We start from the raw sequence: 54,814 nt of genomic DNA, 5'->3' as shown, positions 1-54,814 counted from the left end.
CAGCACGTCGAGGCCGGCAAGAAGATCGCCGAGCTGGCGATCCGCCAGGCGCAGTCGCGTCTGAAGTCGGTGAAGAAGGTCGAGAAGAAGAAGGGCTCCGGCGTGGCGGTGCTGCCCGGCAAGCTGACCGACTGCGAGAGCGAGGATATCGAGCGCAACGAGCTGTTCCTGGTCGAGGGCGATTCGGCCGGCGGCTCGGCCAAGCTGGCGCGCGACAAGGAATACCAGGCCATCCTCCCCTTGCGCGGCAAGGTGCTCAACAGCTGGGAGACCGACCGTGATCAGCTGTTTTCCAATGCCGAGATCCACGACATCTCGGTGGCGATCGGTGTCGACCCGCATGCGCCGGGCGAGAAGGCCGACCTGTCGGGGCTGCGCTACGGCAAGATCGCCATCCTGTCGGACGCTGACGTCGACGGCTCGCACATCCAGGTGCTGTTGCTGACGCTGTTCTACCGTCACTTCTCGGCGCTCTTGGCCAACGGCCACATCTGCATCGCACAGCCGCCCTTGTTCCGTGTCGACGTGCCGGGGCAGGGCAAGCACCGTCCACCGAAGAAGCTGTACGCGCTGGACGAGGGCGAGCTGGAGGCCATCCTCGACCGTCTGCGCAGCGAAGGCGTGCGCGAGAACGCCTGGAGCATCAGCCGCTTCAAGGGCCTGGGCGAGATGAATCCGGAACAGCTCAAGGACACCACCATGCACCCGGACACGCGCCGGCTGACCCAGGTGCGGGTGCGCCCCGAGGCCGAGGACGACACGCGCCGCATGTTCACCATGCTGATGGGCAAGGGCGAGGCGGCCAGCCGGCGCGGCTGGATGGAGGCCAAGGGCAACGAGGTCGAGGCGGACGTCTAAACCTGGCACCACTTGGCCGGGAATCGCAGGAAAAGGTTGGCCGCAAGCCTGGTGACAGGCTGGCGGCCAACGTCGTTTGGGCGGGTGGAATTGCCAGACGCGGTAGACCCGCCGCCCGTGCGCTTCCTGTCCAACAACAGCGAGGGGAGGTATCTGTTGTCTCTGCCGGACCGCCAGCAGGTGCCCAAGCTGCGCGCCTTCATCGATTTCGTGCTGCAGCGCTTCGGCGCCTGAGCACGCTGCTGGACTTATTCGCTGCCCGCGGCCTCCTCTTCCAGCCAGGCGCAGAAGGCCGACACCAGTTCGTCCCCCACCAGGCTCTGTGGCACCACCCAGCAATAGCCCTTGACCGCCACTTCCGGCCCGGTCAGCGGTGCGACCAGCTTGCCGGAGGCGAGTTCGTCCTCGATCACCGGCAGTGGCCCGAGCGTGACGCCGAGGCCGTCGATGGCGGCCTGCAGCGCCAGGTAGTAATGGTCGAAGTGCTGGGTAGCGGTGGGCTGCAGGGTGGGGACGCCGGCGGCGGCGAGCCAGCGCTCCCAGGCCACCGGGCGCGTTTCCGAGTGCAGCAGGGTATGGCGCGCGAGATCGGCTGCGCTGGCGATGGGAAGGCGCTTCAGCAGCGCGGGGCTGCATACCGGCAGTTCGCGTTCGGCGAGGAAGGCGTGGGCGACGAAGCCGCGCCAGTGCTCCTGGCTGCGCCGGATGGCGATGTCGAAGTCGGCGTTCTGGTTGTTGATGACCGCGTCCGAGGTAGCCAGACGTAGTTCGACGCCGGGATAGCGCAACTGGAAGCGGGTGAGACGGGGCAGCAGCCAGTGCATGGCGAGCGTGGGGGTGGCGTTGATGCGGAGCCGACGGCCTTGGCGGCGCACGGTGAGCTGCTCGGTGGCGCCGGCGATGCCGTCGAACGCCGCCTGTACCGCCGGCAGGTAAGCCTGGCCGGCGTCGTTGAGGGTCACGCGACGGCCGTGCCGCTCGAACAGCGGGACACCGAGCCATTCCTCGAGCTGCTGGATCTGGCGGCTGATGGCGCCGTGCGTCACATGCAGGGCCTCGGCGGCGGCACTGAAACTGCCGAGGCGGGCGGCGGATTCGAAGGCTCGCAGCGCATTGAGCGGGGGCAGGCGGCGGGTCATGCTGTTGAGTTTAACTCACAAGCGTAGCCATAAAAACTCGTTTGTGACCTGCCGGACGCAGGCGTAGCCTTGAGGCATGGATACCTCTTTGCATACTCCGAGCCGGCAGGAGCTGTTTGCCGGTTTCTTTTCCGTGGGGCTGTCCGGCTTCGGTGGCGTGCTGCCACTGGCGCACCGCATGCTGGTGATGCAGCGCCGCTGGCTGTCCGATGCCCAGTTTACCGAGGTGCTGGGGCTGGGGCAGGTGCTGCCGGGGCCGAACATCGTTAACGTGGCTGTAGCGGTCGGTTCACGCTTCCACGGTGTCAGCGGCGCGCTGGCGGCGGTGGGCGGGCTGATGCTGGCGCCGCTGGTGATCGTGCTGTCGCTCGCCATGCTGTACGGTCACTACCAGTCCTTGCCGGCCTTGCGCGGCGTGCTGACCGGACTGGCGGCGGTGGGCGCCGGACTGGTGGTGGCGATGGGGTTACGGCTGGCCGAGCGACTGGAGCGGCGCGGCTGGTGCCTGGCGACGGCGCTGCTGACCCTGGTTGCGGTGGCGTGGTGGCGCCTGCCGCTGCTGGGCGTGCTGCTGGTGATCGCGCCGTTGGCGATCGCACTGGCGTGGTGGACGCGGGAGGGGCGGCCATGAGCGTGCTGTTGTCGCTGCTGGCGACGTTTTCGCTGTTTTCGCTGATGGCGGTGGGAGGGGCCAACGCCATCCTGCCGGAAATCCACCGTTATGTGGTGGAGTCCAACGGCTGGATGAGCGGGGCCGAGTTCGCCGCCTTGTTTGCCATCGCCCAGGCTGCACCCGGGCCCAATGTCCTGGTGGTCAGCCTGATCGGCTGGAAGGTGGCGGGCATCCCCGGGGCGCTGGTGAGCACGCTGGGCATGTGCGGGCCGTCGTCGCTGTTGAGCTTCTACGTGGCCCGGCTGTGGCACCGGTTCCGTGCCTCCCCCTGGCGCCGTGCGATCGAGCGCGGGCTGGCGCCGGTGACGATCGGCCTGGTGCTGGGCAGTGCGTGGCTCTTGAGCCGTTCCGCCAATGACGGCTGGGCGACCTGGCTGCTGTGTGGGACGACGGCCGTCGTGGCGTGGCGGACCAGGCTCAACCCGCTGTGGCTGTTGGGGGCGGGGGCATTGCTCGGCTGGCTGGGAGTACTGTGAGCGATGCTTTGGTCGCATACCGGTGACGAACCGGCATGCGCGAAGGCGGGGTATAATGAAAAGCGAAACCAATCACCGCCTTTCATCATGACCACGCTCAAAAACGATACTTTCCTGCGAGCCTTGCTCAAGGAGCCGGTTGAATACACCCCGATCTGGATGATGCGCCAAGCGGGCCGCTACCTGCCGGAATACCGCGCCACGCGCGCCCGGGCTGGTAGTTTCATGGGGCTGTGCACCAACCCGGACTTCGCCACCGAGGTGACGCTGCAGCCGCTGGACCGTTTCCCGCTGGACGCCGCCATCCTGTTCTCTGACATTCTCACCGTGCCCGACGCGATGGGGCTGGGGCTGTACTTTGCCGACGGGGAAGGGCCCAAGTTCCGGCATCCGCTGCGCGACGAGGCCGCCATCAAGGCGCTCTCCGTGGCGCCGATGGACAAGCTGCAGTACGTGTTTGACGCCGTGGCCAGCATCCGCAAGGCGCTGGATGGCCGTGTGCCGCTGATCGGCTTCTCCGGCAGCCCGTTCACGCTGGCCTGCTACATGATCGAGGGCGGCGGCTCGGACGACTTCCGCAACGTCAAGGCGATGCTGTACAGCCGCCCGGAGCTGCTGCACCACATCCTGGACGTCAACGCGCGCACGGTGACCGACTACCTCAACGCCCAGATCGACGCCGGCGCGCAGGCGGTGCAGATCTTCGATACCTGGGGTGGGGCGCTCACCCACGCCGCCTACAAGACCTTCTCGCTGGCCTACATGCAGAAGATCGTCGCCGGTCTCAAGCGCGAGGCCGAGGGTCGCCGCGTGCCGGTGATCGTGTTCACCAAGGGGGGCGGCCAGTGGTTGGAGGACATCGCGGCGATCGGCGCCGACGCCATCGGGCTCGACTGGACCACCGACATCGCCGACGCCCGTCGCCGGGTCGGCGAGGACGTGGCGCTGCAGGGTAATCTCGACCCCAACGTGTTGTTCGCGAGCCCCGAGGGCATCGAGAAGGAAGTCAGCCGCATCCTGTCCGCCTACGGTCAGGGCAGCGGCCATGTGTTCAACCTGGGGCACGGCATTTCCCAGTTCGTGAACCCGGATCACGCCGCGGCGCTGGTCGAGGCCGTACACCGGTTGTCGGTTCCCTATCATTACCACGGTTGAGACATCGTCATAGCCAACCGGGGGTATATATGCCCATGCGGCCATTGGTTTACCAGTGGCCGTTTTCCTTTGCGGGTTTTTGTGATCAAGGGATTGACAGGGTTTTCAACAGTTGTTCCATGACTTATGCACACCGGGGAGGCCCTGGCGCCATTGCTGCTGGCAGGACTGATCCAGCTTGGGGCTTGTTTGATAAGTTATTGAAATTGTTATAGAAAATAATTTGATTAATTTTTGTGCAACCTGTTGGCAATCCCGTGCAGCCGCCGTTTGGCATTGCCGAACGGCAATTGTGCACAATGTTATCCACAGCTTCTGTGGGCAGGTGGCACAAAGCCTTGCCCAGATTGGGTTTGCGCGGGGGGGGGGGCGGATGATGACGATGGAGAGGGCGGTTCAGATCGCGGTGGACGTGCCCCTTTTTGGAACGTTCAGCTACTTGACCCATCTGCCGCTGAGCGTCGGGCAGCGGGTCAGGGTGCCGTTCGGTCCGCGCCGCGTTTGTGGCTTCGTTACCAGCGATATACCCACTGAGGGTATCGAGACCGAGCGGTTGAAACGGGTCGAGCAGCTGTTCGACGAGTTGCCGCCGCTGCCGGCCTCGTTGCTCGAGATGGTGCGCTTCGCCGCCGATTATTATCACCATCCCATAGGTCAGACCCTGTTCACCGCCCTGCCGGGGGCGCTGCGCGCTGATCGAGCGGTGCGGCTCCCCGACGAGCGAGTGTGGCGATTGACCGAGGCCGGCCTGGCCGACGAGCCGCCGGCGCGGCAGAAGGCGCGCCGCGCGCTGTGGCAGGCGCTGCAGGACGGGCCGCTGACGGCCGAGGCGGCGCGTGGGGTCAGCGCGCAGGCGGGACGCATCCTGGCCGACTGGCTGGCCGAGGGCCGGGTCGAGCGGTTGATGCCGGAAGCGCCGCCACTGCAGGTGGCAGCGGCGCCGCGCTTGAACGACGAGCAGCAGCAGGCATTGGACAGTCTGTCGGCAGGGCTGGACGACGGCTTCGCGCCGTTCGTCCTGCACGGTATCACCGGCAGCGGCAAGACCGAGGTCTATCTGCGTCTGATCGAGCGGGTGCTGGCGGCCGGCCGCCAGGTGCTGCTGCTGGTGCCGGAAATCAACCTGACGCCGCAGCTGATCGAGCGCTTTACCGGGCGCTTTCCCGCTACGCGCGTGGTCATGCTGCACAGCCATCTGGCCGATGGCGAGCGCCTCAAGGGCTGGGTCGACGCCTGGCAGGGGCGCGCCGGCATCGTCATCGGCACGCGGCTGGCGGTGTTCACGCCGCTACCGCGGCTGGGGCTGATCGTGGTCGATGAGGAGCACGACGGCTCGTTCAAGCAGCAGGACGGTCTGCGTTATCACGCGCGCGATCTGGCGGTGTGGCGCGCGCGCCAGGAGGGGGTGCCGATCGTGCTGGGCAGCGCTACGCCCAGCCTGGAGACCATGGCCAACGTCACGGCCGGACGTTACCGCCGGCTGGCGCTGACGCGGCGCGCCCACGATGCGGCGCGGCTGCCGGCGATCCGGCTGGTGGACACGCGCCGGATCAAGCTGGTCGAGGGCCTGGCCGAACCGGTCATCGCCGCGCTGAAGGCGCGTGTGGCACAAGGCGAGATGAGCCTGGTGTTCATCAACCGGCGCGGTTTCGCCCCGGTAGTGGCCTGCCACGACTGCGGCTGGCTGTCGGGTTGCCCGCGCTGCTCGGCCAAGCTGGTGGTGCACCTGGCCGAGCGCAAGATGCGCTGCCACCATTGCGGCTGGGAAGAGCCGGTGCCGCCGGCCTGCCCGGACTGCGGCAACGTCGACCTCAAGCCGCTGGGGCAGGGCACGCAGCGTCTGGAGGCGGCATTGGCGCGGCTGTTGCCGGAGGCGCGGCTGCTGCGCATCGACCGCGACACCACCCGCCACAAGGCCGCCTGGGACGAGGTCTACCGCAAGGTGCACGCCGGCGAGGTGGACGTGCTGGTCGGCACGCAGATGCTGGCCAAGGGCCACGACTTCGGTGCACTGTCGCTGGTGACGGTGCTGAATGCCGACGGCGGGCTGTACTCCGCCGACTACCGCGCCGCCGAGCGCTTGTTCGCCCAGCTCATGCAGGTGGCCGGCCGCGCCGGCCGCGCCGAGGCGCCGGGCGAGGTGCTGGTGCAGACGCAATGGCCTGAGCACCCGCTGTATCAGGCGCTGCTGCGCCACGACTTCGACGGCTACACCCGGACCCTGCTCGAAGAACGTCACATGGCCGGCTTTCCGCCGGCGGTCTATCAGGCGCTGCTGCGTGCCGACGCCTACGAGCTGGCGAGCGCCAACGCCTTTCTCGCCGAACTGCGCGCACAGGCCGAGCCGCTGGCCGGCGGCGTGCTGGTGTCCGGCCCGGCGCCGGCGCTGATGGTGCGTCTCGCCAACCGCGAACGTGCCCAGTTGGTGTTCGAGAGCGGCAGCCGGGGGGCGCTGCATGCCTTGCTCGAGCACATCGTCCCATTGGCCGAACGGCTGGCCAAGGCACACGGCCGCGCCTTGCGCTGGTCGCTCGACGTCGATCCGCAGGAGCTGTGATGAAACGACTATGCGCCATGGTGCTGACGTTCGCGCTTGCCTGGAGCGTGCCGGCGCGGGCGCTGGAGCTGCACGGTATCCGCCCCGACGAAATCGCCGTGTGGGCGGCGCCGGTGGAAGGCGACTCGGTGCTGGAGGCGTACCGTGCCGAACAGGCCGTCAACCCGGCCTCGACCATGAAGCTGTTGACCGGGTGGAGCGCGTTGACCCGGCTCACGCCCGATTACCGCTGGCGCACCGAGCTGGTGTCGAACGCGCCGCTGGCGCACGGGGTGCTGCAGGGCGACCTGTACTGGATCGGCGCCGGCGACCCGCGCTTTGCCAACCGCGACCTGCAGGGCATGCTGCGCACCTTGCGCGCGCGCGGCATCGAGCGCATCGCCGGCCGGCTGCTGCTCGACAAGCGCGCCTTTAGCCGCATCGGCAGCGCCAGCGACTTCGGCGGCGACGCCGCGCGCGTGTTCATGGTCGATCCCGACACCCACCTCACCGGGCTCAAGGTGGCCTGGCTGCGCTTCTTCAACGACGGCAACGGAGCGCGCGTGACGCTTGACCCGCCGCTGGCCGGGGTGCGCCTGAATGCCGTGCTGAGCGACGGTGGCGAAGGCCTGTGCGACGATGTGCGCCGGCTGGTCAGTATCCAGGTCGAGCCCGAGCGCATCAGCGTCAGCGGCGCCCTGCCCAGGAGCTGCGACGGCGCGCAGAGCTACGTCAACGTGCTCGACCACGACCAGTACGCCGCCCAGGCGTTCGCCGCGCTGTGGCGCGAGCTAGGCGGGAGCGGTCCGCTCGGCAGTGGCCGCGGCACGGCGCCGGCCGACGCGCGCGTGCTGGCCAGCCACGACTCCGAGCCCTTGCCGGTGGCGCTGGCCGACATCAACAAGTACAGCAACAACACCATGGCGCGCGCGCTGTACCTGACGCTGGGGCGCGTGGCCGGCGGCTGCGGAGACACCGTGGCCGATGCCGAGCGCGCGGTGCGGCAGACCCTGGCCGACGCCGGTATCGCCGCGGCGCCGCTGGTGCTGGAAAACGGCGCCGGGCTGTCGCGTCGGGAGCGCGTCTCGGCGCGGCTGCTGGGCGAGGTGCTGCAAAACGCCGCACGCGGGCCCTACGCCGGCGAGTTCCTGGCCAGCCTGCCGCTCGCCGCGGCTGACGGCACATTGAAGAAGCGCTTCGCCCAACTCGGCCCGCGGCTGCGGCTGAAGACCGGCACGCTCGACGGTGTGCGTTCGCTGGCCGGCTATTGGCAGGCAGCCGACGGGCGCCGCCTGGCCATCGTCGCCATCGTCAACAGCCCGCGCGCCGCCGAGCTGATGCCGGCGCTGGACCGGGTGGTGGCCGACCTGGTGACCCGTTTTGACCCTGCCGCCGGCGTGCGACGGGAGTATAATTCGCCGATAACTCCGAGCCTCCCTGTGGAACCCCGATGAAACCCGTCACCATGTACACCACCGCCGTCTGTCCTTACTGCATCCGTGCCAAGCAGCTCTTGGCGCGCAAGGGCGTCGCCGGCATCTCCGAAATCCGCGTCGACCTCGAACCGGCCGAGCGCGAGAAGATGATGACCCGCACCGGCCGCCGCACCGTGCCGCAGATCTATATCGGCGAGATCCATGTCGGCGGTTTCGACGATCTGGCGGCGCTGGAGCACGCGGGCAAGCTCGACGTCCTGCTGGCGGACTGACGTTGGCCCCGGCCATGCTTTCATGCGATGATGCCGGCTGATTTTTCCGTTACCCCATTACCGCCCCGATGAGGGGTCAGCGAGATTCAATATGAGCGAACAACAAGAAGTGCAACCGGTTTTCTCCATCGAAAAGATCTACGTGAAGGACCTGTCCCTCGAAGTGCCGAACGCCCCGCAGGTGTTCCTCGAGCAGGCCCAGCCGGACATCGACATGCAGCTCGCCTCGGAAGGCAAGCAGATTGAGGAAGGCTTCTACGAGTGCACGCTGACCGTGACCGTGACCGCCAAGCTGCCGGAGAAGACCATGTTCCTGGCCGAAGTGGCACAAGCCGGTATCTTCCAGATCCGCGACGTGCCGGCCGACGACATCGAGCCTATCCTCGGCGTGGCCTGCCCGAACATCCTGTTCCCGTACGCGCGCGAAACCGTGTCCAACCTGGTGAACCGTGCCGGCTTCCCGCCGGTGCTGCTGTCGCCGATCAACTTCGAGTCGCTGTACATGCAGCAGCGTGCGCAGTTGGCCGAAGCCGGTAACGCCTGAGCCCGATGAAAAAACGATTCGTCGTCGCGCTGCTGCTGGCCGCCGGGCTCGTCTCCCCGCTGGCCCATGCCCTGGAGTTCCGCTCCGTCAAGGAGACCGGCGTGGCGCTGTACGAGGCGCCGGCGCTGAACGCGAAAAAGCTGTTCGTGGTCAGCCGCTACTATCCGGTCGAGGTGCTGTCGTCCCAGAAGGAATGGTCACGCGTGCGCGACGCCACCGGTGGCATCGCCTGGATCCCGTCGGCCGCCTTGTCCACGCAGCGCACGCTGCTGGTGGTGGTCGACAGGAGCGAGGTACGCGCCGCCGCCGACGCCGCGGCGCCGCTGCGTTTCGTGGTGCCGCGCGACGGCGTGCTCGAGCTGATCGAGCCGCCCAAGGCCGGCTGGGTCAAGGTGCGCCACCGTGACGGCAGCGAAGGCTTTGCCCGTATCACCGACCTCTGGGGCCTGTAAACGGGAGAACGCATGAAACTGGCTGTGCTGGGAGCCGGCGCCTGGGGAACGGCGCTGGCCGTCGCCTATGCCCGTCATCACGACGTCACCCTGTGGGGGCGCGATGCCGCCCAGGTGGCGCAGCTGGAGGCCGAGCGCGTCAACACCCGCTATCTGCCCGGCTGCCCCTTGCCCGCCGAGCTGGCGCTGAGTGCCGACCTGGCGCGCGCCACCGACGGTGCCGAGCTGATCCTGATCGTCACGCCGATGGCCGGGCTGCGCCCGACCTTGCGCGCCCTGACGGCGTTGTCACCGGCGCTGCCGCCGCTCTTGTGGGCCTGCAAGGGCTTCGAGGCCGGCTCCAGCCTGCTGCCGCATCAGGTGGTGGCGGAGGAGTTGCCGCCGGACGTACCGTGCGGCGTGCTGTCCGGCCCGAGCTTCGCGCGCGAGGTGGCGCTGGGGCTGCCGGCGGCGCTCGCCGTGGCCTCCGACGACTATGCCTTCGCCAAGCGGCTGGCGCGGGCCCTCAACAGCCCGCGGCTGCGGCTCTACGCCAACGACGACCTAGTCGGCGTGGAAGTGGGCGCGGCGGTGAAGAACGTCATGGCGATCGCCACCGGCGTCGCCGACGGGCTGCAGTGCGGCATGAACGCCCGCGCCGCGCTGATCACGCGCGGCCTGGCCGAGATCACCCGTCTGGCGCTGGCGCTAGGCGGCAGCCAGCAGAGCATGATGGGACTGGCCGGCATGGGCGACCTGATCCTCACCTGCACCGGCGCGCTGTCGCGCAACCGCCAGGTGGGCCTGAAGCTGGCCGAGGGCAAGTCGCTGGCGGAGATCCTGCAGGAGCTGGGCCATGTCGCCGAAGGGGTGCCGACGGCGCGGGAGGTGCTGACCATGGCCGAGCGGCTGGAGGTCGACATGCCGATCACCGCCGCGGTGTGCGGTCTGCTCTACCACGGCAGCGACCCGCACAAGGTGGTGGAGGAGCTGCTGGGGCGCGAACCGAAGTCCGAATCCGGCGAGCGGCTCGACTGACGCCGCCGTCCTGCCGACAGCAAGCCACCTGCGGGTGGCTTTTTGCGCTCAGTGTCCTTCGACCGTCCTGGCGATGCGAGCGAAGTCGAACAGGTCCTCGGTGTTGCGCAGGCGCTCGGCGTAGATCACCTTGTCCAGCGAATCGGTCAGGATCAGCGAAGGGGCGGTGTAGCCCGCCAGCGGGTAGTCGGCGATCAGCACGCCGTAGAACTTGTGGAAGTCGCGCCCGCGTAGCGTCGAGAGCAGCGTCACTCCGGGCAGGCCGTGCTCGCGGCGCGCGCGGCGCAGGGTGGAGGGCGAATCCACCGTGATGACGAACAGCCTGAGGCCCGGCCATTGTTCCAGGAAGCGCCGCGTCTCCTGCAGCAGTTCGAGGCCGCCGTATTCCTGTTCGTCCAGCGACAGCAGGGTGATGATCGCCTTGGGCGAGCCGTGGAACTGCTCGAGCGAGACGTCGTTCAGTTCCTCGTCGACCAGCATGAAGCTGTGCAGCAGCATGCCGACCTGGGGGAAATCGCCGAGCACCTGCAAGGCGTCGTCGCGATGCTGCAGTGTGAACATGTCCATGTCCTGTTTTCCTTCCGCGTTATCTACTCATGGTGGACGAGAACGGGCAGAAAACAAGCGAAAAGCGCCGGCGGCAATGAAAAAGCCGCCAGAAGGCGGCTTGGCTGGGGCGGGGTATCGCGCTATGCCTCGGCGGCAGGCGAGAGGGTCGACCTGGCGCTCAGGGATAGAACCACAGCAGGCTGTAGCCCATGGCGCGGACCTTGCCGACGTCGAAGCGCATGGTGATGCGTATCTCGCTGTTGCCCTTGAACTGCATGGCCTTGTAGTCGTCGGGCTTGAGGTATTCCTGCGGCGAGAACACCTTGCGGATCACCACCTGGTCCTCGGCATCCTTCAGTGTGATCTCCAGCATCGGGAAGGCCTGCGGGTAGGCGGCATGGTTCTTCAGCGTGGCGGCCAACTGAATCAGGTTCTGCTGGTCGGGCACGAACGACAGTTCCGACCATTCGGTACGGATCAGCGCGCTGTCGGTCGGCAGCGGCACGGTGCAGCCGACTCCCTGGCACAGCTTTTCCAGCGTCGGCCGCAGTTCCGGCACTTCGGCCGCGATGCGGGTGCGGTTGAGGTAGACCAGTTGCAGTATCAGCGCCAGGGCCCCGATCAGCGACAGGCCGCCTATCAGCCAAGCCTGCCAGTTCACGGCACGGCGCGCCGGCGCGGACGGCTTGTCGAGTCCGGGGATGCCGGCGCCGGGGTCGAAGGCCGGTTCGTCGGCTTCCGCTTCGGGCATCACCATCACCGTGGCGCCCTTGGGCTGGGTACGATCCTCCTGCGGCTCGGCTTCGCGGCGGGTGGAGCGCGGGCTCGCGGCGTGCTCCGACAGCGTTTCCTCCAGCATCGATTGCAGCGGGTCGGCGTCGGCGCGGGCCGGTGCGTCGTCCCGTGCGAACGGCTCGCCGAGCGGTGCCGTGGCCTCGCGGTGCTGCATCGCCTCGGACAGCGCCCGCTGGAACGCGGCCATGTCGTCTTCGTTGGCGGCGGCGGGGGTCGGGGCCGCCGCAGGGGGGGCGTGCGGCGCCGACGCCGGCTCGGAAGAGGGGGGCTCGTCGGGCGTGGCGGCACTCAGCGGATCGAAATCGGGCAGTTCCAGCTCGAAGTCGTCGGCCGGGTCCCGCGTGCGGGCGGGAGCGGGAGGCTCGGCCGGACGGGGCGGCGTCGGGGTGGGGGTGAGCACGGGCGGCTCGGCCACGATCATGTGCTCGGTGGCATTGAAGACATGCGCACAGCGCCCGCAACGGACCAGGCCGTTGGCGACGGCGAGCTGGGCATCGCTAACCTTGAAGCGGGTCTGGCAGCCGGGGCACTGTGTCGTATGCGTCATACCGTGGGGCGTCGGGTTCCGGTGAGTCGGGTCCAGCCTTCGTCGAATACCGGCGGTTCCATGTCGAACCAGGTGGCGTAGATGGCGGACAGCTCTTCCGCCTGTTCCTGCAGGATGCCGGACAGGACGATCTTGCCGCCGCTCTTGACGTGGCCGGCCAAGAGTTCGCCGAGCAGGCGCAAGGGGTTGGCCAGGATGTTGGCCAGCACCACATCGTAGTGTTCCTGCGGCGTGGCGTTGGGCAAATAGAACTGGGCGGTCACCTGGTTCTGCGCGGCATTGTCCAGGCTGGCCCGCACCGCCTGCGGGTCGATGTCGATGCCGACCGCCGAGGCGGCGCCCAGCTTGAGTGCGGCGATCGCCAGGATGCCCGAGCCGCAGCCGTAATCCAGCACGCTCTCGCCACCCTTGATGTTGGCGTCGAGCCATTGCAGGCACAGCCGGGTGGTCGGATGGCTGCCGGTGCCGAAGGCGAGGCCGGGGTCGAGCTGCAGGTTGACGGCGGCCGGGTCCGGGCTCTCGTGCCAGGTCGGGGTGATCCACAGCCGCTCCGAGATGCGGATCGGTTCGAACTGGGACTGGGTCAGACGCACCCAGTCCTGCTCCTCGACCCGCTCTTCGCTGTAGTGCGGCAGGGCGATGCCGCACTGGGTGCAGGCGGCCGCGATGATCAGCGCCACGTCGGCGGCCTCGTCGAACAGCGCGATGATGCGGCTTTGGCTCCACAGCTTGTCGACCGGTTCGCCCGGCTCGCCAAAGATAGGCTGCTCCTGCTCGGTGCCGGCCAGCGCGTCCTCGATGGCGGCAGACAGCGCGCCAGCGTCCATCAGGGCGTCGGCCAGCCGCTCGGCCACCACCGAGTCGGTGTCAATGGTGGCTTGCAGCCAGGCCATCAGGCGCTCCCTTTCTTCATCTGGGCCAGCCGCTCCTCCAGGTAGTGGATACTGGTGCCGCCCTTCTGGAAGGCGCCGTCCATGAACAGTTCCTGGTGCAGCGGGATGTTGGTCTTGATGCCGGTGATCGCCATCTCGGACAGCGCCACGCGCATGCGCGCCATCGCCTGCTCGCGGGTGTCGCCGTAGGCGATCAGCTTGCCGACCATCGAGTCGTAGTGCGGCGGCACGGTGTAGCCCTGGTAGATGTGCGAGTCGATGCGGATGCCCGGGCCGCCGGCCGGGTGGTAGCTCTCGATCCGGCCCGGGCTCGGAACGAAGGTGAACGGGTCTTCGGCATTGATGCGGCACTCCATGGCGTGCCCCTTGAACACGATATCCTTTTGCTTGTAGCGCAGTTTTTCGCCGGCGGCAATACGGATCTGTTCCTGCACGATGTCGATGCCGGTGATCATTTCCGATACCGGGTGCTCCACCTGGACGCGGGTGTTCATCTCGATGAAGTAGAACTCGCCGTTTTCGTAGAGGAATTCAAAGGTGCCGGCGCCGCGGTAGCCGATGCGGCGGCAGGCGTCGGCGCAGGCTTCGCCGATCTTCTTGCGCTGGGCGTCGGTGATGCCCGGCGCCGGCGCTTCCTCGATGATCTTCTGATGGCGGCGCTGCATCGAGCAGTCGCGCTCGCCGAGATAAATGGCGTTGCCGTATTCGTCGGACAGCACCTGGATCTCGATGTGGCGCGGCTGCTCGAGGAATTTCTCCATGTACACCGTCGGGTTGCCGAAGGCGGCCGCAGCCTCGGTGCGGGTCATGTTGACCGAGTTGATCAGCGCCGCTTCGGTATGCACCACGCGCATGCCGCGCCCGCCGCCGCCGCCGGCGGCCTTGATGATGACCGGGAAGCCGATCTTCTTGGCCATCTTGGTGATTTCGACCGGATCGTCCGGCAGCGCGCCGGCGGAGCCGGGCACGGTCGGCACCTTGGCTTCGATCATCGCCTGCTTGGCCGAAACCTTGTCGCCCATCAGGCGGATGGTGTCCGAGCGCGGGCCGATGAAGACGAAACCGGATTGTTCGACGCGTTCGGCGAAGTCGGCATTTTCCGACAGGAAGCCGTAGCCGGGGTGGATGGCCTGGGCGTCGGTGACTTCGGCGGCGGCGATCAGCGCCGGCACGTTGAGGTAGCTCTGGCCGGACGGGGCGGGGCCGATGCAGACCGATTCGTCGGCCAGCTTGACGTACTTGGCGTCGCGGTCGGCCTCGGAGTGCACCACGACGGTCTTGATGCCCATCTCGCGGCAGGCGCGCTGGATGCGCAGGGCGATCTCGCCGCGGTTGGCGATGAGGATTTTTTCAAACATGGGGAACACCCGTGAAAAGCGAAACGTGAAACGCGAAAAGTGAGGCCGGGCCGATCACTTTTCCCATTTCACGTTCCTCGATATTGGGACTTACTCGATGATGAACAGCGGTTCGCCGTATTCGACCGGCTGACCGTCTTCGGCCAGGATGGCCTTGACCACGCCGGAGCGGTCGGCCTCGATCTCGTTCATCAGCTTCATCGCTTCGATGATGCACAGGGTGTCCCCGGCGCTGACGCTCTGGCCGACCTCGACGAAGGCCTTGGAGCCGGGGCTCGGCGAGCGGTAGAAGGTGCCGACCATCGGCGACTTCAGCGCGTTCTTGTTGTCGATGGCGGCCGGTGCCGGGGCGGCGTCGATCACGGCGGCGGGAGCCGCGGCGGGGGCGGCCGCCGGCAGTTGCACGGCGTGCATCGGCTGGGCGTAGGTGATGTTGGCGTTGGCCGATACGCGGGTGATGCGGACTTTTTCTTCGCCTTCGGTCACTTCGAGTTCGGCGATGCCGGATTCCTCGACGAGATCGATCAGTTTTTTCAGTTTGCGCAGGTCCATGGCAATCCTTCGGATGGGATGTTCTATTTGGGGCAGGAACTCAGGGCCGGGTGGCAAGCTGCTTGACAGCGTGCGCCAGTGCGAGTTCGTAGCCGTGTGCGCCCAGCCCGCAGATCACGCCGACCGCCAGATCGGAAAAATACGAGTGCTGGCGGAAGGGTTCACGGGCGTGGACGTTGGATAGGTGGATTTCGATGAACGGAACCTTGACGCCGGCCAGCGCGTCCCGCAAGGCCACGCTGGTGTGCGTGAACGCGGCGGGATTGATGAGGATGAACGCGGTGCCGTCATGGAGTGCCTGATGCACGCGTTCGATCAGCACGTGCTCGGCGTTGCTTTGCAGCGCTTCCAGCGCAAAACCGGCAGCCTGGGCTTGAGCGGTCAGGCGCTGGTTGATGGCGTCGAGCGTGTCGCGGCCGTAATGCTGAGGCTCCCGAACCCCTAGCAGGTTCAGGTTGGGACCGTGCAAAACAAGGATTTTTGGGGTCAAGACTTACGTCCCGTTCTTCATCATGGGCGCGAGTTTGCCGCAATTCGCTGCATGATGTCCAGCTTTTGCCGTTTTTTACCCAGGGAATGCGGTGGTGCGGGTGTGGGGAAAATGCCGCGAGGGTGGGGACTGCAGCGGCAACCGGCCCATTGTAGTCGCCTGCGGCGGAAAGTCCAGCCGCAGGCGAAATCATGCCATGCGGGCCGACGGCGCATCGTGCCGAACCGCTGCCAGCAGGCGGCGAGGAAGAGTATAATCTTGCGGTTTACCCGTCCGCACGAACTTATGCAGTTATCCGATTTCGACTACTACTTGCCCGATGAGCTGATCGCCCAGCACCCCCCCGAGCGCCGCGGCACCAGCCGCCTGTTGCACGTGGACGGCATGACGCTCGCCGATCTGGCGTTCGCCGACATTCTGGAGCGCATCCGGCCGGGCGACGTGATGGTGTTCAACGATACCCGTGTGATCAAGGCGCGGCTGTTCGGCGAGAAGGCGTCCGGAGGCAGGGTCGAGGCGCTGATCGAGCGCGTGCTGGATGCACACACCGCGCTGGCGCACGTACGTGCGTCCAAGTCGCCCAAGCCGGGCGGCCGCATCGTGTTTGCCGGCCGCTGGCAGGCCGAGATGGTGGAGCGTGTCGGCGAGTTGTTCAAGCTGCGCTTCCTCGCCGACGACAACCTGTTCGACATCCTCGAGGCCTCGGGCCAGCTGCCGCTGCCACCCTACATCGAGCGTGATACCGACGCCGATGACGATGGCCGCTACCAGACCGTCTACGCCCGCGAGCGCGGCGCGGTGGCGGCGCCGACCGCCGGCCTGCACTTCACCGAGGAGATGCTGGACGCACTGCGTGCCAAGGGCGTGACGCTGGCCTACGTGACGCTGCACGTCGGCGCTGGCACCTTCCAGCCGGTGCGGGTGGAGAACATCGCCGAGCACAAGATGCACAGCGAGATCTACGAGATTCCGCCGGCCACCGTCGACGCCATCGCCGCCGCGCAGGCCGCCGGGCACAAGGTGCTGGCGGTAGGCACCACCAGCATGCGTGCGCTGGAGTCGGCGGCGCAGGGCGGGGCGCTGGCGGCCGGGCGCGGCGAGACCGACATCTTCATCACGCCGGGGTACCGTTTCAAGGTGGTGGACCGTCTGCTGACCAATTTCCACCTGCCCAAGTCGACGCTGTTGATGCTGGTATCGGCCTTCGCCGGGGTGGACACCATCCGCCACGCCTATCGCCACGCGGTGGAACAACGCTACCGTTTTTTCAGCTATGGCGACGCCATGCTGCTGGAGAGGCAAGCCGACTGACCCGGATCAAGGCTGGCCGTTTCGCCTTCGGCCAACCTTGATCGCCGTTTTTGCACGATGGAGCACATCATGGCCGCAGCGAGCAGCACACCGCTTCCGACGGAAATCAAACTGCACACCCAATCGAAAGTACTGGAAATCACTTTCGACGACGGCGCCCGCTTCGAGCTGCCGTGCGAATACCTGCGCGTCTACTCGCCCTCGGCCGAGGTGCGCGGCCATGGCGTCGGCAACGAGGTGCTGCAGGTCGGCAAGCGCCACGTCGGCATCACCGCGCTGGAGCCGGTCGGCCACTACGCGCTGAAGATCACCTTCGACGATGGCCACGACAGCGGGCTTTACGGCTGGGCCTATTTATACGAACTGGGCGTCAAGCACGACCAGTACTGGCAGGATTATCTTGATCGACTCGCCGCCGCCGGCGCGAGCAGGGAGTAAGCATGGACAAGCAGACGCATTTCGGTTTCAAGACGGTCGACGAGAGCGAGAAGGCCGGTAAGGTGGCCGAGGTGTTCCATTCGGTGGCCAAGAAGTACGACGTGATGAACGACCTGATGTCGGGCGGCCTGCACCGGGTGTGGAAGCACTTCACGCTCAACACCGCCGGCGTCAAGCCGGGCGACAAGGTGCTCGACATCGCCGGCGGTACCGGCGACCTGTCGCGCGGCTGGGCCCAGCGCGTCGGCAAGACCGGCGAGGTGTGGCTGACCGACATCAACAGCTCGATGCTGACCGTGGGCCGCGACCGCCTGCTGGACGAAGGCATCGTGTTGCCGGTGGCGCTGGCCGACGGCGAGAAGCTGCCGTTCCCGGACAACTACTTCAACCTGGTGTCGGTGGCCTTCGGCCTGCGCAACATGACGCACAAGGACGTGGCGCTGAAGGAGATGCACCGCGTGCTCAAGCCGGGCGGCAAGCTGCTGGTGCTGGAGTTCTCCAAGGTGTGGAAGCCGCTGTCGCCGTTCTACGATCTGTACTCGTTCAAGGCGCTGCCGATCATGGGCAAGCTGGTCGCCAACGACGCCGCCAGTTACCAGTATCTCGCCGAGTCGATCCGCATGCACCCGGACCAGGAGATGCTGAAGCAGATGATGCTCGACGCCGGTTTCGGCAAGGTCGACTACTATAATCTGTCGGCCGGGGTGGTGGCGCTGCACAAGGGCTACAAGTTCTGAGCATCTCTGGTGCTGCGGTCTGGCGTGGCTGGGGCAAGGGCTGCGCGGCAGCAGCGTGTCGCGCTGGCTCGACCGGGTCTGTGGCGGCCTGTTCGTGGCGCTGGGCGTCAACCTGCTGTTTGCCCGGCTGAAGACCTGAGCCGGTCGGCCGAGGCATCGTATCGTCATTCGAGGATCATGACATGAAGCTCCAGATTGCCGCCTTCAACCACGTGCTGAACCAGCACCCGGTGGTGCGGGAGGAGTTCGCCCGCTTCTCCGGACGGCGTGTGGCCATCGCCTTGCCGCCGCTGGCGGTCAGCGGCGTGATCACCGAGGACGGCTGGCTTGCCGCCTGCGAGGGCGAACCGGAGGCAGTAATCCGCCTCAAGCACAGTGTCGCCGTGGCCACGCTCAGCGGACGTCAGCCCGATCTGGCCGACATCACGCTGGAAGGCGACACCGAACTCGCCACCGCGGTGGCACGGCTGGTCGGCGGGCTCAAGTGGGATGCCGCCGAGGACCTGTCGCGCGTGGTCGGCGACGTCGCCGCCAGCCGTCTGGAAAAACTGGCGCGCGGCATGCTGGGCGTCAAGGGCGAGATCGCCTGGCGCCTGGCCGAGAACTGGATCGAGCACCTGCGCGAGGAAGCGCCGCTGCTCGCCAAGAAGCCGCAGGTCGACGGCTTCGTCCACGCCGTGGACACGCTGCGCGACGATGCCGCGCGGCTGGAGAAGCGTCTGGCGGCCCTGGAAGCCGCCGTCAATCAGAAGAATTCATAAGGCACCCTGCCGATCATGCGGATTTCGCGTTTCATCAAGATCGTTTCCACTTTCTACCGTTACGGCCTCGACGATTTCTTCGAGGGCCATTCCCGGCTCGGCTTCGTCCATACCCTGTTCCGCTTCTGCCCGCTGCGCCGCGACACCTCGGCGCCGCTGCCGCAGCGCGTGCGCGAGGCGCTGGAGAGCCTGGGGCCGATCTTCGTCAAGTTCGGCCAGGTGCTGTCCACCCGGCGCGACCTGCTGCCCGCCGACTACGCCGACGAGCTGGCGCGGCTGCAGGACAAGGTGCCGCCGTTCGACGGCGCGCTGGCGCGCCAGGTGATCGAGCAGAGTTTTGGCCGACCGGTCGACCACCTCTACGCCGACTTCAACGACGTGCCGGTCGCCAGCGCCTCGGTGGCGCAGGTGCACAGGGCCTGGCTCAGGCTGCCGGATGGCAGCAAGGGACGGGAGGTGGCGGTCAAGGTGCTGCGCCCCGGCATCCAGCCGGTGATCGAGCAGGACCTGGCGCTGATGCGCACGCTGGCGGGCTGGGTCGAGCGCTTCTTCGTCGACGGCAAGCGCCTCAAGCCGCGCGAGGTGGTCGGTGAGTTCGACAAGTACCTGCACGACGAGCTCGACATGATGCACGAGGCCGCCAACGCCTCGCAGCTGCGCCGCAACTTCCTGGGTTCTGACCAGCTGATCGTGCCCGAGGTGTTCTACGACTACACCACGCGCGAGGTGCTGACGCTGGAGTGGATGCACGGCACGCCGGTCGGCCAGATCGAGCGCCTGCGCGAGCAGGGCATCGATCTGAAGAAACTGTCCCGCTTCGGCGTCGAGATCTTCTTCACCCAGGTGTTCCGCCACGGCTTCTTCCACGCCGACATGCACCCGGGCAACATCTTCGTGGCGCCGGACGGGCGCTACATCGCGCTCGACTTCGGCATCGTCGGTTCGCTCACCGACGTCGACAAGCACTACCTCGCGGTCAACTTCCTCGCCTTCTTCAACCGCGACTACCACCGCGTCGCCACCGCCCACATCGAATCGGGCTGGGTGCCCAAGGAAACGCGCGCCGAGGAACTGGAGGCGGCGGTGCGCACGGTGTGCGAGCCGATCTTCGAGAAGCCGCTGTCCGAGATCTCGTTCGGCCTGGTGCTGCTGCGCCTGTTCGAGACCAGCCGCCGCTTCAATGTCGAGATTCAGCCGCAGCTGGTGTTGCTGCAGAAGACCCTGCTCAACATCGAGGGGCTGGGGCGCCAGCTCGACCCCAACCTCGACCTGTGGGATACCGCCAAACCCTTCCTGACCAAGTGGATGAACGAGCAGATCGGCTGGCGCGGCCTGATCAAGACCCTCCGCCACGAGGCGCCGCAATGGGCGACGACCTTGCCGGCACTGCCGCGCAAGCTCAACGAGGTGCTCTCGGCGAGCCGCGGCGAGCTGTTGATCGAGGGCTACATGCACCTGATGCGCGAGCAGAAGCGGCAGAACTTCCGGCTGGCGCTGATCGCGCTGCTCTTAGCGGTATTGCTGCTGCGCGATTGGCTGTAAGCGCCACCGCCATGCCGTCAGACGAACAACGCCGCTGCCTGTGGCCAGGACAGCGGCGTTGTCGCGTGAGGCGGGGAAAACCGGGCGGTTAGCTGAACAGCGCCACGATCACCCGGCGGTCTTCCGCCAGCAGGATGTTGAAGGTGCGGCAGGCGGCCTGGGTGTCCATCACCTCGACGCCGATGCCGGCGTTGGTCAGCTCGGCCGTCAGGCGCGGATGGGGAAAGCGCAGGCGCGCGCCGCTGCCGAACAGCACGACTTCCGGTTCCAGTTCGAGCAGCACGGTGAAATGTTCGCTGGCCAGTTCTTCGAAGCTGGCCGGCGCCCACGGCCGGACCTCGTCCGGCGTGACCACGAGGTTGCCGTCGTGGCGGATCTTGTTGATCAGGACATGGCCTTCGCCGTAGCCGGTGAACAGGTTCTGGCCTTGTCCGGTGGCTTGATGTAGTTTCATTGCAGGGCTTTCTGAACGGGATCTGCGGCTAGTGCAGTGCACCACGTATTCGGATACGATTATAGCTTGACCCGCCGCCAAGGACGACCGCCGGCTTTACGCCGGCGCCGTTGTGTTTGCCGCACCCAGGGGATGAATCTTGAACGAACACTCACCGCGTCGCCGCAAACGGGCCAAGGGTTCCGGCGGGCGGATTACCACGGTTAACGACTCTGCCATGCAGCCTGTACACAAATCGCAAAAACTCGCCAACGTCTGTTACGACATCCGCGGTCCGGTCCTCGAGCACGCCAAGAAGATGGAGGAAGAAGGCCACCGCATCATCAAGCTCAACATCGGCAACCCGGCGCCGTTCGGCTTCTTCGCCCCGGACGAGATCATCGAGGACGTGATCTCCAACCTGCCGGATGCCTCGGGCTACAGCGATTCCAAGGGTCTGTTCGCCGCGCGTAAGGCGATCATGCATTACGCCCAGCAGAAGCACCTGCCCAACGTGGCGATGGAAGACATCTATATCGGCAACGGCGCGTCCGAGCTGATCGTGATGGTGATGCAGGCCCTGCTCGACGGCGGCGACGAGGTGCTGGTGCCGGCGCCGGACTACCCGCTGTGGACCGCCGCGGTCAGCCTGGCCGGCGGCAAGGCGGTGCACTACGTGTGCGACGAGGAGGCCGGCTGGTTCCCCGACATCGAGGACATCCGCGCCAAGATCACCGCCAATACCCGCGCCATCGTCGTCATCAACCCCAACAACCCGACCGGCGCGGTCTATCCGCCCGAACTCCTGGCCGAGATCGTCGAGCTGGCGCGCCAGCACCAGCTGATCATCTACGCCGACGAAATCTACGACAAGGTGCTGTACGACGAGGTGCGCCACACCTCGATCGCCAGCCTGGCGCCGGACGTGCTGTGCGTCACGCTCAACGGCCTGTCCAAGAACTACCGCGCCTGCGGCTACCGCGCCGGCTGGATGATCCTGTCGGGCGAGAAGAAGCATGCCAAGGATTACATCGAAGGCCTCAACATGCTGGCCTCGATGCGCTTGTGCGCCAACGTGCCGGCCCAGTTCGCCATCCAGACCGCGCTGGGTGGCTACCAGAGCATCGACGATCTGGTGGCGCCGGGTGGGCGGCTGGCGCGTCAGCGCGACCTGGCGTACGAGTTGCTGACGGCGATTCCCGGCGTCAGCTGCGTCAAGCCGCAGGGGGCGCTCTACCTGTTCCCGAAGCTCGACCCGAAGGTCTATCCGATCAGCGACGACCAGCAGTTCATTCTGGAGCTGCTGCAGGAGGAAAAGGTGCTGCTGGTGCAGGGCTCCGGCTTCAACTGGATCGCCCCGGACCACTTCCGCGTGGTGTTCCTGCCCAACAGCGACGACCTGATCGAAGCCATCGGCCGCATCGCGCGCTTCCTCGAGAACTATCGCAAGCGCCATGGTACTGATTAAGGGCAAGTTTTAACGTCACGCGCAGCATGATCGTGGCACAATGGGTGCTGCAGTACGGCAGTAAAAGAGGGGGCCGGCGGGCTCCCTCTTTTGTTTAGGCGCAGGACCCAGCGGCAAGCGCTCCGCGCCCTTGCCGGTTGGCCTTGAGCCGGGGATACATAAAAAATCTGACACTATTCATCAATTCAGGAGATGCCATGCAGCCGATCAATATTGGTCTGATGGGAGTAGGGACGGTCGGCGGTGGTACCGCGACCGTCCTCAAACGCAACGCCGAAGAAATCAGCCGCCGCGCCGGCCGTGAAATCCGCCTGTTCATGGCGGCCAACCGCGAACTCGAGCGCGCGCGCGAAGTGGTCGGCCCGGACGTGCCGGTGGTCGACGACGCCATGCAGATCGTCAACCATCCCGACGTGGACATCGTGGTCGAGCTGATCGGCGGCGACACCATCGCCAAGGAGCTGGTGCTCAAAGCCATCGAGAACGGCAAGCACGTGGTCACCGCCAACAAGAAACTGTTGGCCGTGCACGGCAATGAAATCTTCGCCCGCGCCCAGGAAAAGGGCGTGATGGTGGCGTTCGAAGCTGCCGTGGCCGGCGGCATCCCGATCATCAAGGCGCTGCGCGAAGGCCTGTCGGCCAACCGCATCGAGTGGATCGCCGGCATCATCAACGGCACCTCCAACTTCATCCTGACCGAGATGCGCGACAAGGGCGCGAGCTTCGCCGACGTGCTGGCCGAAGCGCAGCGCCTGGGCTACGCCGAAGCCGACCCGACCTTCGACATCGAAGGCCACGACGCCGGCCACAAGCTCACCATCATGGCGTCGATCGCCTTCGGTATCCCGATGCAGTTCGACAAGTGCTACCTCGAAGGCATCAGCCAGCTCGACGGGCGCGACATCAAGTACGCCGAAGAACTGGGCTACCGCGTCAAGCTGCTGGGCCTGACCCGCCGCACCGACGCCGGCATCGAGCTGCGCGTGCACCCGACGCTGATCCCGGAAGACCGCCTGATCGCCAACGTCAACGGCGTGATGAACGCGGTGATGGCCAAGGGCGACGCCATCGGCCCGACCCTGTACTACGGCGCCGGCGCCGGCGCGCTGCCGACCGCTTCGGCCGTGGTCGCCGACATTGTCGACGTGACCCGCCTGTTGACCGCCGACCCCGAGCACCGCGTGCCGCACCTGGCGTTCCAGCCGGACCGTCTGCAAGACACGCCGATCCTGCCGATCGACGAGATCCACAGCTCCTACTACCTGCGCATCGCCGCCGCCGACCGCGCCGGCGTGCTGGCCGAGATCACCCGCCTGTTGGCCGACAACGGCATCTCGATCGAGGCGTTGATCCAGAAGGGCGCGGTGGCCGACGGTTCCGCCGAGGTGGTGATCCTGACCCACCGCGTGCAGGAAAAGCGGGTCAACCAGGCCATCGCCGCGATCGAGGCACTCGACAGCGTGGCAGGCAAGGTGGTGCGTCTGCGTATGGAAGAACTCAACGGCTGAACGGAACCCTTATGCATTACATCAGCACCCGCGGCGGCATGCAGCCGCTGCCGTTTTCCGACACCATCCTGATGGGGCTGGCGCCCGACGGCGGTCTGGCCCTGCCGGAGCGCTATCCGCAGATCGGCCGTGAACAGCTCGACGCCTGGCGCGGTCTCTCCTACGCCGAACTGGCGTTCGAGGTGATCCGCCTGTTCGCCACCGATATCCCCGAGGCCGACCTCAAGGACATCCTCGATCGCACCTACACCGCCGAGGTGTACGGCTCGGCCGAGATCACCCCGGTCAAGCGCCTGAAGAACGGTCTGGTGATTCTGGAGCTGTCCAACGGACCGACCCTGGCGTTCAAGGACATGGCGATGCAGTTCCTCGGCAACCTGTTCGAGTACGTGCTGGCCAAGAAGGGTGAGCAGCTCAACATCGTCGGCGCCACCTCGGGCGATACCGGCTCGGCGGCCGAGTACGCGATGCGCGGCAAGGCCGGCATCAACGTGTTCATGCTGAGCCCGGATGGCCTGATGAGCCCGTTCCAGCGCGCGCAGATGTACAGCCTGCAGGACGAGAACATCCATAACATCGCCATCAAGGGCATGTTCGACGACTGCCAGGACATCGTGAAGGCGGTGCAGAACGATCACGCCTTCAAGGCGCGCCACAAGATCGGCACGGTCAACTCGATCAACTGGGCGCGCGTGGTGGCGCAGGTGGTGTACTACTTCAAGGGCTATTTCAACGCCACCGCCGGCAACGATGAGAAGGTCAGCTTCTGCGTGCCGTCCGGCAACTTCGGCAACGTCTGCGCCGGCCACATTGCCAAGCAGATGGGCCTGCCGATCGAGCGCCTGATCGTCGCCACCAACGAGAACGACGTGCTCGACGAGTTTTTCCGCACCGGCGTTTACCGCCCGCGCGGCACCGCCAACACCTGGGTCACCTCCAGCCCGTCGATGGACATCTCCAAGGCGTCCAACTTCGAGCGCTTCGTGTTCGACCTGGTCGGTCGCGACCCGGCCAAGGTGCGCGAGCTGTGGGCCAAAGTGGACTCGGGCGAGGGCTTTGACCTGTCGGACCAGCTGGCTGCCGTACGCGAGCAGTTCGGCTTCGTCTCCGGCAAGAGCACGCACGCAGATCGCCTCGCCACCATCCGCGCGGTGGATGCCGAGGACGGCGTGGTGGTCGACACCCACACCGCCGACGGCATCAAGGTGGCGCGCGAACTGCGCCAGCCTGGCGAGACCATTGTCTGCCTGGAAACCGCCCTGCCGGCCAAGTTCGCCGACACCATCCGCGAGGCGCTGGACCGCGATCCGCCGCGCCCGGCCGGCTTCGACGGCATCGAGAACCTGCCGCAGCGCGTGACGGTGTTCGACGCCGACGCGGCAGCGGTCAAGCGGTTCATCGAGCAGGCGCTGGCCTGATCCGCGTTGCTCGATGATTCGACCAAGGCCCCGAGAGGGGCCTTTCTCATGTCCGCCGCTGCGCCCTCGGCCGGGCCATTTCTCGGGTAGAATGAACCGCATGCAAAAATGCCTTATCGCATTATCGGTCCTGCTGGCGGCGCTGCTGTTTCCGCTCCAGCTGATGGCGGCCACGCAGAACCTGGCGGCGCTGGAGCAGGCGGCGCGGCGCTTCGTCGAGCAGGAGCTGCGCTATCGCCCGGCCAGCTTCACGCTGGGCCGGCTGGACCCACGCCTGGCGCTCCCTGCCTGCGAGCAGCCGCAGGTGGGATGGACGCCAGGGGCTGCGCCCGTGGGCAACAGCTCGCTCGATCTGTCTTGCCCCTCTGCGGGCTGGTCCTTGCGCTTGCTGGTGACGATCACCGAAAAACGCATGGGCGTGGTGGCGACCCGGCCGCTCAAGGCCGGCGAGGTGCTGTCGCAGGAGGATGTCAAGCTGGTCGAGATGAACTCGCCGGCGCTGGGGCGCAACGTGCTCAACCGGCTCGACCAGGCCATCGGCCAGAGCATGAAGAGCAGCGTGCCGGCGGGGGGCTGGCTCAGGAGCTTCATGTTGCAGCAACCCGACGTGGTCAGGACCAACCAGCGGGTTCGGGTGGTGGCTCGTGGCGACGGTTTTGCCGTGAATGCCGATGGTACGGCGCGCGGCAATGCCGCCGTCGGGGAAACGGTGCGGGTGAGGATGGCGAGCGGGCGGGAGGTCAGCGGCGTGGTTCAGGCCGACGGCAGCGTGCTGGTGTCATTTTGAAAATAAAATGCTCAAGATTCTGTTTTTTCAGTCGATAATAAAGCCAAATCCCCCAATCTCTCTCGTGGAAGGACGTAAGCCATGAAAATCGACAACACGAGCAAGGCACTCGGAGCGTATGGCGCCCTGAGCAAGTCCGTGCGACGGGAGAGCACGCCCAAAACATCCGATAGCGCCGCCGCCTCGGAAAATGTCGCCATCAACCCCAAGATCGGCGCCATCGAGCGCGAGGTGAGCGCTGAGCCGGCATTCGACGCGGCCAAGGTGGACGCCATCAAGCAGGCCATCGCTTCCGGTTCGTTCCAGATCAACCCGGACAAGATCGCCGATCAGCTCATCGCCTCGGCGCAGGAACTGCTGTCCCGTTGAGTTCGATCCTTCCTTCGCCGGACGCCCGCCGCATGCCGCAAGCCGACACCTTCATCGCGCTGTGCCACAGTGAAACCACCCTGCTCAAGGAACTGGCGGCCCTGATGCAGCGGGAGCAGGCAGTGCTGATCCGCAACGATGTGGCGGCGCTCGAACCGCTTGCCGCGGAAAAGACGCGCCTGCTCGAACAACTGGCCGCCCAGGCCCGTGAGCGTGCCGGGCTGATGCAGGAGGCCGGCCTGACCGATGCCGAGCGGGTGCACGCCTGGCTCGCCGACAAGGCTGCCGCCCGGGAGGCCTGGGGCGAGCTCGACAGCGCGCTCAAGCAGGTGCAGGCGATCAACCGCCTGAACGGCCAACTGGTCGATCGCCACCTCGCCCAGACCGAGGAAACGCTCGAGGTGCTGCGCCAGGCAGCCATCTCCACGCTCGGTTACGGCAAGGACGGATCCTTGCCCACGCTCTCCGGCGGCGGCCGCCATCTCGGCTCGGCTTGAGTGGCTCGGGTGGGCGGGACGATGCCTTTGTGGTATCGTGCGTCTGGGCCAGAGACCACCTCAAGACCATAAGCCATGACCCTGTTATCTCTCATCCTCGCACTCGCACTCGAGCAACTCCGCCCGCTGGGTAACCGCAACCGGGTCTGGCTGCTGTTCACCCGTTATGCCAACCACCTGGAGCGCAACCTGAATGCCGGCTTTAACCGGCACGGCGTGATGGCGTGGCTGGCGGCGATGCTGCCGCCGCTCCTGGTGGCGCTGGGGGGGTATTACTTGTTGATGGCGATCAGCCCGGTGCTGGGGCTGGCGTGGAACGTGCTGGTGCTGTACCTGACCATGGGGTTCCGCCACTTTTCCAGCTCGTTTTCCGAGATATCCCTGGCCTTGTCGGAAGGGCGCGATTTCGACGCGCGCCAGACGCTGGCGCACTGGACCGGCCAGCCGACGGCGGAGCTGTCGGTCAACGAGATCTCCCGGCTGTCGATCGAGCAGGGCGTGGTGGACAGCTATCGCCACGTGTTCGGCACCATGTTCTGGTTCCTGGTCCTGCCGGGCCCGGCCGGCGCCGTGCTGTACCGTCTGAGCTACATCCTGCACCAGAAGTGGGGCGAGCGCAGCTCGGGCGACGATCTGTTCGGCCGCTTCGCGGCGCGCGCCATGAGCTGGCTGGACTGGATTCCGGTGCGCCTGACGGCGATCAGCTTCGCCATCATGGGCGACTTCGAGGATGCGCTCTATTGCTGGCGCTCGCAGGCCCGCACCTGGGGGCATTACGCGCACGGCATTCTGCTCGCTTCGGCGGCCGGCGCACTTGGCGTCAAGCTGGGCGATCCGGTGCGGCAGGACTACACCATCAAGTTCCGCCCGGAGCTGGGGCTGGGCGAGGAGTCCGACCCCGACTACCTGAAGAGCGCGGTGGGCCTGGTGTGGCGCTCCGCCTTGCTGTGGCTGTTCGTGATCCTCTTGATCAGCGTCGCGGCCCAACTGAGCTGAACGACCGGCTGGCGCCGCCTTAGGGCGGCGTCAGCCTTTTTATTTGTCACTGAAACCAACATTCTTTTCGAGACGGCCGGCCCGTGATCGGCCGTCCCGGGTGTTACCGCAGGAGTATTGTTCATGTCATTTGCCGAGCTTGGGCTGTCGCCGGAGATTCTCCGCGCCATCGACGAGCAGGGCTATTCCGAGCCCACGCCGATCCAGGCCAAAGCCATCCCGCTGGTGCTGTCCGGACGCGACCTGCTCGCTGCCGCACAGACCGGCACCGGCAAGACGGCAGCGTTCATGCTGCCTATCCTGGAACGTCTGAAGAAATTCGCCAGCACCAGTGCCTCGCCGGCGATGCACCCGGTGCGTGCGCTGGTCCTGTCGCCGACGCGCGAGCTGGCCGACCAGATCGCGGTCAATGCCGCGGCCTACACCAAGTACCTGCCACTGCGCTCCACCGTGGTGTTCGGCGGGGTCAACATGGACCCGCAGACGCAGGAACTGCGCCGCGGCGTGGAAATCCTGATCGCCACGCCGGGCCGCCTGCTCGACCACGTCGGCCAGAAGACCGTGCAGCTCAACAAGGTCGACGTGCTGGTGCTGGACGAAGCCGACCGCATGCTGGACATGGGCTTCATCAACGATATCCGCAAGATTCTCGGCATGCTGCCGCGTACGCGTCAGACCCTGCTGTTCTCCGCCACCTTCGCGCCGGAGATCAAGCGCCTGGCCGAAGAGTTCATGCGCGATCCGCAGACCGTGGAGGTGGCGCGGCAGAACTCCACCAACGCCCAGGTCGAGCAACTGGTGTTCTCGGTAGACAGCCAGCGCAAGCGCTACCTGCTGTCGCACCTGATCCGCGAGCGCCAGATGGGGCAGGTCATCGTGTTCTGCAAGACCAAGCTCTCCGCCGACCAACTGGCGCGCGACCTGAAGCGCGACGGCCACGCCGCCGAGGCGATCCACGGCGACAAGGCCCAGGGGGCGCGGCTGGAAACCCTGACGGCGTTCAAGAACGGCGAGGTCAAGGTGCTGGTGGCGACCGACGTGGCGGCGCGCGGGCTGGACATTTCCGAACTGCCCTACGTGGTCAACTTCGAGCTGCCCAACGCGCCGGAGGACTACGTGCACCGCATCGGCCGCACCGGCCGGGCCGGCGCCTCCGGCGTGGCCATCTCGCTGATGGGCCAGGATGAGGGCAAGCAGCTCGAGGCGATCGAAAAGCTGACGCGCCAGAAGCTGACGCCGCAGCCGGTTTCCGGCTTCTGGCCGTCGTGGCTGGAGCGCCCGCCAGAGGAGATCGCCAGCACGGCGCGCCGCCCGCTGGAGGGCTCACGCGGCGGCCGCGGCGCTTCCCGTTCCCAGGGCGGTGCGCCGTCCGGCGAGCTTCCGCGCAAGCCCGACAACGGCGAGCCGCGCAAGGTGCTCAAGCCCCGCGCCGGCAAGCGCCAGCGCGAGATCCCGGCGTTGCTCCTGCCGCCGCGTTACAAGTAAGTCCCGTTCCTCGACCCCGCCGCTGTGGCGGGGTTTTTCATGTGTGCCGAACAAAAAAAGAGACCCCGCGAGCGGGGTCTCAGGCTGCTGACAAAGTATCCTGTTCAGATTCTACCGGACCCGGCAAAGCCGGGCCGCTCCTGATCCGTTATGGAATCCGCAGCCTTCCTGTTTACACGACAACCCCCTTCCGCTTCGCAAAAGGGGGTTGTCAACAATCACAGACCCGCGAGCGGGGTCTGTGGCAGAGCAACACACCAAATGAGGGAAAAGGGTAGGGGAGGCGGTCAGCAGAAGATCACCAGCGCCGCCATGGCGCCGTGTGCGCCCATCACCAGGCTCTGCTCGATGTCGGCGGTGCGCGACGAGCCGGCGATGAAGGCGCCGAAGCCGTGCTCGCGGATGGCGATCTGGCCGTAGGCATCGCGCATGGTGTCGACCAGCTTGTCCCTGGGCACCACCATCACCAGTTTTTCGGTGAGGAAGTAAAGCGAGCGGAAGATGTTGTCGGGGTGGCTGATCCACACCGCGGCGTTCTCCGCCACGGCCAGATCGCCGGGCACGATGGCGATGTCGACGTCCTGCCAGTCGTGTGGGGTGAAGGCTTCCGCGTGCTGCATCAGGGTCAGGTCGACCACGCGGCCGGGGTTCGGCCAGCGCCGCGCCACCACCTCGGCCACGGTCTGGCCTTCCGCCAGCATCACCGCTTCCCCGCCCAGGTTGCGGATCAGCCCGGCGAAGGCGGCGAACTTGTCGTCGAAGGTGACGAACGGCACGGCGTGGATGTCGGGCAGAGCCGGGCCCTCCGGGCGGTTGCGGCGAATCTTGGCCAGCATGGCGTCGCGGCTGCTCATTGCTTGTCCTCCTGGCGGCGGCGGTAGAGTTCCTTGAAGCTGTGCTCCGGCATCTCGGGCAGCTCGCGTCCCGGCCGGCTCCAGGCGGTGCCGTCCTTGACGAAGGCGGGCAGGATCGGCACCACCTTGCGCATCGCCTTGCCGGCGGTGTCGAGCAAGGCAGGGTGTCGGGTCAGGAAGCGCATCGCCAACAGCCCCATCTTCTTGGCCGGCTTCAGCGTGCCGGCATCGAAGGCGCGCTTGCGCTGCAGGATCAACTGCTCGTGCAGGTTGATCTTCACCGGGCAGACGTTGGAACACGAACCGCAGGTGGTGCAGGCGAAGGCCATGCTGCCGTGCTTCCTGATATCGCGGCTCGGTCCCAGCGTGGAGCCGATCGGCCCGGGGATGATGTAGCTGTAGCTGTGGCCGGAGCTGCGCCGGTACACCGGACAGGTGTTCATGCAGGCACCGCAACGGATGCAGCGCAGCGAGGCGTAGAAGTCCGGGTTGCCGAGAATGTCGCTGCGGCCGTTGTCGACGACGACGATGTGCATCTCGCCGCCCGGCCGGGCGCGGTGGAAGTGCGAGGTGTAGGTGGTCACCGGCGAACCGATCGCCGAGCGCGCCAGCAGCCGCGTGAACACGCCTAGGTGCTCGAGCCTGGGGATGATCTTCTCGATGCCCATCGAGGCGATGTGCAGTGGCGGCAGCGCGGTGCCGAGGTCGGCGTTGCCCTCGTTGGTGCACACTACCACGCCGCCGGTCTCGGCGACGGCGAAGTTGACCCCGGTTAGCCCGGCGTCCGCGGTCAGGAAGTGCTGGCGCAGGTTGGCGCGCGCGGCGTGGGTCAGGTAGGTCGGGTCGTTGTTGCCGGCTTCGGTGCCGAGTTCGGCATGGAACAGCTCGGAAATCTGCTCCTTCTTCAGGTGAATCGCCGGCATCACGATGTGGCTCGGCGGCTCGTGCCGAAGCTGCACGATGCGCTCGCCCAGGTCGGTGTCGATCACCTCGATGCCGCGTTCCTCCAGGTAGGGATTCAGGCCGCACTCCTCGGTCAGCATCGACTTCGACTTCACCAGCTTCTTGACCTGCCTGGCGGCCAGCAGCTGGTGCACGATGCGGTTGTGCTCGGCGGCGTCGGCGGCGAAGTGCACGGTGACGCCGTTGTGGCGGGCGTTCTCCTCGAACTGGACCAGGTACTCGTCGAGCCGGGACAGCGTATGCGCCTTGATCTGCTCGGCCAGTTTGCGCAGCTCCTCCCACTCCGGCAGCTGCTGGGCCTGGGCGTCGCGCTTCTGGCGCACGAACCAGATCGCCTGATCGTGCCAGCGGGCGCGCGCGCCGTCGGCCAGGAACTCGCGCGCGGCGTCAGGATGATAGAGATTCTCTGGCTTCATGCCGCACCTCCGCGACCGGTGAGGATTTCCACCACGTGCAGCGGGCGGATGGGGCGGCCGTTGTGGCGGATGATGCCGCCCATGTGCATCAGACAGGACGGGTCGGCGCCGACGATGTACTCGGCACCGGTGGCCTCGTGCTGGGCTACGCGGTCGCGTCCCATCGCCACCGACACCTCGGCCTCATCCACGCTGAAGGTGCCGCCAAAACCACAGCACTCGTCGCGCCGTTCCGGCAGGCCGATCTCGATGCCGTCGACCAGTTGCAGGATGCGTTCCAGCCGCGACTGGTAGGGAATCATCAGCTCGCTCGGGCTGGCATGGTGCAGCTCGCGCAGGCCGTGGCAGCTCTGGTGGATCGACACCTTGTGCGGGAAATGCACCGGCTTGGGCAGCCTGTCCACCTTCAGCACGTCCTGCAGGAACTCGACGATCTCGTAGACGCGCGGCTTCAGGCGCTGGAAGTCGGCGTTGTCGGCGATGTACCACGGGTAATGGTGCGTGACGTGCGCCACGCAGCTGCCGGACGGCGCCACCACGTAATCGAAGTCCTTGAACACCGCGGTGAAGCGCAGGGCGGCGTCGCAGGCGCCGGCGCTGTCGCCGTTATTGGCCAGCGGCTGGCCGCAACAGGACTGTTCCATGGGATAGGCGACCTCCACGCCGTAGCCTTCCAAGAGCTCCAGCGTGGCCATGGCGACATGGGGAAACAGTTCGTTGACGAAACAGGGGATGAACAAGCCGACTTTCATTGGGACCTTCCGATGCGTTTTCCACGGCGGGCAGGGATGTCATGTTGAATTAAACGCCTGCCGTCCCGGCTTTGCCAATGCGGAGTAACCCTTGCCGCTCGATCGGGAGGAAACCGGCAGGATTCCACGTCATGGAAGCAAACACCCGTCTGCGGCCATTCTGTGGAGGAAAATGGCGGTTTTCCGCCGTTTGTTGGTGAAATTGTACATGGCTCGAGCGCCCGTCCCGGCTCGATTGGCGACGTTGCGGGGCGCGGGCTGGATATTGCCCGAAAACGCCCTTGCAATTCGCCCCAAGATATGGTCAGAATCGGGGTTCGAATTTTTTATTTCCCCCTATAAGAGCAAGCATGGCACTCATCGTACAGAAGTACGGCGGCACCTCGGTGGGCACCACCGAGCGCATCAAGAATGTCGCCCGGCGCATCGCCAAATGGAAGGCTCAGGGACATGATCTGGTGATCGTGGTTTCCGCCATGAGCGGCGAAACCAACCGTCTGATCGGTCTGGCCAAGGACATCCAGGCATACCCCGACGCACGCGAACTCGACGTGCTCGTTTCCACCGGCGAACAGGTCACCATCGGTCTGTTGGCGATGGCGCTGAAGGAAATCGGCGTGCCGGCCAAGAGCTACTGCGGCTGGCAGGTGCCGGTCGTGACCGACAGCTCGTACAGCAAGGCCCGCATCCAGTCGATCGACGACGCCGCCATGCGCGCCGACCTCGAGGCCGGCCAGGTGGTCATCGTGGCCGGCTTCCAGGGCATCGACGAAGGCCGCAACATCACCACGCTCGGCCGTGGCGGTTCCGATACCTCGGCCGTGGCGCTGGCTGCCGCGCTCAAGGCCGACGAGTGCCAGATCTACACCGACGTCGACGGCGTCTACACCACCGACCCGCGCGTGGTGCCGGAAGCGCGCCGCCTCAAGACCATTACCTTCGAGGAAATGATCGAGATGGCGAGCCTGGGCTCCAAGGTGCTGCAGATCCGCTCGGTAGAATTCGCCGGCAAGTACAAGGTTCGGCTGCGTGTACTCTCCAGTTTCGAAGAGGAAGGAGAAGGCACACTGATCACGTTCGAGGAAGACCAAAACATGGAAAAGGCCGTAGTAGCAGGCATCGCATTTGACCGTAACGAAGCGCGCATCAACGTGAAAGGCGTGCCGGACAAGCCGGGCATCGCCTACCAGATCCTGGGCCCGATTGCCGACGCCAACATCGAAGTGGACATGATCATCCAGAACGTCGGCGAGCACGGCACCACCGACTTCTCCTTCACCGTGCCGCGCGGCGAGTTCCAGCGCACCCTGGGCATCCTGCGCGACGTGCAGACCCACATCGGCGCCACCAAGATCGACGCCGACGACAAGGTCGCCAAGATCTCCATCGTCGGTGTCGGCATGCGCTCGCACTGCGGCATCGCCTCGACCATGTTCCGCACCCTGGCCGAAGAGGGCATCAACATCCAGCTGATCTCCACCTCGGAGATCAAGGTGTCGGTGCTGGTCGACGAGAAATACCTCGAACTGGGCGTGCGCGTGCTGCACAAGGCCTTCGGCCTGGATCAGGTAGCCGAGGCCTGATAACTGGATAACAGGGCTTGACAGGGTAGGACGCCATCTTTAATATGGCGTCTCTCTCACGGAGAAATGGCCGAGTGGTCGAAGGCACTTCCCTGCTAAGGAAGCATACGGGCTTAAACCTGTATCGAGGGTTCGAATCCCTCTTTCTCCGCCAGCGCATCCGTAGCTCAGTTGGATAGAGTATCTGGCTACGAACCAGAGGGTCGGGCGTTCGAATCGCTCCGGATGCGCCACTGTCCCCATCGTCTAGAGGCCTAGGACATCGCCCTTTCACGGCGGTAACCGGGGTTCGAATCCCCGTGGGGACGCCAGTTTCAGTAAGAAAGCCAGCCTACGGGCTGGCTTTCTTGCTTTGTCTTTTTCTCTTCCGCTTACTCGATCTTGTGTCGGAATGCCCAGCTCTCTGGCTGGCCGGGCCGGGGGCTTGCCCCCCCCCGGCTGGTCGCCATGCTCAACGCGTTGCGCGTTGCAGGCAGGTCTGGTAGCGCCCGTTCACCCGCTCGGCAAACCACTCGGTGGTTAGCTTGCGCGTAATCTTGGGGCTTTTCAGCTTGATCTGCGGATACTGTTCGCGCGGCGCCTGGCCGCCGTAGAGCGGGTCGGCCAGGGCATAGACCTTGCGGTACAGCTCGGTCTGGCCGAAGGCGGCGAATTTTTCCTGCTTCAGGTCGCGCAGGATGGCGCTGTCGCTCATGCCCAGGCGGTTGTCCAGCGTCTGCAGGGCGCTCAAGGTGCTGCCGCCGTTGGCCTGCCCCTTCTCGTAGCTCAGGAGGTCGCCGTCGCGCGCGAGCTTTCGCCCGCTGAGCCGGCCGACCACGGTCTGGAAGGCGGCGTTGCGGCTGCTGTAGCGGCCGGCGTTGAAGTCGGCGAAGCGGTACTGCATGTCCTTGTAGGGGGCCGGGTATTGCAGCAGGATGGCGATGCCGAAGTAGAGGCCGCCGCGGCGGCTGAACACTTCGTTACGCAGGCCGCCTTTGCGCGGGTAAGGGTAGGGCCAGGCACGCACATGGCCTTCGGCGAACTCGATGCTGACCTGCATCGGTCCGCCGGTGCGGATCGGGTTCTTCTTCATGATGGTGGGAAAACCGATTTTCTCCGCTTCGGCCGACATGTCCTCGTACAGCTCGTTCATCTGCTTCTCGGTGCGCAGACTGTCGATGCGTTCCTTGTAGCTGCGGCCGTTGGGCGAGGGTTTGAGCAGGGCGGTCTTCACCAGCGGCAGGGGAATGTGATAGCCCGCGGCCTTTTCGCCGATCTTGCCCCAGACGATATTGGGCAGCCCTGGCACCACCGGGTCGGACTGCCAGCTCGATTCCTGTTCGATCACCGCCGCGGCGGCGCAGAAGTTTTCCGCGGTGTAGGGCAGCTTCAGTGCGGTGAAGGCGTCGAAGATGTCCTCGGTCCAGCCGGCGCGGTCACGGATCTTGGGCGGCAGGGCCTTGTCCAGGGTGGCGCGCCCTTGCGCTTCGCTGATCGCGGGTACGCGCGGTGCCGGCGCGGCCGGCTTGCCGACGGGGGGCGGCACGATGGTGAGCGGCGTTTCGATCGGCGGCACGTCGGCGGACAATGCTTCTGCCGACGGCGACGAGGCGGCGTCGGGCCGCGGGTAGCCGTCCGGCGGCATGACGATGGGGGCGGCTGGCTGGCTGACCGGGGTGGCCGTGCTGGCACAGCCGGCCAGGCAAGCGGTCAGCAGCAGGGGCAGGGTATAGCGTTTCTGCACGATGAGAGGCTCGTAAAGCTGGAGAACTGGCGCAAGAGTAGGGGAATGCGCGGAGCACGGCAAGCGTCTGGCCGTGCGCTCTTGACTTTATGACAAGTTAGCGCTGTGGCTTGTCGCCTCAGGCTTTATAATGCTTCGCTTTGATGACGGATCGGATGGTTCTGGATCCATGAGCAACAAGAATCTGGCCGTGGAGGGGGTGCGCGGCCTGGCGGCCCTCGCGGTCATTCTTTCCCATTCCGCACTGACGTTCTGGCCCTATCTGCACGGCGATGTCGACGAGTTGCGCTCGGGGTTCGAGCGCTGGGTGTTCGATTCGCCCTTCGGTTTTTTTTATTCCGGCGCCGGGGCAGTATCGGTGTTTTTCGTACTGAGCGGTTTCGTGCTGGGGCGTAGCGTATTGGGTCAGACCGGTCTGGTTCGGTCCCTGCCCGGTATGGTGGTGCGTCGTTATTTCCGTCTGATGCTGCCCATCCTGGCCACTTGCCTGCTGGCCTGGGCGGTATTCGCCTTCGTGCTGCCGCAGGTCGATCGGCAGGCGCTCGGCGAATGGATTCGCTTGTTCGGCAGTTTCGATTTCTCGCTGACGAGCGCTCTCCGGCAGGGGACGGTCGAGACCATCTTGTGGGGGGCGTCTGACTACAACTGGGCACTGTGGACGATGCGCGTCGAGTTCTTCGGTTCGCTGCTGGTGTATGGGCTTGCCGCCCTGCTGGTGTATTGGTCGCGTCCGGGCTGGCTGTTGCCGGTTGCCGCCCTGGCCTGTTTGTGGCTGGTGCCGGGGGGCGACGGCATGTACTACGCGCTGTTCGTGTTCGGGATCTGGCTGGCGGCGAGTGAATGGACCGTCGATAGCCGCGTCGTGGCCGCCTTGCTGCTGCTGGCTGGGCTGTATCTCGTCGGCTATCACGAGGAGAGCCGCTCCTACCGCTTCATCGAGCAGCATCTGGCCTTGACGTGGCGCGGCGAATCGATGAGCAACTATGATCTGGCCAATGCGCTGGGGGGAATGCTGATCGTCTGGGCGGCGCTGAAGAGCCCCTGGCTAGGGCAGTGCCTGTCGGGGCGCGCCATGGCGTGGCTCGGGCGGCTGTCGTTTTCGGCCTACCTGCTGCACATGCTGGTGCTGGCGACCGTGGCGCCGGCGGTGTTCAACGCCCTGCGTCCGGAACTGTCCTACACCGGTGCCGCGCTGCTGAGCCTGCTGGCCTCGCTCCTGGCCATCTATCTGTGTTCGTTGCCCTACGCCCGCTGGGTCGACGAAACCAGCATCCACGTCTCGCGCAAAGCGGGCCGGCTGGTGTGGCGCCGCTGAGGCGACGAGGCCGGCCTGGGGCGGCGGTTAATCCTGCCGGCTGCAGGATGATGGCGAGCGACAGCAGCGTTACGCTGATCAAGGGATGCAGAATCCGATTCATTCCCCGTTCTCCTCGTACAAGGTGGCATTGTCATCAGGAGGTCGTGGGGCTTCGGTGTGCTGCGGCAGGGGAACGCCGCTGAGCCGGTGCGGGCTCTGGTAAGAGGCGGGCCGCGTCGGCGTGCTTTCCACCTGGCACGGTTGTCCTCTTCATATTCAATCTGGCATGTCTTCGGTATCCATTAAGTTTAGACGGTTAATCGCAGACCGGAGAGGCGCGGGGGCCTTGCCATTTAACATCTTTTAACAAGGCGCCGGGGGCGCGACATAGATCAGACAAACTTGCTTTTTACACTGCAAGCACGTTCTTACCGCGCAAAGGAGCCTCATCATGAAACGTGCCTTGCTTGTCGCCCTGTGTCTGTTGCCGTTGACGTCCTTTGCCAAGGACGGCATGTACGAGCGGCCGGATCCGGCATACTACCAGCCCTATCCGTCCTACCGATCCTTCCAGGTTCGTATCGAGCGGGGTGTGCGAGATGGTTCGCTGACCCGCTGGGAAGCGCGCCGCTTGCTGCGCCAGCTGGACGATCTCAAGGATCAGCGCCGGGCCTATCTGGCCGACGGTTACCTGTCCTATTACGAGCAGCGCCGGCTGGCACGCAGCGAGCAGGCCCTGTCGGAAGAGATCCGTCGCCAGCGCCACGACGACCAGAACCGTTACGACTATCGCGGTTATCCTGAACCCCAGCCCCGCTACGACTACCGGGATGCTCCGGACCGCTACTGATTTCCATGCTGCCCGGTTTCTCCAGCCCTGCTTCGGCCATCCCTGCGGATGGCCGCTTTTTTGTGATGGGCCTGGGAGGGGGAGATATGCCATCGTGACATTGGTGAAGCGGGAGAGGCGGCTCAGGCCGTGACAGGGTAGTAGCGCGCCTGCATGCGGGCGGCGTAGGCGCAGAGGTTGGCGTGGTGCTCGGTCTGCGTGCGCAAGGCGGTGTCGAACACCGGGCACAGTAGTCCGGCGACGAAGGCGTAGACGCTGGCGTCGGCGCCGCACGGGGTATCGCCGAGCAGGTAGGGCCGGTCGCCGAGCAGCGCGGCCAGGGCGTCGATGTCGCGGCAGCCCAGCGTTTCGATTTCGCTCTGGCTATGACGGCCGATGCCTTGGGCGTACAGCGAGTGCCGGATCTTGCGCCGCACCAGGGCGGTGACCAGCGGCCGCAACGGAGCCGGCACGGCGGCGAAGAAGCGCGCCGGACCGCGTTCGAAGTTGGTGTCGATGACCCAGCGCGCGTGCACCACGGTGAAGTAGAGGTGTTCTTCCAGCATCTTTTCCACCGCCCAGGCCAGCGCGCGCTCGCGCGCGTCGTAGCCGGCGTCGAAGTCGATGGCGTACTTGCGCTCCAGGTGGAAGCGGATCAGGGTGGAGTCGGCGATGCGCTCGCCGTCGTCGTCGAGATAGGGCAGTTTGCCCTTGGGCGCCCGGCGAAAGCCGTGGGTATCGCACTGGTAGGGCAGGCCGGCCATCTTCAGCAGCAGTTCGGCTTTCATCACGAAGGGGCTGAGGTCTGGCAGGCCCAGCGCCGGGCCGAAGGTGTACAGCGTGATCATGACAGGCCTTTCGCGAGGGAGGTGTCTGTCATTGTAGGCCGGGAGTCATGCGGTATGCATGGTCGGCGGAACGCTTCGGCCAATCCTGGCCGCTATCTGCAGGTTGACCGAAGCCGGGGTCTTGGCTCAGTAGACGAAGCGTTCCCGCAGCTCGTCCAGGTTGAGCTCGTGCAGAATGCTCTCCAGCCGCTGCTGGGCGTTCTTGCGCGGGGCATCGGTGCGGCGGGCGATGATCAGCTCGTTCTTCATCGAGTGCTCCCAGCCGACCAACTCGGTCACCGTCAGCTGGTAGCCGTGCGCCTCCAGCTGCAGGCAGCGCAGCACGTTGGTGAGCTGGCTGCCGAATTCGCGGGTGTGGATCGGGTGGCGCCAGATTTCCGACAGCGGCGTCAGGCCGAAGCTCTGGTTCTTGTTCTTGCGCAGCACCGCGGCCACCTCGGCCTGGCAGCACGGCACCAGCACGATGAAGCGCGCCTGCTTGTTCAGCGCGAACTTGATGGCGTCGTCGGTGGCGGTGTTGCAGGCGTGCAGCGCGGTGACCACGTCGATGCGCTCCGGCAGCAGCGGCGAGGTGATCGACTGCTCCACCGTCAGGTCGAGAAAGGACATGCGCTCGAAGGCGAGCCGTGCCGCCAGTTCGCGCGAGCGTTCCACCAGTTCGGCGCGGGTCTCGATGCCGTAGATGTGGCCCACGCCCTTGTCCTTGAGGAACAGGTCGTACAGGATGAAGCCGAGATAGGACTTGCCGGCACCGTGGTCGGCCAGGGTCAGGTCGCCGCGCTCGGCCAGCACTTCGGCCAGCAGCGGTTCGATGAACTGGAACAGGTGGTAGACCTGTTTCAGCTTGCGGCGGCTGTCCTGGTTGAGCTTGCCGTCGCGGGTGAGGATGTGCAGTTCCTTGAGCAGTTCAATCGACTGCCCGGGCTTGATGTCGGGGATGGCGCTCACGCTGGAATCCTGGATGAAGGCGGGTTGGCGTGCATTTTACCAAGCCGTGGGCACCAAGGGCACGCCCAATCGTGATGCGCTAGATGGTGTTCTGCAGCCATTCGACCAGCGGCTGCAGCCGGCGCGAGTGGCGCTCGTGCGGCGGCCGCACCAGGTAGTAGGCCTGGCCGGTGAGCAAGGTGCGATCGAAGGGTGCCAGCAGGCTGCCGTTATCGAGGGCATCCTGCACGATGAACGGATCGACCAGCGCCACGCCCAGCCCGCAGCGCGCCGCCTCCACCGCCATCACGTCGGCGTCGAACAGCAGTTCCTTCTGCCCCCTGGGCCATTCCGCTGCGCCCAGTTCCAGCCACAGTCGCCAGTCGCGGCGGTCGCGCGTGGAGTGGATCAGCGTCAGCGTGCCGAGCTCGTCAGGCGTCAGGCCAGAGCGGCCCCGCAATAGCGCAGGGGCCGCCACCGGGATAAGCCGCTCCTGATGCAGCCGCTCCACCGTGACGCCGGGCCAGTCCCCGTTGCCGTACTGGATGGCGAGGTCGAACAGGCCCCAGTCGAACACCGGCTTTTCTTCCCACACCGTGCTCACGCTGATGTCGAGGTCGGGAAACTGCTGCTTGAAGCCCTGCAGGTGCGGCACCAGCCAGCGCACCGCGATCGATGGCGGCGACTTGATGCGGATGGCGTGGCGGCGCTGGTTGAGCTGGTCGCAGGTCTGTCCGATCTGCTGCAGTGCGTCGTGCACGCTATGCTGCAGCAGGGCGCCTTCCGGGGTCAGGTCGATGCCGCGCTGGCCACGGATCAGTAGCGGAAAGCCGAAATGCTCTTCCAGTTTGCGGATCTGGTGGCTGACCGCGCTTTGCGTCAGGTACAGCGCCTCGGCCGCCTTGGTGAAGCTTTGCAACCGGGCGACCGCTTCAAAGATGCGCAAGGCATTGAGCGGGGGAAGTTTGTTCATCGGACGGGGCGGGCACGGTGGAGTCCACCACAATCTGCCGGATCGGCACCCGACTCGTCAATGCGCACTGCAACTCTTCGCTGATGGTGCCGCAGCACCAGGCGATCTCGTCGCAGCTCAGTCCGGGCGCGCCCCACAACGTCACCTCGTCGCCGATCTGCACCGCCGGTAGCGCCGAGAGGTCGATCGCCAGCACGTTCATCGCCACCCGTCCCACCAGCGCGGCACGCTGGCCGCCCACCAGTACCGGGGTGCCGGAGGGCGCGGCGCGCGGGTAGCCGTCGCCGTAGCCGGCACCGACGATGCCGATGCGCATGTCGTGGCTGGCGGTGAAGGCCGCGCCGTAGCCGATGCTGTCGCCGGCCCGGAGCGTGTCGACGTGCACGATGCGGGCGGCGAAGCGCATCACCGGTTCGATGGCCTCGGACCACAGCCGGGTGTCGGGGTAGAACGGATTGTTGTTGTAGAGTAGCCCGCCGACCCGCACTGCCGCGCCGTGGGTGCGCGTTTCGCGCAGCACGGCCGCGCTGTTGGCGGCGGTGAACGGCAGGCCGGTGGCCTCGACCACCTGCATGAAGCGCCGCCAGGGCTCGTCCAGCGGCGTGCCGAGCTGGTCGGCGCAGGCGAAGTGCGTCATCAGCCCGGCAACGCGGCAGAACGACGTCGCTTGCAACTGGCGTACCACCGCCAGCGCCCGCTCCGGGGTGAAGCCGAAGCGGTTCATGCCGGTATTGACCTTGACCCACACCGTGACCGGCCGCGCCTTCTTGAGCAGCCACTGCAACTGGTGTTCCGAGCGCAGCACCAGCTCGAGACGGTGCTGCGCGGCGGTATCGATATCGCCTTCCTCCAGCGCTCCTTCCAGCAGCAGGATCGGCGCGCCGATGCCGGCGTGGCGCAGCGTCACGGCGTCGTCCGGCTGGATCAGCGCGAAGCCGTCGGCGTGCGGCAGTGCCAAGGCCACGCGCGTGAGGCCGTGGCCGTAGGCGTCCGATTTCACCACGGCCCAGACCCGTGCCGAGCCGGCCAGCCTCTTGGCCTGGGCGTAATTGCGGCGCAGCGCGGGCAGGTGGATTTCGGCGTAGGCGGTCTTGGTCATGACGGGGCTTTCGGCGGCGGGCACGGCTATGCCATGCCCGCCGGAAGGTCGGGAAGGAGAGGGGATTACTTGAACGGGTAGATGTCGTAGCTGAAGTACTTGGCCTGGATCTGCTTGTAAGTGCCGTTGCTGAGAATCTGCTTGAGCGCCGTGTTGAGCTTGGCACGCAATTCCTTGTTGCCCTTGCCCACTGCCATCGCCGCGCCCATGTAGTACTTCGGGTCGTTGTAGACCGGACCGACAAAGGCGAAGCCCTTGCCCATCGGCTTTTGCAGGAAGTCCGACTCGCCGATGGTGGCGTCCAGGTAGACGGCGTCGAGGCGCTGGCCGGTCAGGTCGAGGAAGGCGTCGGTGATCTTGCTGTAGACCTTGATCTTGCTGCCCATCGGCGCCCACTTGGCGGTGGCCTCCTGCATCTGGGTCGAGCTGCGCAGCACGCCGATCTTCTTGCCCTTGAACCAGGCGTCGTTGATCTGGGTGCCTTCCTTGGCCATCAGGCGGCCGGGAATCTTGAAGTACATGTCGCTGAAGTCGACCACCTTGGCGCGCTCCGGCGTGATGCTCATCGAGGCGATCGCCACGTCGAATTTCTTGGCCTGCAGTGCCGGGATGATGCCGTCGAAGTCCATCGCCTTCAGCTCGCACTCCAGCTTGGCCTCGGCGCACAGCGCGCGGGTGATGTCCGGATCGAAGCCGGTGATGCTGCCATCCGGGTTCATCTTCGAGAACGGCGGATAGCTGGCGTCGGTCACGATGCGCACGGTCTGGGCCTGGGCCAGCCAGGGCAGGGCGCACAGCAGGGTCAGCGTGAGTACTTTTTTGCAGGACATCGTTTTCTCCCTTTGTAGTCGGCGGTATGAGCCGATGCCCGTAGGCTAAGGGAGGGCAAGGCGGCGGAACAAATGATTTCTGGCCATCGGGGTATGAGAGAAATTCATGGCGCGGGCGGTCACGGCGCCGAGCGCGCGGATGAAAAAAGGCAGCCATCGGGCTGCCTCCGGGCGGGGTCGCCGGGCATTCAACTTTCGTGCAGCAGCGAGTGCTGGATCTCGGAGAAGGCCTGTGGCACGCGGATGAAATTCAGCGAGATGCCGAGGCGGCGCGCCATGTGCGTGGTCGAGAACAGGCCGCACACTTCGTAGTGGCCGGTTGTCGGATTGAGTTCCACTACCAGCGCGTGCTGGCGGCCGTGCTGCTTCATGGTGGCGACCATGTGGCCGACCTTGGCACTGGCGACGTCCTCGAGCTTCAAGGCCTCGAGCTCGGTGCGCGGCGTCATCACGTCGCGCACCAGCAGGTCGGCGCGGCGCTTGTTGTGGCCGAGCATGCACTGCATCGGCCGCTCCCCCAGCATGTCGGTGGCCGTCACCAGGCCCGCGAGGCGGTCTGCGGCGTCGGTCACGAACAGCAGCCGGATGCCGCGGCTGACCATTTCGTGGTGGGCGTCGTCGAGCGGAGTGTCTTCGTACACGCTAACCGGATCGACCGTTTTCAGATCGGTCATCACCTCGAGAGCGGGACTGTCCATGGTGACCGAGGGCCGGGGACGCGCATCGAGGCGGATCAGGTCGGTGGTGGGCGGGAGTGCGACGGTGGGCAGGAAGTGGAACTGGCTTTCCATGAGGATTCTCCTCTGCGTATTTGATTTTTTTACGGCCGCCGGGCGCCCTGGCAACGCATGGGCCCCGCATGAGCCTGCACACCTTTCACGGTGGGGGACGAATGCCCCTTCGCAAAAAGACGACCCATTCTAGGCACGTTTCGCGGCGGGTTTGAAGCCCCCGCTGACGAAACAATTGTTACGGTTTGTTCACGCGCAAAGAAACCCCGCTGCGCCACGGGGCGGAGCGGGGTTGGTCTGAAGCGGCTGGCGGGGACTCAGCGCGTGATCGGCTTGTAGCGGATGCGCTTGGGCTTGGCGCCTTCCTCGCCCAGGCGGCGCTTCTTGTCGGCTTCGTATTCCTGGTAGTTGCCGTCGAAGAAGGTCCACTGCGACTCGCCTTCCGCCGCCAGGATGTGGGTGGCGATACGGTCGAGGAACCAGCGGTCGTGGCTGATCACGAACACGGTGCCGGCGAATTCCAGCAGTGCGTCTTCCAGCGCGCGCAGGGTTTCCACGTCGAGGTCGTTGGACGGTTCGTCGAGCAACAGCACGTTGCCGCCCTTGAGCAGGGTCTTGGCCAGATGCAGACGGCCGCGCTCGCCGCCGGAGAGCATGCCGACCTTCTTCTGCTGGTCGGCGCCCTTGAAGTTGAAGCGGCCGAGATACGCCCGGCTCGACATCTCGAACTTGCCGACGTTGAGGATGTCGAGCCCGCCGGACACGTCCTCGAACACCGTCTTGTCCGCCTCCAGCCCCTCGCGCGTCTGCTCGACGAAGGCCATCTGCACGGTCTGGCCGATCTTCACCGTGCCGGCATCCGGCTGCTCCTTGCCGGCGATCATCTTGAACAGCGTCGACTTACCGGCACCGTTCGGGCCGATGATGCCGACGATGGCGCCCGGCGGCACCTTGAACGACAGGTTGTCGATCAACAGGCGGTCGCCGAAGCCCTTGGACACGCCGTCGAACTCGATCACCTCGTTGCCCAGGCGCTCGGCCACCGGGATGAAGATCTCCTGGGTCTCGTTGCGCTTCTGGTGCTCGAAGCTCGACAGCTCCTCGAAGCGGGCGATACGCGCCTTGGATTTGGCCTGACGGCCTTTCGGGTTCTGGCGCACCCATTCCAGTTCCTGCTTCATCGCCTTCATGCGCGCGCCTTCCTGCTTGGTTTCCTGCTCCAGGCGCGCTTCCTTCTGCTCCAGCCAACTGGAGTAGTTGCCCTTCCACGGGATACCCTCGCCGCGGTCCAGTTCCAGGATCCACTCGGCGGCATTGTCGAGGAAGTAGCGGTCGTGGGTCACCGCGACCACGGTGCCGGGGAAGCGCACCAGAAACTGCTCCAGCCATTCCACCGACTCGGCGTCGAGGTGGTTGGTCGGCTCGTCGAGCAGCAGCATGTCCGGCTGCGACAGCAACAGCTTGCACAGCGCTACGCGGCGCTTTTCACCACCCGACAGCGGACCGATCTTGGCATCCCACGGCGGCAGACGCAGTGCGTCGGCGGCGATCTCGAGCTGGTGCTCGACGTTGTCGCCGGCTCCGGCGGAGATGATCGCCTCCAGGCGCGCCTGTTCTTCGGCCAGCGCATCGAAGTCGGCATCCGGTTCGGCGTAGGCGGCGTACACCTCTTCCAGGCGCTTCTGCGCGCCCATCACGTCGCCCATGCCGCTTTCCACTTCCTCGCGCACGGTCTTGTCGGCGTTGAGTTGCGGTTCCTGCGGCAGGTAGCCGATCTTGACGCCGGCCAGGTGCTGCACCTCGCCGTCGTATTCCTTGTCGACGCCGGCCATGATCTTGAGCACGGTCGACTTGCCGGCGCCGTTCAGGCCCAGCAGGCCGATCTTGGCGCCGGGGAAGAACGACAGCGAGATATCCTTGATGATCTGACGCTTGGGAGGGACGATCTTGCTCACGCGGAGCATAGACATTACGTATTGAGCCATGACGGTTCCACGCTGATTGGTTGCATCGTTAACCGGGGGATTCTACCAAAAGCCCAAGAGGTGGGGAGGGTTCCGGCAGGAACCGGCTTCGACCGGCAGGAAGGGACCGACAAGCCTGGCAGCGGGGCGAGCTCCCCACCGTGCTGTGGTGCCGGCTTTAGAAAACCAGCGCCAGCGCGAACGTCGCCAGCATGGCGAAGGCGCAGCCGATCTTGGCCACGGTGCCGACGATGAAGCCGGCGAAGGTGCCGAGCCCGACCTTGCCGGCCTGGTAGACGTCGCGCCGGGCGAGGAATTCGCCGATCGCCGCGCCGACCAGCGGGCCGAGAATGACGCCCGCCAGCCCGAGGAACAGCCCGACCACGCTGCCGATGACCGCGCCCCACAGCGCCTGCCGGCTGGCGCCGGTGGCCTTGGCGCCGAGCAGGCCGGCCACGAAATCGACGGCGAGACCGATGGCGGTGAGCAGCGCCAGCAGGCTCAGTGTGACCGCGCCGATCTGCTGGAAGTCGCCTACCCAGCCCGCCAGCAGCAGGCCGCCCAGCATCAGCGGCAGGCCGGGCAGGGCGGGGAACACGGTGCCGGCGAGGCCGGCGAGCACCAACAGGGCGGACAGCGCGTAGAGCAGGATATCCAAGGGTATTTCCGGAAGGAGGGCAGGGAAGGATAAGAAACGGCGACCGACGGGAAGTTCCGCCCGGCCGCCGTGTGTTCTGTCGGACTGACCGAACTCAGCGCTCAGCCGGCGTACTCGTCCAGCAGCGTCTGCTGGGCGCAATGCACCTTGCCGCGCGCATGGCGGCGCTTGTAGCTGCCGTCCGGCTGCATGTCCCAGGCGTTGGCGTTGTCCTCGAGGTAGATGCGCAGGCCTTCCTTGATCATGCGGCGCTTGATCTTGGGGTCGACCACCGGCACGCAGGTCTCGATGCGGCGGAAGAAGTTGCGCCCCATCCAGTCCGCGCTGGAGAAGTACAAGTCTTCGGCACGGTCGTTGTAGAAGTAGAACACGCGCGGATGCTCGAGGAAACGGCCGACGATGGAGCGCACGCTGATGTTGTCGGACAGACCCTCCACGCCCGGACGCAAGGCGCACACGCCGCGCACGATCAGCTGGATCTTCACCCCGGCCTGGCTCGCGCGGTACAGCGCGTTGATTACCTGCGGCTCCAGCAGTGAGTTCATCTTGGCGATGATCTGTGCCGGGCGCCCTTCGCTGGCGTGCTTGGCCTCGCGCTCGATCGCTTCCAGGATCATGCTGTGCAGCGTGAACGGCGACTGGTGCAGCAGCTTCAATTTGCTCGCCTTGCCCAAGCCGGTCAGTTCGATGAACAGGTCGTTGACGTCGCTGGCCAACTGTTCGTTGCAGGAGATCAGGCCGAAGTCGGTGTAGAGGCGGGCGGTGCGCGGGTGATAGTTGCCGGTGCCCAGGTGCACGTAGCGCTTCAGGCCGTTCTCCTCGCGCCGCACCACCATCAGCATCTTGGCGTGCACCTTGTAGCCGAACACGCCGTACACCACGTGCGCGCCGGCGTCTTCCAGGCGCGAGGCCCAGCTGATGTTGGCCTCCTCGTCGAAGCGCGCCATCAGCTCCACCACCACCGTCACCTGCTTGCCGGCGCGGGCGGCGGCGATCAGCGACTCCATCAGCACCGAGTCGGTGCCGGTGCGGTACACCGTCATCTTGATCGCCACCACCTGCGGGTCGGTGGCGGCCAGGTTCAACAGGTCGATCACCGGCTGGAAGCTCTGGTAGGGGTGGTGCAGCAGGATGTCGCCCTGGCGGATCGCGTCGAACAGGCTGGATTTCTTCTGCAGCGAAGCCGGCAGGGTCGGCACGAACGAGGCGAACTTGAGGTCCGGGCGGTCGACCAGGTCCGGCACCTGCATCAGTCGCACCAGGTTGACCGGGCCGTCGACGCGGTAGACGTTTTCCGGCTCCAGCCCGAACTGGGTGACCAGGAAGTCCTGCATGTGCTGCGGGCAGGTGTCGGCGATCTCCAGCCGCACCCCCTCGCCGAACTGGCGCTGGCGCAATTCGCCCTGCAAGGCGGTGCGCAGGTTCTTCATGTCCTCGTCTTCCACGTTCAGCTCGCTGTCGCGCGTGACGCGGAACTGGTAGCAGCCCTTCACCGTCATGCCGAGGAACAGCTCGTGCACGTGGGCGTGCAGGATCGAGGACAGGAACACGAACATGTGCTTGCCGTCGGACAGATGCTCCGGCAGCTTGATCACGCGCGGCAGGATGCGCGGCGCCTGCACGATGGCGATGCCGGACTGGCGGCCGAAGGCGTCCTTGCCCTCCAGTTCCACGGCGAAGTTCAACGACTTGTTCAGCACCTTGGGGAAGGGGTGGGACGGATCGAGCCCGATCGGCGTCAACAGCGGCATCACCTCGCGGAAGAAATAGCCCTTGACCCATTCGCGCTGCTCGTCGGTCCAGTCGATGCGCCGCAGGAACAGGATGCCTTCCTCGCGCAGCGCCGGGAACAGCGTATCGCGCATCACGGCGTACTGCTCGCGGATCAGCGCGTGGGTGGCCTCCGATACCTTGCGCCGCGCCTGGTGCGGCGTCATGCCGTCCGGCAGCGGCGTGTCCGGCTGGGTTTCCACCATCTCGTTGAGCCAGGCCATGCGGACTTCGAAGAATTCATCCAGGTTGGATGAGACGATGCACAGGAAGCGCAGCCGCTCAAGGAGAGGGAGCCGAGGGTCTTCGGCCTGAGCCAGGACGCGCCGGTTGAATTGGATCAGTCCGAGCTCGCGGTTGAGCAGCAGGTCGTTCTGTTGCGACATGGTTGTTCTGGGATGCTTGCGAGGTTGTAGGGACGAAAAAGCCCTCGCGCGGAGGGCTTTGCCGTGGTTAGTTGCTGCCTGGTGGGGTATAACCCGCCGGCGCATCGGCGCCGTCGCCGAAGAAATAGGCCTCCAACTGGGCGGCCAGATACTGGCGCGCGCGGGCGTCGGCCAGGTTGAGGCGGTTCTCGTTGATCAGCATGGTCTGATAACGCAACCAGCCTTGCCAGGCTTCCTTGGAGACGTTCTCGTATACCCGCTTGCCCAGTTCACCCGGCAGCGGCGGGAAGTCCATGCCTTCCGCCTCGCGGCCCAGCTTGATGCAGTTGACGGTTCTAGCCATTGCGCTTCCTTGCAGCTATTTGGATAACAGATTACTACCGTATTGTGTCATAGAGATGACAGGGCTTCCAGCCGGGGCTGGAACCTGTCGTGGCTCCCCTTTGCGGCGCCCTTGATCAGGGCAGGGCGGGCGCAAGGGCTCAATGCAGCGGCTTGATGAACACCTTGGAGCGGCGCTGGTAATTGTAGAGCTGCTGCTTGCCCAGCGGCAGCTGGCTGATGTCGGCGGCGACGAAGCCGCGCTCGACAAACCAGTGCGCGGTCTGGGTGGTGAGCACGAACAGCGAGGCCATGCCTTGCGCCCGTGCCAGGTACTCGACGTGCTTGAGCAGTTCCTCGCCGAAGCCGGCGTCGCGTTTCTGCTGCGAGACCGCCAGGCAGGCCAGCTCGGCCATGCCGGCGTCGGGGAAGGGGTGCATGGCGACGCAGCCGAAGATCTTGCCGTCGTGCTCCAGCACCGAATACGACTTGATCTCCATCTCCAAGAGCTCGCGGCTGCGCTTGACCAGGATGCCCTGTTCTTCGAGCGGGCGGATCAGGTCGATGATGTCGCCGATGTCGTCGATCGAGGCGTTGCGTACCTTCACCAGTGGATCGCGCGCCAGCATGGTGCCGTTGCCGCCGTCGGTGAACAGTTCTTCCAGGATGGCGCCGTCGTCGAAGCGGCCGATCATGTGGGCGCGGGCCACCCCCTGCCGTACTGCCTTGACCGCGCACGGCATGTAGGCGGCCACGTCGCCGCTCAGGTTGCCGCTGGCGATCAGCGCCTCGGCTTCCTGGGCGGTCAGCGTGCTGGCAAACTCGCCGCGGCTGTTGGTCACTCCCTGACTGTCCACCATGAACAGCAGTTTCTCGGCCTTCAGGGCGATGGCGATCTGGGTGGCGACCTCTTCCATCGTCAGGTTGAACGCCTCGCCGGTGGGGGAGTAGCCGATGCAGGACACCAGAACCAGCTCGCCGGCATCGAGGCGCGCCTGCATCGCTTCGGTGTCGATGCGCCGCACGCTGCCGGTGTACTGCATGTCCATGCCGTCGAGCACGCCCACCGGCTGGGCGGTGAGGTAGTTGCCGCCGGCGATGCGCAGCTGGCTGCCCTGGACCGGGACGTGGCGCATGCTGGCCGACAGCGCGGCTTCGATCTCGTGACGGGTATAGCCGACCGCCTGTTTGACCAGTTCCAGCGTCTTGCTGTCGGTGCTGCGCTTGTCGCCGTGGAAGACCTGGGCATGGCCGGCGCGCTGGGCGAGGGTATCGATTTGCCAGCGTGCGCCGTGCACCAGCACGATACGCACCCCGAGGCTCACCAAGAGCTGGATGTCCTTGGCCAGGCTGGGAAAGCGGCCGTCGCGCACGGTCTCGCCGTTGATCGCCATGACGAAGGTCTTGCCGCGGAAGGCGTTGATGTAGGGGGCGGCTTCACGAAAAGAGAGGACAAACTCCCTGGTCAGCATGTCGGTTCAGGCTCCCGCCGAAGTCGAGTTGAGGTGGCGCCAAGGGTAGCAGGAATGAGGGCGTATTTCATCAGGCGGCAGCGTTTTCACCTGATCTGCGTCTGGCTCGCATGGGATGCCCACTGCCGTGACGACAGCGGTTTCTGCACGGGGGCAGGGGGAGGGTTCCCTCGCGGGCAGGGCAAGGCGCCTTGGTGTCGGACGCCATGCCTGCCGGCGGGTAGGCTGTGTTAGCTGCCTTTCTTATCGATCAGGATCTGCTGCACCTTGAGGATGTTCAAGGCCTGTCCCAACTGGTAATCGGTTTTCGGGTTCGGCTCGCGCGCGGACGCTTCGTCGCTCGGCGGCTCCTTGCCGTTGTCCGGCGCCGACGGTGCCGGGGTGGCCGGTTTCACCGCCGGGCGCTTGAGCACCGGCTTGGCCGGGGTCTTGTCGTCGCCATTGGGGTTGGACAGGTGGTTTTCCAGGTCGGCCTCGCGCACGCGCAGCGCCTGCTGCTCGCTGGTGCTGAGCGTGCCGTCCTCGACCAGCACGTCGGGCTCGATGCCCTTGGCCTGAATCGAGCGGCCGTTCGGCGTGAAATAGCGCGCGGTGGTCAGCTTGATGCCGCCGGCGTTGCCCAGTGGCAGCACCGACTGTACCGAGCCCTTGCCGAAGGTCTGGGTACCGACCACGACGGCGCGCTTGTGGTCCTGCAGCGCACCGGCGACGATTTCCGAGGCCGAGGCCGAGCCGCCATTGACCAGCACCACCATCGGAATGCTCTTGATGCCGGCCGGCAGCTTGGCCAGCGGGTCGGCTCCGCCGCGGGCGTAGTTCTGCACCTTGGCGGTCAGCCGCATCTTGGAATCTTCGGCGCGGCCTTCGGTGTACACCACCAGGGCGTCCTTGGGCAGGAAGGCGGCGGAGACGCCGACGGCGCCGTTGAGCAGGCCGCCCGGGTCGTCGCGCAGGTCGAGGATCACGCCCTTGAGCGGGGTCTTGTTGTCCTTGTACAGCGTCTGCAGCGCCTGGGCCAGGTTCTCCACCGTGTGCTCCTGGAACTGGGTGACGCGCACGTAGCCGTAATCCTGTTCCAGCAGCTTGAACTTCACGCTCTTGGTCTTGATCACCGCGCGCACCAGCGTCACCACGCGCGGCTTGGTCTCGCTCTTGCGGGCGATGGTCAGGGTGACCTTGGTGCCGGGTTTGCCGCGCATGCGCTTGACGGCGTCGTTGAGGCTCAGGCCGCGCACCGGGGTGTCGTCGATCTTGACGATCAGGTCGCCGCTCTTGATGCCGGCCTTCTGCGCCGGGGTGTCCTCGATCGGGGCGATGACCTTGACCAGGCCGTCTTCGGCGCCGATCTCGATGCCAAGGCCGCCGAATTCGCCCTGGGTGCCTTCGCGCATTTCCTTGAAGGCCTCGGGGTCGAGGTAGTCGGAGTGCGGATCGAGGCCGGTCAGCATGCCCTTGATCGCCTCATTGATCAGTTTCTTGTCGTCCACCGGCTCGACGTAGTCCTGCTTGATGCGGCCGAACACTTCGGCAAAGGTACGCAACTCGTTGAGCGGCAGCGGGGCGCTGTTGTCCTTGTCGGCGAAGGCCTGCAGGCTCAGGGTCAAGGCGCCGCCTGCCAGGGCCCCGGCGGTCAGCAGGGCCAGTTTCTTCATGCGTGGACTAGTCATAGTGTCTGTGTGTTCCCGTTAAGGCGCCCAGCTTTGCGGGTTGACCGGGCGACCCATGTAGCGGATTTCAAAGTACAGCCCCGCCTCGCCGCTGTCCAGTGTGCCGGTGCTGCCGAGCGTCTCGCCGGCTTTCACCCGCTCGCCGCTGTTGCGGCTCATGGCGGACAGCCCGGTGTAGACGGTCAGGTAATTGCCGCCATGGTCGACGATGACGGCGTTGCCGAAGCCGCGCAGCGAGTCGGCGTACACCACCTGGCCGTCGGCGACGCTGCGCACCGGCTGGCCGGGGGCGGCACTGATGAACAGCCCCTTCCAGGTGGTACCTTCCGCGCGCCGGGCGCCGAAGCGGCCGGCGATGCTGCCGGAGACCGGCAGCCGCATGCGGCCCTGTAGGCTCTTGAAGGCCTTGCCAGAGCCGCTGCCGTCGGCTATCGCTTCGACCGTCTGTTCCGGCGCGGGTTTCACTGGCTCTTTCGGCACGGGTTTGCCCTGGCGGCGCGCCTCGGCGGCGAGCTGGCGCTGCCGCTCGGCGGCCTTGCGGGCCTTTTCCTGCTGGGCTTGGCGCGCTTCGGCCTGCTTGCGCGCCTGTTCGCGGCGGCGGCGCTCGATTTCGCGGTTGATCTGCTCGATCAGGCCGCTCAGCCGCTGTTGGTCTTCCTGCAGCTTGACCAGCTTGCTCTGGCGCTCGCGGATTTCGCCGGCCAGTGCCGCCAGCTGCTGCTGATGCGCCTGGCGGTTGAGTTCGATACGGTCCTTTTCCTGTTCTTTCTGGCTGGACAGGCTGTTGATGCGGGAGAGTTCCTGCTCCAGCTGGAACGACATCGCCTCCAGCTCGCCCTGGCGGGCGATCAGGTCGCCGACCAGCTGTTGCTGGGCGCGGGCGATGTAGGTGTAGTAGGTCAGGTCGCGCGAGGTCTGGTTGGGGTCGCCGGCATTGAGCATCAGCCGCATGGCGTCGTGGCGGCTGGCCTTGTACTGGTTGCCCAGCACAAGAGCCACCCGCTTGCGCACGGCCTTGAGTCCCGCCTGTGAGGCTTCGATCTGGGTGCGCAACTCGGCCAGCTGTTGCGCCGAGTCGCTGTGCTTCTGCTCCAGCGAGGCCAGTGTCTTGCTGGTCTGCTGCAGCGCCTGTTCGCTGGCCTGGATGGCGGTTTGCGCTTCCTGCTTGACGGCCTGCTTCTGGGCGATGTCCTTCTTGAGGCTGTCGATCTCCTGCCGGACCTGTTGCAGGTCCTGCTGGTGCGGGGCGGCGGACAAGGGGGCGGCCGCCGGGGCCGCCAGCGCGGCCCCGGTGAGCAGGGTGAGCAGCAGGAACGGTTTCACTGGAAGTCGATCAGCGATTCGCCGCTCATCTCCGCGGGCTTGCCCAGGCCCATCATCGCCAGCAGCGACGGGGCGATGTCCTTCAGCGCGCCGCCGGCACGGATGCGGGCCGGGCGGCCGACGTAGAGGAAGGGCACCGGGTTGGTGGTGTGCTGGGTGTGCGGCTGATCGTTCATGTTGTCGAACATGCTCTCGCAGTTGCCGTGGTCGGCGGTGATCAGCACTTCGCCGCCGGCCGCGCGCATCGCCTCGACGCAGCGCGCCATGCACTGGTCCAGCGCTTCCACCGCCTTGACCGCGGCGGCGAAGTTGCCGGTATGGCCGACCATGTCGCAGTTGGCGTAGTTGCAGATGATGGCGTGGTACTGGCCGGAGCGGATGGCTTCGACGATCTTGTCGGTAACTTCCGGTGCGTTCATCTCCGGTTGCAGGTCGTAGGTGGCGACCTTGGGCGACGGCACCAGGATGCGGTCTTCGCCGGGGTAGACCTGCTCCTCGCCGCCGTTGAAGAAGTAGGTGACGTGCGGGTACTTCTCGGTCTCGGCGATGCGCAGCTGTTTGAGGCCGAGGCTGGCCAGGTATTCGCCCAGGCCGTTGCGGATCTTCTGCGGGGCGTAGGCCACCGGGTTGCGGTAGGCCTCGCCGTAGGAGGTCAGCGTGGCGAAGTAGCCGAACTTGGGCTGGCGCGCGGCGAAGCCGGCGAAGGCCGGGTCGGTCAGCGCGGTGGTCAGCTGGCGCGCGCGGTCGGCACGGTAGTTCATGAACAGCACCACGTCGCCGTCCTGCATCGCGGTCTGCTCGCCGATGGCGGTGGCGGCGACGAATTCGTCGTTCTCATCGCGGGCGTAGGCGGCGGCCAGGGCGGCCAGACCGCTGTCGGCGTGGTGCAGCCCTTCGCCTTCGACCAGCAGGCGGTAGGCCGGTTCGACGCGTTCCCAGCGCTTGTCGCGGTCCATCGCCCAGTAGCGGCCGGTGACAGAGACCAGGCGCGCGCCCGGGCACTCGACCAGTACGGCGTCGAGGCGCTTCAAATAGGTTTCGGCGCTCCTTGGCGGGGTATCGCGGCCGTCGAGGAAGGCGTGCACGTTGATGCGTTCCACGCCGGCGGCGTGGGCGGCGCGGATCAGCGCGTGGATATGGTTCTCGTGGGCGTGCACGCCACCGTCGGAGAGCAGGCCCAGCACGTGCAGGGTATGGCCCTTGGCATGGCCGAAGGCCTCAACCAGCACCGGGTTGCTGGCAAAGCGGCCGTCTTCGATGTCGCAGTCGATGCGGCTGATGTCCTGCTGCACCACGCGGCCGGCACCGATGTTCAGGTGGCCGACTTCGGAGTTGCCGAACTGGCCGTTGGGCAGGCCGACGTAGCCTTCCGAGGCGTCGATGGTGCCGTAGGCGTACTGCTGGCGCAGGGCGTCCCAGGTTGGGGTGCGGGCGTGCAGGATGGCGTTGTCTTCGCCGTCCAGGCGATGGCCAAAGCCGTCCATGATCAGGAGGAGTACCGGTGTGAGTGCGTTCATGTGGGCGCGCGATCCAGAATATTAGAGATTCTTGATGGGGGTAGAACAGCTTGGGTAGTATTGTAACGCAATCAGACTAATAACAGATTCATGGAGACTCCCTTGCTGTTCAACGACAACCAGATCGAGCAGACTTCGCGCGCGATGAAGGCCATGTCGCATCCGCTGCGTCTGAAGATCATCGCCGTGCTGGGCGACGGCGAAATCAGCGTGCAGGATATTGTCGACCGCGTCGGTACCTCGCAGAGCAATATTTCCCAGCACCTGGCCATCATGCGCGAGAAGGGCGTCTTGCGCACGCGCAAGGATGCCAACCGCGTGTACTACCGCGTCGGCGACCTGCGTACGCTGGAGGTGTTGGGGCGCATGCGCGAGGTATTCGGCGGCTTTGGCGACTGAGGCACTGCCTCTAGCTTGGT

54 protein-coding genes and 3 tRNA genes (1 of these 57 running past the window's edge) are annotated in these 54,814 nt (G+C 65.9%); 31 read left to right on the top strand and 26 right to left on the bottom strand.

All coding sequences use genetic code 11. The features are described from left to right. A protein-coding gene (gene parE / locus PSEMAI1_RS0116485) for a DNA topoisomerase IV subunit B (protein ID WP_024303929.1) crosses the window boundary here: on the top strand, nt 1–858 show its final stretch. The gene continues 1,107 nt to the left of window position 1, outside the view; the window shows 858 of its 1,965 coding nt (coding positions 1,108–1,965); the start codon falls outside the window, past its left edge; the stop codon is at nt 856–858. Between the two features lie 90 nt (nt 859–948). Further along, nucleotides 949–1,092, top strand: coding sequence for a hypothetical protein (locus PSEMAI1_RS21505; RefSeq protein WP_198019628.1), 144 nt, complete (start codon nt 949–951; stop codon nt 1,090–1,092). 14 nt (nt 1,093–1,106) lie between these two features. Here the strand turns inward: PSEMAI1_RS21505 and gcvA are convergent, their stop codons facing one another. Then, the gene (gcvA, locus tag PSEMAI1_RS0116475; RefSeq protein ID WP_024303928.1) at nt 1,107–1,997 is read right to left on the bottom strand and encodes a transcriptional regulator GcvA; all 891 of its coding nucleotides are present in this window, start codon (nt 1,995–1,997) and stop codon (nt 1,107–1,109) included. A gap of 76 nt (nt 1,998–2,073) precedes the next feature. On the opposite strand from gcvA, the gene PSEMAI1_RS0116470 reads away from it, so the two are divergent. The 9 genes from PSEMAI1_RS0116470 to PSEMAI1_RS0116430 all read left to right on the top strand — a co-directional run bounded on the left by PSEMAI1_RS0116470 (nt 2,074) and on the right by PSEMAI1_RS0116430 (nt 10,558). Further along, nucleotides 2,074–2,628, top strand: a complete 555-nt coding sequence (locus PSEMAI1_RS0116470; protein WP_024303927.1) for a chromate transporter — start codon at nt 2,074–2,076, stop codon at nt 2,626–2,628. Beyond that, on the top strand, nt 2,625–3,146 hold the full coding sequence (locus PSEMAI1_RS0116465) for a chromate transporter (RefSeq protein WP_024303926.1): 522 nt from the start codon (nt 2,625–2,627) through the stop codon (nt 3,144–3,146). Before PSEMAI1_RS0116470 ends, PSEMAI1_RS0116465 begins: the two co-directional genes overlap by 4 nt. 87 nt (nt 3,147–3,233) lie before the next feature. Beyond that, on the top strand, nt 3,234–4,301 hold the full coding sequence (gene hemE, locus PSEMAI1_RS0116460) for a uroporphyrinogen decarboxylase (protein WP_024303925.1): 1,068 nt from the start codon (nt 3,234–3,236) through the stop codon (nt 4,299–4,301). 376 nt (nt 4,302–4,677) lie between these two features. Continuing rightward, a complete protein-coding gene (locus tag PSEMAI1_RS0116455; protein ID WP_024303924.1) occupies nt 4,678–6,858 on the top strand; it encodes a primosomal protein N' in 2,181 nt (726 codons plus the stop codon). Further along, on the top strand, nt 6,858–8,291 hold the full coding sequence (dacB, locus tag PSEMAI1_RS0116450) for a D-alanyl-D-alanine carboxypeptidase/D-alanyl-D-alanine-endopeptidase (protein WP_024303923.1): 1,434 nt from the start codon (nt 6,858–6,860) through the stop codon (nt 8,289–8,291). Before PSEMAI1_RS0116455 ends, dacB begins: the two co-directional genes overlap by 1 nt. Then, on the top strand, nt 8,288–8,545 hold the full coding sequence (gene grxC / locus PSEMAI1_RS0116445; RefSeq protein WP_024303922.1) for a glutaredoxin 3: 258 nt from the start codon (nt 8,288–8,290) through the stop codon (nt 8,543–8,545). The genes dacB and grxC overlap by 4 nt, the downstream gene beginning before the upstream one ends. A gap of 91 nt (nt 8,546–8,636) precedes the next feature. Next, nucleotides 8,637–9,089: a protein-export chaperone SecB gene (gene secB / locus PSEMAI1_RS0116440; protein WP_024303921.1), complete on the top strand. Its 453-nt coding sequence runs from the start codon at nt 8,637–8,639 to the stop codon at nt 9,087–9,089. Between the two features lie 5 nt (nt 9,090–9,094). Beyond that, a complete protein-coding gene (locus PSEMAI1_RS0116435) occupies nt 9,095–9,541 on the top strand; it encodes an SH3 domain-containing protein (protein WP_024303920.1) in 447 nt (148 codons plus the stop codon). Between the two features lie 12 nt (nt 9,542–9,553). After that, nucleotides 9,554–10,558, top strand: coding sequence for an NAD(P)H-dependent glycerol-3-phosphate dehydrogenase (locus tag PSEMAI1_RS0116430; protein WP_024303919.1), 1,005 nt, complete (start codon nt 9,554–9,556; stop codon nt 10,556–10,558). A 48-nt stretch (nt 10,559–10,606) separates the two neighbouring features. Here PSEMAI1_RS0116430 and PSEMAI1_RS0116425 read toward each other — a convergent pair whose 3' ends face one another. From PSEMAI1_RS0116425 to aroQ, 6 genes are all read right to left on the bottom strand, one after another. After that, on the bottom strand, nt 10,607–11,125 hold the full coding sequence (locus PSEMAI1_RS0116425; protein WP_024303918.1) for a thiol peroxidase: 519 nt from the start codon (nt 11,123–11,125) through the stop codon (nt 10,607–10,609). 160 nt (nt 11,126–11,285) lie between these two features. Beyond that, nucleotides 11,286–12,449, bottom strand: a complete 1,164-nt coding sequence (locus PSEMAI1_RS0116420; RefSeq protein ID WP_024303917.1) for a DUF3426 domain-containing protein — start codon at nt 12,447–12,449, stop codon at nt 11,286–11,288. After that, nucleotides 12,446–13,342 (bottom strand): 50S ribosomal protein L11 methyltransferase, encoded by an 897-nt coding sequence (prmA, locus tag PSEMAI1_RS0116415; protein WP_024303916.1) that lies wholly within the window; start codon nt 13,340–13,342, stop codon nt 12,446–12,448. Before prmA ends, PSEMAI1_RS0116420 begins: the two co-directional genes overlap by 4 nt. Continuing rightward, nucleotides 13,342–14,700 (bottom strand): acetyl-CoA carboxylase biotin carboxylase subunit, encoded by a 1,359-nt coding sequence (gene accC, locus PSEMAI1_RS0116410; protein WP_024303915.1) that lies wholly within the window; start codon nt 14,698–14,700, stop codon nt 13,342–13,344. The genes prmA and accC overlap by 1 nt, the downstream gene beginning before the upstream one ends. A 90-nt stretch (nt 14,701–14,790) precedes the next feature. Further along, on the bottom strand, nt 14,791–15,252 hold the full coding sequence (gene accB, locus PSEMAI1_RS0116405) for an acetyl-CoA carboxylase biotin carboxyl carrier protein (RefSeq protein ID WP_024303914.1): 462 nt from the start codon (nt 15,250–15,252) through the stop codon (nt 14,791–14,793). A gap of 40 nt (nt 15,253–15,292) precedes the next feature. Continuing rightward, a complete protein-coding gene (gene aroQ / locus PSEMAI1_RS0116400) occupies nt 15,293–15,742 on the bottom strand; it encodes a type II 3-dehydroquinate dehydratase (protein WP_024303913.1) in 450 nt (149 codons plus the stop codon). Nucleotides 15,743–16,027: 285 nt separating this feature from the next. On the opposite strand from aroQ, the gene queA reads away from it, so the two are divergent. From queA to ubiB, 5 genes are all read left to right on the top strand, one after another. Next, nucleotides 16,028–17,053 (top strand): tRNA preQ1(34) S-adenosylmethionine ribosyltransferase-isomerase QueA, encoded by a 1,026-nt coding sequence (gene queA, locus PSEMAI1_RS0116395; protein WP_024303912.1) that lies wholly within the window; start codon nt 16,028–16,030, stop codon nt 17,051–17,053. A gap of 69 nt (nt 17,054–17,122) precedes the next feature. Then, nucleotides 17,123–17,491 (top strand): gamma-butyrobetaine hydroxylase-like domain-containing protein, encoded by a 369-nt coding sequence (locus PSEMAI1_RS0116390; RefSeq protein ID WP_024303911.1) that lies wholly within the window; start codon nt 17,123–17,125, stop codon nt 17,489–17,491. Nucleotides 17,492–17,493: 2 nt separating this feature from the next. Further along, the gene (ubiE, locus tag PSEMAI1_RS0116385; RefSeq protein WP_024303910.1) at nt 17,494–18,228 is read left to right on the top strand and encodes a bifunctional demethylmenaquinone methyltransferase/2-methoxy-6-polyprenyl-1,4-benzoquinol methylase UbiE; all 735 of its coding nucleotides are present in this window, start codon (nt 17,494–17,496) and stop codon (nt 18,226–18,228) included. A 182-nt stretch (nt 18,229–18,410) separates the two neighbouring features. Continuing rightward, on the top strand, nt 18,411–18,989 hold the full coding sequence (locus tag PSEMAI1_RS0116375) for an SCP2 domain-containing protein (protein WP_024303909.1): 579 nt from the start codon (nt 18,411–18,413) through the stop codon (nt 18,987–18,989). A 15-nt stretch (nt 18,990–19,004) separates the two neighbouring features. Continuing rightward, entirely contained in the window at nt 19,005–20,531 is a 1,527-nt protein-coding gene (gene ubiB / locus PSEMAI1_RS0116370; RefSeq protein ID WP_024303908.1) for a ubiquinone biosynthesis regulatory protein kinase UbiB, read from the top strand. Between the two features lie 88 nt (nt 20,532–20,619). On the opposite strand, the gene PSEMAI1_RS0116365 is transcribed toward ubiB, so the two are convergent. Next, complete coding sequence (locus PSEMAI1_RS0116365; RefSeq protein ID WP_024303907.1) at nt 20,620–20,985, bottom strand: Mth938-like domain-containing protein; 366 nt, start codon at nt 20,983–20,985, stop codon at nt 20,620–20,622. Between the two features lie 217 nt (nt 20,986–21,202). On the opposite strand from PSEMAI1_RS0116365, the gene PSEMAI1_RS0116360 reads away from it, so the two are divergent. The 8 genes from PSEMAI1_RS0116360 (at nt 21,203) to PSEMAI1_RS0116325 (ending at nt 29,492) form a co-directional block, all read left to right on the top strand. Continuing rightward, nucleotides 21,203–22,432: a pyridoxal phosphate-dependent aminotransferase gene (locus PSEMAI1_RS0116360; protein ID WP_024303906.1), complete on the top strand. Its 1,230-nt coding sequence runs from the start codon at nt 21,203–21,205 to the stop codon at nt 22,430–22,432. A gap of 197 nt (nt 22,433–22,629) precedes the next feature. Further along, complete coding sequence (locus PSEMAI1_RS0116355; protein WP_024303905.1) at nt 22,630–23,940, top strand: homoserine dehydrogenase; 1,311 nt, start codon at nt 22,630–22,632, stop codon at nt 23,938–23,940. A gap of 11 nt (nt 23,941–23,951) precedes the next feature. Next, complete coding sequence (gene thrC, locus PSEMAI1_RS0116350; protein WP_024303904.1) at nt 23,952–25,358, top strand: threonine synthase; 1,407 nt, start codon at nt 23,952–23,954, stop codon at nt 25,356–25,358. Nucleotides 25,359–25,458: 100 nt separating this feature from the next. After that, nucleotides 25,459–26,145, top strand: coding sequence for a flagellar basal body P-ring formation chaperone FlgA (gene flgA, locus PSEMAI1_RS0116345; protein WP_024303903.1), 687 nt, complete (start codon nt 25,459–25,461; stop codon nt 26,143–26,145). Between the two features lie 81 nt (nt 26,146–26,226). Then, nucleotides 26,227–26,514, top strand: coding sequence for a flagellar biosynthesis anti-sigma factor FlgM (flgM, locus tag PSEMAI1_RS0116340; protein WP_024303902.1), 288 nt, complete (start codon nt 26,227–26,229; stop codon nt 26,512–26,514). After that, a complete protein-coding gene (locus tag PSEMAI1_RS0116335; protein ID WP_232219940.1) occupies nt 26,511–27,011 on the top strand; it encodes a flagella synthesis protein FlgN in 501 nt (166 codons plus the stop codon). Before flgM ends, PSEMAI1_RS0116335 begins: the two co-directional genes overlap by 4 nt. A 75-nt stretch (nt 27,012–27,086) precedes the next feature. Next, a complete protein-coding gene (locus PSEMAI1_RS0116330; RefSeq protein WP_024303900.1) occupies nt 27,087–28,007 on the top strand; it encodes a CobD/CbiB family protein in 921 nt (306 codons plus the stop codon). A 123-nt stretch (nt 28,008–28,130) separates the two neighbouring features. Beyond that, a complete protein-coding gene (locus tag PSEMAI1_RS0116325) occupies nt 28,131–29,492 on the top strand; it encodes a DEAD/DEAH box helicase (RefSeq protein ID WP_024303899.1) in 1,362 nt (453 codons plus the stop codon). 287 nt (nt 29,493–29,779) lie between these two features. Here PSEMAI1_RS0116325 and PSEMAI1_RS0116320 read toward each other — a convergent pair whose 3' ends face one another. From PSEMAI1_RS0116320 to PSEMAI1_RS0116310, 3 genes are read right to left on the bottom strand one after another with little or no spacing between them, the layout of a single operon-like run. Beyond that, nucleotides 29,780–30,346, bottom strand: a complete 567-nt coding sequence (locus PSEMAI1_RS0116320) for an LUD domain-containing protein (RefSeq protein ID WP_024303898.1) — start codon at nt 30,344–30,346, stop codon at nt 29,780–29,782. Then, the gene (locus tag PSEMAI1_RS0116315) at nt 30,343–31,725 is read right to left on the bottom strand and encodes a lactate utilization protein B (protein ID WP_024303897.1); all 1,383 of its coding nucleotides are present in this window, start codon (nt 31,723–31,725) and stop codon (nt 30,343–30,345) included. The genes PSEMAI1_RS0116320 and PSEMAI1_RS0116315 overlap by 4 nt, the downstream gene beginning before the upstream one ends. Next, nucleotides 31,722–32,477 (bottom strand): (Fe-S)-binding protein, encoded by a 756-nt coding sequence (locus PSEMAI1_RS0116310; protein ID WP_024303896.1) that lies wholly within the window; start codon nt 32,475–32,477, stop codon nt 31,722–31,724. Before PSEMAI1_RS0116310 ends, PSEMAI1_RS0116315 begins: the two co-directional genes overlap by 4 nt. A gap of 350 nt (nt 32,478–32,827) precedes the next feature. Between PSEMAI1_RS0116310 and PSEMAI1_RS0116305 the strand changes: the two genes are divergently transcribed. The 4 genes from PSEMAI1_RS0116305 (at nt 32,828) to PSEMAI1_RS0116290 (ending at nt 34,371) form a co-directional block, all read left to right on the top strand. Continuing rightward, entirely contained in the window at nt 32,828–34,060 is a 1,233-nt protein-coding gene (locus tag PSEMAI1_RS0116305; RefSeq protein ID WP_024303895.1) for an aspartate kinase, read from the top strand. Between the two features lie 60 nt (nt 34,061–34,120). Further along, nucleotides 34,121–34,214, top strand: a tRNA-Ser gene (locus PSEMAI1_RS0116300). 2 nt (nt 34,215–34,216) lie between these two features. Next, nucleotides 34,217–34,293, top strand: a tRNA-Arg gene (locus PSEMAI1_RS0116295). Nucleotides 34,294–34,295: 2 nt separating this feature from the next. Continuing rightward, a tRNA-Glu gene (locus PSEMAI1_RS0116290) sits at nt 34,296–34,371 on the top strand. 140 nt (nt 34,372–34,511) lie between these two features. On the opposite strand, the gene PSEMAI1_RS0116285 is transcribed toward PSEMAI1_RS0116290, so the two are convergent. Beyond that, nucleotides 34,512–35,783, bottom strand: a complete 1,272-nt coding sequence (locus PSEMAI1_RS0116285; RefSeq protein WP_232219939.1) for a DUF1615 domain-containing protein — start codon at nt 35,781–35,783, stop codon at nt 34,512–34,514. 169 nt (nt 35,784–35,952) lie between these two features. Between PSEMAI1_RS0116285 and PSEMAI1_RS0116280 the strand changes: the two genes are divergently transcribed. Together PSEMAI1_RS0116280 and PSEMAI1_RS0116275 are read left to right on the top strand one after the other, a co-directional pair. Further along, nucleotides 35,953–37,098 carry an acyltransferase gene (locus PSEMAI1_RS0116280; RefSeq protein ID WP_024303893.1) on the top strand — a complete coding sequence of 382 codons (1,146 nt, stop codon included), beginning with the start codon at nt 35,953–35,955 and terminating at the stop codon, nt 37,096–37,098. A gap of 433 nt (nt 37,099–37,531) precedes the next feature. Next, nucleotides 37,532–37,930 (top strand): hypothetical protein, encoded by a 399-nt coding sequence (locus tag PSEMAI1_RS0116275; protein WP_024303892.1) that lies wholly within the window; start codon nt 37,532–37,534, stop codon nt 37,928–37,930. A gap of 122 nt (nt 37,931–38,052) precedes the next feature. On the opposite strand, the gene PSEMAI1_RS0116270 is transcribed toward PSEMAI1_RS0116275, so the two are convergent. The 14 genes from PSEMAI1_RS0116270 to gpmI all read right to left on the bottom strand — a co-directional run bounded on the left by PSEMAI1_RS0116270 (nt 38,053) and on the right by gpmI (nt 54,395). Continuing rightward, nucleotides 38,053–38,757 (bottom strand): glutathione S-transferase family protein, encoded by a 705-nt coding sequence (locus PSEMAI1_RS0116270; RefSeq protein WP_029770774.1) that lies wholly within the window; start codon nt 38,755–38,757, stop codon nt 38,053–38,055. A gap of 126 nt (nt 38,758–38,883) precedes the next feature. After that, nucleotides 38,884–39,705, bottom strand: coding sequence for an SAM-dependent methyltransferase (locus PSEMAI1_RS0116265; protein ID WP_024303891.1), 822 nt, complete (start codon nt 39,703–39,705; stop codon nt 38,884–38,886). A 79-nt stretch (nt 39,706–39,784) separates the two neighbouring features. Further along, nucleotides 39,785–40,657: a LysR substrate-binding domain-containing protein gene (locus PSEMAI1_RS0116260; RefSeq protein WP_024303890.1), complete on the bottom strand. Its 873-nt coding sequence runs from the start codon at nt 40,655–40,657 to the stop codon at nt 39,785–39,787. Beyond that, nucleotides 40,617–41,756, bottom strand: a complete 1,140-nt coding sequence (gene alr, locus PSEMAI1_RS0116255; protein ID WP_024303889.1) for an alanine racemase — start codon at nt 41,754–41,756, stop codon at nt 40,617–40,619. Before alr ends, PSEMAI1_RS0116260 begins: the two co-directional genes overlap by 41 nt. A 65-nt stretch (nt 41,757–41,821) precedes the next feature. Beyond that, nucleotides 41,822–42,586, bottom strand: a complete 765-nt coding sequence (locus tag PSEMAI1_RS0116250) for a transporter substrate-binding domain-containing protein (protein WP_024303888.1) — start codon at nt 42,584–42,586, stop codon at nt 41,822–41,824. A 188-nt stretch (nt 42,587–42,774) separates the two neighbouring features. After that, nucleotides 42,775–43,377, bottom strand: coding sequence for a CBS domain-containing protein (locus tag PSEMAI1_RS0116245; protein ID WP_024303887.1), 603 nt, complete (start codon nt 43,375–43,377; stop codon nt 42,775–42,777). A 257-nt stretch (nt 43,378–43,634) separates the two neighbouring features. After that, nucleotides 43,635–45,302: an energy-dependent translational throttle protein EttA gene (gene ettA / locus PSEMAI1_RS0116240; RefSeq protein WP_024303886.1), complete on the bottom strand. Its 1,668-nt coding sequence runs from the start codon at nt 45,300–45,302 to the stop codon at nt 43,635–43,637. 157 nt (nt 45,303–45,459) lie between these two features. Beyond that, entirely contained in the window at nt 45,460–45,939 is a 480-nt protein-coding gene (locus PSEMAI1_RS0116235; protein ID WP_024303885.1) for a DUF456 domain-containing protein, read from the bottom strand. Between the two features lie 101 nt (nt 45,940–46,040). Further along, nucleotides 46,041–48,095, bottom strand: coding sequence for a polyphosphate kinase 1 (ppk1, locus tag PSEMAI1_RS0116230; RefSeq protein ID WP_024303884.1), 2,055 nt, complete (start codon nt 48,093–48,095; stop codon nt 46,041–46,043). A gap of 67 nt (nt 48,096–48,162) precedes the next feature. Then, nucleotides 48,163–48,438: an oxidative damage protection protein gene (locus tag PSEMAI1_RS0116225; RefSeq protein WP_024303883.1), complete on the bottom strand. Its 276-nt coding sequence runs from the start codon at nt 48,436–48,438 to the stop codon at nt 48,163–48,165. A gap of 139 nt (nt 48,439–48,577) precedes the next feature. Next, nucleotides 48,578–49,888 carry an amino-acid N-acetyltransferase gene (argA, locus tag PSEMAI1_RS0116220; protein ID WP_024303882.1) on the bottom strand — a complete coding sequence of 437 codons (1,311 nt, stop codon included), beginning with the start codon at nt 49,886–49,888 and terminating at the stop codon, nt 48,578–48,580. 230 nt (nt 49,889–50,118) lie between these two features. Beyond that, nucleotides 50,119–51,540 carry a S41 family peptidase gene (locus PSEMAI1_RS0116215; protein ID WP_029770773.1) on the bottom strand — a complete coding sequence of 474 codons (1,422 nt, stop codon included), beginning with the start codon at nt 51,538–51,540 and terminating at the stop codon, nt 50,119–50,121. A gap of 33 nt (nt 51,541–51,573) precedes the next feature. Then, nucleotides 51,574–52,878 (bottom strand): murein hydrolase activator EnvC, encoded by a 1,305-nt coding sequence (locus PSEMAI1_RS0116210; RefSeq protein ID WP_024303880.1) that lies wholly within the window; start codon nt 52,876–52,878, stop codon nt 51,574–51,576. Then, entirely contained in the window at nt 52,875–54,395 is a 1,521-nt protein-coding gene (gpmI, locus tag PSEMAI1_RS0116205) for a 2,3-bisphosphoglycerate-independent phosphoglycerate mutase (RefSeq protein ID WP_024303879.1), read from the bottom strand. Before gpmI ends, PSEMAI1_RS0116210 begins: the two co-directional genes overlap by 4 nt. A gap of 90 nt (nt 54,396–54,485) precedes the next feature. On the opposite strand from gpmI, the gene PSEMAI1_RS0116200 reads away from it, so the two are divergent. Next, complete coding sequence (locus PSEMAI1_RS0116200; protein WP_029770772.1) at nt 54,486–54,794, top strand: helix-turn-helix transcriptional regulator; 309 nt, start codon at nt 54,486–54,488, stop codon at nt 54,792–54,794. Nucleotides 54,795–54,814 lie beyond the last annotated feature (20 nt).

It is taken from the genome of Pseudogulbenkiania sp. MAI-1 (assembly GCF_000527175.1).
Lineage (GTDB): Bacteria > Pseudomonadota > Gammaproteobacteria > Burkholderiales > Chromobacteriaceae > Pseudogulbenkiania.
Note: the sequence above shows the minus strand (reverse complement) of the source record. Positions and strands in the feature narration are given on the sequence as shown.

Bases quoted from the DNA above. Each gene is read 5' to 3' on its own strand.
- PSEMAI1_RS0116260 (WP_024303890.1), bottom strand. From the start codon at position 40,657: ATGAACAAACTTCCCCCGCTCAATGCCTTGCGCATCTTTGAAGCGGTC.
- thrC (WP_024303904.1), top strand. From the start codon at position 23,952: ATGCATTACATCAGCACCCGCGGCGGCATGCAGCCGCTGCCGTTTTCC.
- PSEMAI1_RS0116275 (WP_024303892.1), top strand. From the start codon at position 37,532: ATGAAACGTGCCTTGCTTGTCGCCCTGTGTCTGTTGCCGTTGACGTCC.
- grxC (WP_024303922.1), top strand. From the start codon at position 8,288: ATGAAACCCGTCACCATGTACACCACCGCCGTCTGTCCTTACTGCATC.
- ettA (WP_024303886.1), bottom strand. From the start codon at position 45,302: ATGGCTCAATACGTAATGTCTATGCTCCGCGTGAGCAAGATCGTCCCT.
- PSEMAI1_RS0116360 (WP_024303906.1), top strand. From the start codon at position 21,203: ATGCAGCCTGTACACAAATCGCAAAAACTCGCCAACGTCTGTTACGAC.
- hemE (WP_024303925.1), top strand. From the start codon at position 3,234: ATGACCACGCTCAAAAACGATACTTTCCTGCGAGCCTTGCTCAAGGAG.
- PSEMAI1_RS0116330 (WP_024303900.1), top strand. From the start codon at position 27,087: ATGACCCTGTTATCTCTCATCCTCGCACTCGCACTCGAGCAACTCCGC.
- PSEMAI1_RS0116365 (WP_024303907.1), bottom strand. From the start codon at position 20,985: ATGAAACTACATCAAGCCACCGGACAAGGCCAGAACCTGTTCACCGGC.
- gpmI (WP_024303879.1), bottom strand. From the start codon at position 54,395: ATGAACGCACTCACACCGGTACTCCTCCTGATCATGGACGGCTTTGGC.
- ppk1 (WP_024303884.1), bottom strand. From the start codon at position 48,095: ATGTCGCAACAGAACGACCTGCTGCTCAACCGCGAGCTCGGACTGATC.
- secB (WP_024303921.1), top strand. From the start codon at position 8,637: ATGAGCGAACAACAAGAAGTGCAACCGGTTTTCTCCATCGAAAAGATC.
- PSEMAI1_RS0116215 (WP_029770773.1), bottom strand. From the start codon at position 51,540: ATGAAGAAACTGGCCCTGCTGACCGCCGGGGCCCTGGCAGGCGGCGCC.
- gcvA (WP_024303928.1), bottom strand. From the start codon at position 1,997: ATGACCCGCCGCCTGCCCCCGCTCAATGCGCTGCGAGCCTTCGAATCC.
- PSEMAI1_RS0116470 (WP_024303927.1), top strand. From the start codon at position 2,074: ATGGATACCTCTTTGCATACTCCGAGCCGGCAGGAGCTGTTTGCCGGT.
- dacB (WP_024303923.1), top strand. From the start codon at position 6,858: ATGAAACGACTATGCGCCATGGTGCTGACGTTCGCGCTTGCCTGGAGC.
- ubiB (WP_024303908.1), top strand. From the start codon at position 19,005: ATGCGGATTTCGCGTTTCATCAAGATCGTTTCCACTTTCTACCGTTAC.
- PSEMAI1_RS0116430 (WP_024303919.1), top strand. From the start codon at position 9,554: ATGAAACTGGCTGTGCTGGGAGCCGGCGCCTGGGGAACGGCGCTGGCC.
- PSEMAI1_RS0116355 (WP_024303905.1), top strand. From the start codon at position 22,630: ATGCAGCCGATCAATATTGGTCTGATGGGAGTAGGGACGGTCGGCGGT.
- PSEMAI1_RS0116420 (WP_024303917.1), bottom strand. From the start codon at position 12,449: ATGACGCATACGACACAGTGCCCCGGCTGCCAGACCCGCTTCAAGGTT.
- PSEMAI1_RS0116465 (WP_024303926.1), top strand. From the start codon at position 2,625: ATGAGCGTGCTGTTGTCGCTGCTGGCGACGTTTTCGCTGTTTTCGCTG.
- PSEMAI1_RS0116435 (WP_024303920.1), top strand. From the start codon at position 9,095: ATGAAAAAACGATTCGTCGTCGCGCTGCTGCTGGCCGCCGGGCTCGTC.
- accB (WP_024303914.1), bottom strand. From the start codon at position 15,252: ATGGACCTGCGCAAACTGAAAAAACTGATCGATCTCGTCGAGGAATCC.
- PSEMAI1_RS0116305 (WP_024303895.1), top strand. From the start codon at position 32,828: ATGGCACTCATCGTACAGAAGTACGGCGGCACCTCGGTGGGCACCACC.
- PSEMAI1_RS0116325 (WP_024303899.1), top strand. From the start codon at position 28,131: ATGTCATTTGCCGAGCTTGGGCTGTCGCCGGAGATTCTCCGCGCCATC.
- flgM (WP_024303902.1), top strand. From the start codon at position 26,227: ATGAAAATCGACAACACGAGCAAGGCACTCGGAGCGTATGGCGCCCTG.
- PSEMAI1_RS0116390 (WP_024303911.1), top strand. From the start codon at position 17,123: ATGGCCGCAGCGAGCAGCACACCGCTTCCGACGGAAATCAAACTGCAC.
- PSEMAI1_RS0116225 (WP_024303883.1), bottom strand. From the start codon at position 48,438: ATGGCTAGAACCGTCAACTGCATCAAGCTGGGCCGCGAGGCGGAAGGC.
- argA (WP_024303882.1), bottom strand. From the start codon at position 49,888: ATGCTGACCAGGGAGTTTGTCCTCTCTTTTCGTGAAGCCGCCCCCTAC.
- PSEMAI1_RS0116320 (WP_024303898.1), bottom strand. From the start codon at position 30,346: ATGAGCAGCCGCGACGCCATGCTGGCCAAGATTCGCCGCAACCGCCCG.
- prmA (WP_024303916.1), bottom strand. From the start codon at position 13,342: ATGGCCTGGCTGCAAGCCACCATTGACACCGACTCGGTGGTGGCCGAG.
- accC (WP_024303915.1), bottom strand. From the start codon at position 14,700: ATGTTTGAAAAAATCCTCATCGCCAACCGCGGCGAGATCGCCCTGCGC.
- PSEMAI1_RS0116375 (WP_024303909.1), top strand. From the start codon at position 18,411: ATGAAGCTCCAGATTGCCGCCTTCAACCACGTGCTGAACCAGCACCCG.
- PSEMAI1_RS0116425 (WP_024303918.1), bottom strand. From the start codon at position 11,125: ATGGACATGTTCACACTGCAGCATCGCGACGACGCCTTGCAGGTGCTC.
- PSEMAI1_RS0116200 (WP_029770772.1), top strand. From the start codon at position 54,486: ATGGAGACTCCCTTGCTGTTCAACGACAACCAGATCGAGCAGACTTCG.
- flgA (WP_024303903.1), top strand. From the start codon at position 25,459: ATGCAAAAATGCCTTATCGCATTATCGGTCCTGCTGGCGGCGCTGCTG.
- PSEMAI1_RS0116270 (WP_029770774.1), bottom strand. From the start codon at position 38,757: ATGATCACGCTGTACACCTTCGGCCCGGCGCTGGGCCTGCCAGACCTC.
- PSEMAI1_RS0116245 (WP_024303887.1), bottom strand. From the start codon at position 43,377: ATGGAAAGCCAGTTCCACTTCCTGCCCACCGTCGCACTCCCGCCCACC.
- PSEMAI1_RS0116280 (WP_024303893.1), top strand. From the start codon at position 35,953: ATGAGCAACAAGAATCTGGCCGTGGAGGGGGTGCGCGGCCTGGCGGCC.
- alr (WP_024303889.1), bottom strand. From the start codon at position 41,756: ATGACCAAGACCGCCTACGCCGAAATCCACCTGCCCGCGCTGCGCCGC.
- PSEMAI1_RS0116250 (WP_024303888.1), bottom strand. From the start codon at position 42,586: ATGTCCTGCAAAAAAGTACTCACGCTGACCCTGCTGTGCGCCCTGCCC.
- PSEMAI1_RS0116455 (WP_024303924.1), top strand. From the start codon at position 4,678: ATGACGATGGAGAGGGCGGTTCAGATCGCGGTGGACGTGCCCCTTTTT.
- ubiE (WP_024303910.1), top strand. From the start codon at position 17,494: ATGGACAAGCAGACGCATTTCGGTTTCAAGACGGTCGACGAGAGCGAG.
- PSEMAI1_RS0116315 (WP_024303897.1), bottom strand. From the start codon at position 31,725: ATGAAGCCAGAGAATCTCTATCATCCTGACGCCGCGCGCGAGTTCCTG.
- PSEMAI1_RS0116310 (WP_024303896.1), bottom strand. From the start codon at position 32,477: ATGAAAGTCGGCTTGTTCATCCCCTGTTTCGTCAACGAACTGTTTCCC.
- queA (WP_024303912.1), top strand. From the start codon at position 16,028: ATGCAGTTATCCGATTTCGACTACTACTTGCCCGATGAGCTGATCGCC.